Origin of the sequence: Rhizobium sp. BR 317, assembly GCF_047445835.1 — a bacterium.
Classification (GTDB): domain Bacteria; phylum Pseudomonadota; class Alphaproteobacteria; order Rhizobiales; family Rhizobiaceae; genus Rhizobium; species Rhizobium paranaense.
Map to the genome: position 1 here is coordinate 1 of NZ_JARWLB010000026.1, position 57,671 is coordinate 57,671.

The following is a 57,671-nucleotide window of genomic DNA, read 5'->3' on the forward strand; positions in this document are numbered from 1 at the left end:
CGGATTCCTTGCCGTGCAGATCGGCAAGTTCCTGCTCCAAAAGAACATGGTGGTGGTTGGTGCCAGAAATATTCCGGGTGCCTCCCGCACCCGCGCCACAGTGATCGATCGCCTCTTTCATCGCTTCGATCACCTTGGGGTGCTGGCCCATGCCGAGATAGTCGTTCGAGCACCAGACCGTGACGTCCTTGGAGCCTTCCGGCGTATACCAGGTCGCACGCGGAAAGCTGCCGCGCTGACGCTCCAGATCGGCGAACACGCGGTAGCGGCCTTCCTGATGCAACGCGCCCAATTCGCCTTTGAAAAATGCTTCGAAATCCATCATCTGCTCCAGTACCATGCGACCGTTTTCATGATTGCCGATCTGCACGTCAACCCCTCCGCATCGCTTTAGCACTCGCTGCGGCAAATGGCCCTTAATTTTGAACAATTCCAGACAACAATTGTCAATCACCGAGAATTGACAATCTTGCCCCATCTCCGGAATAGCTGAAACCGGAAGGGCGGCCGAGCCGCCCTTCCGGCATTTTCCGCGCGAATTTTATGCTGCCGCGGTCGCGCGCTTGGCCATGACCTTGATCAAATTGGCACGATATTCGGCCGTGGCATGCAGATCAGACAGCAGCGTCGACGAATCAACGGCCGCGTTGGCGACCGCATCCGGTGACCAGTTCGCCGCGAGCGCTTGCTCCATCCCGCCGTGACGGAACACGCCATCAGAACCAGCGCCGGTGACTGCGACCCGCACGCCGTCCGCTCCCTTGGCAACGAAAACGCCGGTCATGGCGTAGCGCGAAGCCGGATTGGGGAACTTGGCATAGCCGGCCTTTTCCGGCGCCTCGAAGGTGATGGTGGTAATCAGCTCACCCTCTTCCAGTGCCGTTTCGAACAGACCGGTGAAGAAATCATCGGCTGCGATCTGACGCCGGTCGGTMACGATGGTAGCCCCCAGGCCCAGCATGGCCGAAGGATAGTCTGCCGCCGGGTCGTTATTGGCGACCGAGCCGCCGATCGTGCCCATATGGCGGACATGCGGATCGCCGATCATGCCGGCAAGATCACAGAGCGCCGGGCAGACGGCGCGAATCGCCGCCGAGGAGGCGACCTCCGCATGTGTCGTCGCAGCGCCGATCGTGACCCTGCGACCATCGACGCGGATGCCCTTCAGCGCCGGGATATGCCTGAGATCGACGAGATCGCTCGGCGAAGCCAGACGCTGCTTCATGGTGGCGATCAGCGTCATGCCGCCGGAGACATATTTGCCCTCCGGCATACCGGACAGAAGCTTGACGGCTTCGTCGACCGAGGAGGCGCGGTGATAGTTGGTTGCATACATGGTTTTCTCCTCCCCTTGTCTCAGGCCACGACCCGTGCCGCTTCCCACACCTTCAGCGGCGTGGCGGGCATGGCCAGGGCATTATTGCCGATCGCATCGGTGATGGCGTTGATCAGCGCCGGCGGAGAGCCGATGGCGCCCGCCTCGCCGCAGCCCTTGACCCCTAGCGGATTGTTCGGGCAGGGCGTGTTTTGATGCGACAGATTGAAGGACGGCAGATCGTCGGCGCGCGGCATGGCGTAGTCCATGAAGCTCGCCGTCAGCAACTGGCCGTTGGCATCGTAATGCACGGCCTCGAGTAGTGCCTGACCGACACCCTGCGCGATACCGCCATGCACCTGACCTTCGACAATCATCGGATTGATGATATTGCCGAAATCGTCAGCAGCGACGAACTGGATAATGTCGGTCTTGCCGGTTTCCGGATCGACCTCGACTTCGCAGATGTAGCAGCCGGCCGGGAAGGTGAAGTTGGCCGGATCGTAGAAGGCGGTTTCCTTCAGGCCCGGCTCCATGCCGGCGGGGAGATTATGCGCAGTGTAGGCCGCCAGCGCCACCTGGAACCAGGGCAGCGACTTGTCGGTGCCGGCGACTTTGACCTCGCCGTTCTCAATGACGATATCGCTCTCGTCGGCCTCCATCAGATGCGCGGCGATCTTCTTCGCCTTGGCTTCCACCTTGTCGAGCGCCTTCACCACGGCGGACATGCCGACCGCACCGGAGCGTGAGCCATAGGTGCCCATGCCCATCTGCACTTTGTCGGTGTCGCCGTGAACGATCGACACGCTGTCGATCGGCACGCCGAACCGTTCGGCGACGAGCTGTGCGAATGTCGTCTCATGACCCTGGCCATGGCTGTGCGAACCGGTAAGCACCTCGACGGTGCCGACGGCATTCACCCGCACTTCCGCCGATTCCCACAAGCCGACACCGGCGCCGAGCGAACCGACCGCCTGAGAAGGCGCGAGCCCGCAGGCCTCGATATAGCAGCTCATGCCGATGCCGCGCTTCATGCCGCGCGCCTCCGCCGCGGTCCTGCGAGCGGGAAAACCGTTCCAATCAGCCTGCTCCATGGCGGCATCCAGCGATGCCTCGTAGTTGCCGGCGTCATAATTCATGATGACCGGCGTCTGATGGGGGAAGGAGCGGACGAAATTGGTTCGCCTGAGTTCCGCCGGTGAAACGCCGAGTTCGCGCGCCGCCGTTTCGACGGTGCGCTCCAGAAGATAGGTCGCCTCCGGACGCCCTGCACCGCGATAAGCATCGACCGGCACCGTATTGGTATAGACGGTGCGAACATTGGCGTGGATCGCCGGGATCGCATATTGGCCCGATAGCAGCGTCGCATAGAGGTAAGTCGGCACGCACGAGGAGAAGAGCGACATATAGGCGCCAAGATTGGCGATGGTATCGACTTTCAACGCCGTGATGCGGTTTTGGGCATCGAAGGCCATCTTCACCTTGGAGACATGGTCGCGGCCGTGAGCATCGGTCAGGAATGCCTCGGTGCGGTCGGCCGTCCATTTGACCGGCACACCGGTCTTCTTCGACGCCCAGAGACAGACGATCTCCTCGGGATAGATATAGATCTTCGAGCCAAAGCCACCGCCGACATCCGGCGCGATGACGCGCAGCTTGTTTTCCGGCGCGACATTGTAGAAAGCGCTCATGACCAGCCGCGCCACATGCGGGTTCTGGCTGGTGGTGTAGCACGTATAGTGATCGTCGCCGGCATCATAGATGCCGAGGGTCGCGCGCGGCTCCATGGCATTCGGCGACAGGCGGTTGTTGTGGATTTCGAGCTCCGTGACATGGGCCGCTTCGACGATCGCCTTGTCGGTTGCGGCGGCGTCGCCGAGTTCCCAGTCGAAGATCAAATTGCCGGCCGCTTCCGGATGAAGCTGCGGCGCGCCAGGCTTCAGCGCTTCGACCGCCTCGATAACGGCGGGAAGCTCTTCATAGTCCACCACGACGGCTTCGGCCGCATCGCGGGCCTCGCCCAGCGAATCGGCCACGACGATCGCCACGGCATCGCCGACATAGCGCACGGTATCGACCGCCAGCGGCCGCCAGGCGCCCATCTTCATCGGCGTGCCGTCCTTGGAGTGGATCATCCAGCCGCAGATGAGATTGCCGATGCCATCGGCCAGCAATTGCTTACCGTCCAGTACGCCGATCACGCCCGGCATGGCCAAAGCGGCCGAGGCGTCGATGCCGGTGAACTTCGCATGCGCATGCGGGCTGCGGACGAAATAGGCATATTTCATGCCCGGCGCCATCATATCGTCGGTATAGCGCCCCTTGCCCGTCAGAAATCTCTTGTCTTCCTTGCGCGCGACGCGCGCACCAATGCCTTCAACGCCCATGATATCCTCCCATTGGAGTTCCGGGGTCGGCAATCCGCCAAGATAACGGTCGTTGGCGTTCGCCAGACAATCTCGGTGAAATCTTATTCGGCCGCCTGCTTGGCGGCGTGCATCGCAGCATTGGCAGAAAGGACTGCCTTGACGATATTGTGGTAGCCGGTGCAGCGACAGATATTGCCTTCGAGCTCGGCACGTACCGTTTCTTCGTCCAGCATGCCGCCATGGCGGTTAATCATGTCGACGGCCGTCATCACCATGCCGGGCGTGCAGAAGCCGCATTGCAGGCCGTGATGCTCCTTGAAGGCAGCCTGAACAGGATGCAATTCGCCATTGGCGACTAGACCCTCAATGGTTGTAATATCCGAGCCCGACGCCTGCACGGCCAGGACCGAACAGCTCTTGACCGATTTGCCATCCATATGAATCACGCAGGCGCCGCATTGGGTCGTATCGCAGCCGACATGGGTTCCCGTCAGGCCAAGCTTTTCCCTGATGAAATGGACGAGCAGCGTGCGATCCTCGCATTCGCCACTGACCGTCCGGCCGTTCACCGTCAACGTCACTTTTGACATATTTTCCTCCTCGCCTCTCCTCCAGAGGCAACAGCCATCATTTGACTTTTTTGTAGTGCGATCAACCTCTACTTTAGAAAGACTGCGGATTTTTCTCCCGCCCGCTTCCTTTTGTTTACTGAATGCAGAAACAGCAAGTTTAGCACCAAAAAAACCGCAAGTGCCCAGTAGACAAACATATTTTGCACGATATTTCTTCGTAGCTGCAGGACTGCAAGGACAGCCCATCGCGGTGGAGCTGGAAAAATTGGGGACGGCGTTGGCCGGGGGTACCGGCTTAACTAACGTTGGAGAGAATTAAATGAAGAAAGCTCTTATGCTCGCACTGGTCGGCTTGTCTATCGCAAGCTGCACCCCGACTGAACAAGGCGCCGGCATCGGCGCTGCGTCCGGCGCCATCATCGGCGGCGCCGTTACCGGCAATGTCCGCGGTGCAGCCGTCGGCGCCGCGATTGGCGGTGTTTCGGGTGCGGTAATCGGCAGCGTCGCCGAACAGCCCGGCCAGTGCTACTACCGTGACCGCTATGGCCGTCGCTACATCGACGATTGCCCGCGCGGCGGCTATCGTCGCAGCTACTATGATGGCGGCGGTTACTGATCCAATACGAATTGAGATACCGAAGTCCCGGGCCTGAGGTCCGGGACTTTTTGATTCCGGCTCACCGCCTTTTCATCTGTAAGAGGTGCAAAGCGGACGTCGTACCAAGGGAAATGACGCCAATTTCAACGCTGGATCGAAGCAATGACCATGGGAGCGACGACCGCCATTTGCTCCCTAAAGAGCATTGAAACAGCCCTAAGTCCCGGACGAAAATCCGGGATTTTTCATTTCCGCGTCGGTCTTTTGCATGTTTTTGAGTCTAAAAAGGTACACGCGGGACGCTTTTGCCTCTATGGTGCCCGCGCGTTAACCTGGGGGAAACGCCAAACTGAGAAAGTTCTTATATAACCGTAAAGCGGCGTATGCATAAAAGAACTGGTCCGAGGAAGGGTATTGCGTATCGGCGAGCAGGCACCGTAATGGCGGTTGCGGCAGCGATTGTGCTCGGCCCGCTCTATGCCGGAAACGCCTTTGCCTTCAAGCTGTTCGGCATGACGCTTTGGGGCGAGGACGATACGACGGATGAGGTTTCCGATCCCGTCCATTACACCGTCGATTTCAAGACTGATAATCTCGACAAGGATCTCAAGGAGGCTCTGACCGAGAGCTCCATGCTGGTTTCGGACAAGAAGAAACCAGTCTCCGGCGATCTCGGCGTCGTCATCAAGGCGCGCGATGATCGCGACCGGTTGATCGCCACTCTCTATGAAAAAGCGCGCTATGGCGGCGTGGTCACCATCACCATCAATGGCACCAATCTCGATGCGCTGCCGCCCAATCCCACCTTCGGCCGTTCGAAACCGGTCGCCGTCACCATCAGCGTCGATCCCGGCCCGATCTTCACGCTCGGCAAGATCAGCCTGCTCGGCGACGCCCGCAGCCTCGATCCCGCCAGCTATGGGCTTGTGCCCGGCGGCGATGCCGGCTCACTGACGATCCTGAAGGCCGGCGACAAGATCGTTGCCGACTTCAAGAACCAGGGCCATCCGCTCGCCAACCTGATCAAGCGCGATGTTGTCGCCGATCACGACACCCAAAGGGTCGATGTCTCGCTGAGCGTCGAAAGTGGTCCCATGGCGCCCATCGGCAATGTCGGCGTCAGCGGCCAGAAATCGGTCGATCCGGATTTCATCAAGCGCTATGCCCGCATCAATGAGGGCAAGCCCTATTCGCCGGACGAACTGAAGAAAGCATCCGACCGCCTGCGCAAGCTCGGCGTCTTTTCCAGTGTCACCATCCGCGAGGCCGACAAACTCGCCCCGGACGGCAGCATTCCCATGACCATCGAAGTGTCCGAGGGCAAACAGCGCTATTTCGGCGTCGGCGCGCAATATTCCACCATCGACGGTTTCGGCGTCCAGGGCTATTGGGGCCATCGCAACCTGACCGGCCGGGCGGATTCGCTGCGCATCGAAGGATCGGTTTCCCGTATCGGCGAAACGACGGATGTCGGCCAACTCGACTATAGCGCCGGCATTACCTATGTCCGGCCCGCGACCTTCTATCCCTCGGCAACCTTCACCGCCGGCCTGAAGATGCAAAGCCTGCATCCGGACGCCTACGATGCCAATACCGTCACTGCGAGCGCCGACCTTGCCTACGAGCTGTCAGATCAGGATACCGTCTCCGGCGGCGGCGAAGTGAGCTATGAGCAAGACACCACCGACGCCTATGGCGATCAGAAATTTCTGACGCTGGCGATCCCGCTGGAATATGTCAGGGACACGCGCGACAACAAGCTGGATCCGACCGAGGGCTACCGCGCCTCGATCAGCGCCAAGCCGAGCTATGAAACAATGGGCGGAACGGTGTTCAGCTCCTTCGAGGGCTCGATTTCCGGCTATCAGGGCGTCGGCGCCAACGATAATGTCGTCTTCGCCGGAAAGCTTTCCCTCGGCTCGCTGATCGGTTCCAACGGTATCTCGGATATTCCGGCGACCCGGCGCTTCTATGCCGGCGGTGGCGGCTCGGTGCGCGGCTACGCCTACCAGGAAATCACACCCTATAACTCCAATGGCGATGCGCTCGGCGGCCGCTCCTATGCCACTGCCTCCATTGAAGCCCGCGTCAAGATCACCGACAAGATCGGCATCGTGCCCTTCGTCGACATGGGCAGCGTCACCGGCAGCACTTTTCCTGACTTTTCCGATGTTCGCATTGGCGCGGGCGTCGGTGTGCGCTACGCTACACCCTTCGGTCCCATCAGGCTCGACGTCGCCGTCCCTCTCAGGAAATATGAGAACGGTACGGCATACGGCATCTATGCCGGCATCGGTCAGGCCTTCTGACAAGCCGTACAGTCGCAGACGGTTCAGCACGCGGTTAGAAAAATTGAGGTTACTGTCGCTCTCATGAGCATGTTGATTCGAATTGTCGGGAGATTGGTGCGCCTCATCGCCTATGCGGTCGTGGCAGTCCTCGTGCTCGCGATCGCCGCCGTGCTCGTCGTCGGCTTTGTGCCGGCCGCGAGCAGCTATGCCGTCGATCAGGTAGCAAAGCTCGTCTCGACGCCTGACCAGACCATTACGATTGCCGCGCCGTCTGGCCTCTTGACCGGTAACCTCCGTGTCGGTTCGATTGCGGTTGCCGATACCAAGGGCACGTTCGCGAAGGTCCAGAATCTCGCCGTCGATTGGTCGCCGATCTCGCTGCTGACCGGCACGTTCCATGCTGAGCGCGTTGCCGCCGACGCCGTCGATTTTCAGCGCTTGCCGGTTTCCACGGCAAAAGCGTCGGCGGAGCCGCAGGCGACGACTGAAAGCAAGGGCTTTTCTCTGCCCATCGCTGTCGATATCGGCGCCATCGCCTTGCCGAATCTTCGCATCGGGCAGGCCGTTGCCGGCCAGGATTTCGCGCTTGCCGCCAGTGGCAGCGTCAAGGCGAACAGCAGCAGTGTCGACCTCATCCTGGATGCCAATCGCCAGGATGTCCCCGATGCCAAGCTCTCCACCAATATTGCCTTTGCTCCGGCCGAAAACCGCCTGAACCTGAAGGCCGAAATCGCCGAACCGCGCGATGGCATGCTCGCCGGAATGCTGCATCTGCCGGGTGGCCCGGCGATCAATATCAACCTCTCCGGCGAAGGCCCCTTGTCGAACTGGGCCGGCAAACTGCAGGCCGCGCTCGACGGCAAACCGACGGTATCGATCGATGGCCGTCACGCCATCTCTGCCGACGGGCTGCATCATATCGACGTCAAAGGCGGCGGCGACGTCGATTCGCTGTTGCCGCCGACCTTCCGACCCCTCTTCACCGGCCAGACGACGATCGACCTTGCCACCACCTTCGACGGCAAGGGCAAGATCGACATCCAGACCGGCAATCTCGCCACCGGCAGTGTCGTCATCGCCGCCTCCGGCACGCTCGATCCCGCCGGCAACAACAGCCTCAACGCCAACCTGCTCGGCACATCAGGGCCTGTGGATTTCCGCTGGCCGATGGAAGGCGGTGAGGCACGGGCGATGATCTCGCGTATCGATGTCGCGTTGACGGGCCAGGCGCAGGCGGTGAAGATCGACGCCAAGGCTTCGCTCGACAGCGCCAGCACGCCACAAGGCCATATCGGCCAGGTGAACCTCAGCGCCAAGAGTGACGCTTTCAACCTGACCAGCGGCTCCGGCCCGCTGCAGCTTCGCCTCGTGGTCGGCCAGACCGCGTTCATCAGCCCCGATCTCAACCGCTTGATCCGCGCGCCGGTCGCGCTGACGGCGCCCCTGCAGCTTTCTCCCGACACGATCGGCTTCAACAATACGACGCTGGAAAGCGCCAGCATCGGCGGCACCGTCAATGGCAAATATACACTGTCGTCGAAGTCGCTCACCGGCAACTTCAAGATCTTTGCCCTGCCCGCCGTACTGCCGGACGGAGTGTCCGATAAGTTCGAGGGGACGATTTCACTCGAAGGCCAGGTCGCCGGCACGGTGCCGACGAAGATGAATCTCTCCAACCTGGCCCTGAAATCCAATGTCGGCGAAATCAACGGCAGTGCCGCGCTCGATGGCCAGACTCTGACATCGGAGATCACCGGCAAACTGCTCGATCTCTCCAAGCTCGTTCCGAATGCCGAAGGACAGGCGGACATCGGCCTCAAGGCCAAGGGTCCGCTGGCCGCGCTCGGCATTGACGCGACGGTAAAGGCCGTCAACGTCAAGTTGGCAGGCCGCCTGCTGGACACGCTCGATATAGCGCTCACCGGAACCGCCGATCCGAATGCGCCGCAGGCGAGTGTACGGGCAAACGGCGCCATCGACGGCAAACCGATCAGCATTACAGCCGATGCGACCTCGCAGAACGGCCGCACCAGCGTTCCGAAGCTCGCCGTCGAAGTTGGCGCCAACAAGCTGCAGGGCAATCTGGATCTTTCGCCAAGTTTCGAACCCTCAGGCGCGTTGACCTTCAATCTGCCTGACCTCAGCCTGCTTGCCGCCCTGGCCGGACAGAAGGCTGACGGCGATCTCAAAGGCTCGATCGATCTCTCCAGCGCCAATGGCAAGATCGGCCTGAAGGTCGATGCGAGCGGCAACGGCATCCGCCGCGACGATCTCTCGATCACCAAACCGGCCATCGCGTTGACCGTCGATGATCTCAAGGCCTTTTCTGCCAATGGCAGCATCCGCGCCGACGCCATCGCCTCCGGCGCCAACCGCATTACCGATCTCGGGCTGACGTTCACGCAGCAGGGCAACCGCACGGTTTTCGATCTCAAATCGAACTATGACAATGCGCCGCTGACCGCCAATGGCAATGTCGAAACCGGCGGCGGCCAGACGGTCGTCAGCCTCGACAATTTCGCCGGCGCGCCGCGCACCATCCCGGTCAAGCTGGCATCGCCGACCAAGATCGTCGTCAAGGACGGCACGGCAACACTGAGCGGCCTGACGATCCGGACCGGCAGCGGCTCGGTCACGGTCAGCGGCACGGCCGGACAGATGCTGAATATCACCGCCGAGATCGCCAACCTGCCCGCCAGCCTTGCCAATGTCTTCGCGCCGACGCTTGCGGCAGAAGGCGCGATTTCCGGCAAGGTGACGGTGACCGGCAAGCCGGCAGCACCCGTCGTCGCCTTTCAGACCAATTGGTCGGGTGCGGCGACCAGCCAGACGAAATCTGCCGGCCTCGGCCCGCTCGGCATCAAGGCGAACGGCCGGTTCGCCAACAATAGCGTCACCATYGACACGAACCTCACGGGCCAGAATGGCCTAGCGCTCAACGGCGGCGGCACTGTCGCCGTTGCCGGCAACAAGGCCTTGGCGATGAAATTCTCCGGCACCCTGCCCTTCGACGCGGTGGCCGGACAGCTTGCCGCGCAGGGTCTCAGCATGACGGGCGCAGCAAAGATCGATATTCAGATCGCCGGCACGACCGCGGCACCCGCCGTCACCGGCACCATCTCCACCGATGGCTCCAAGCTCGTCGATGTCCGCCGCAACCTCACCCTCAACGGCCTCGCCGTCAGCATTACGCTCGACGGCAGACAGGCAGTGATCTCGCGGCTCAATGGCAATCTCGCCAGCGGCGGCAGCGTATCGGCAAGCGGCACGGTCGGCATTGCTCCGGACAGCGGCTTTCCCGCCGATATCCAGTTGAAATTCAATGATGCCACCTATGTCGACGGCACGCTGGTGACTGCGACCATCAACGGTACGCTCGCCATCAAGGGTCCATTGCTGACTGCACCGGTGCTCACCGGTAGTCTGAAGCTCAGCAAGGCATCGATCACCGTGCCGGAAAAGCTGCCGGCCTCGCTGTCCGAGATCAATATCAAACACAGGAACGCACCGGCCGCCGTCAGCGCCCAGTTCAGGGACCAGAAGCCGCAAGGCCCGCGCGATAAGTCCACCACTCTCGGCATCGACCTGCAACTCGACGCGCCCTCGCAGATCTTCGTCCGAGGTCGCGGCATCGATGCGGAACTCGGCGGTAACATCACTGTGCGCGGCACGGCAGCGGATCCGATCGTCTCCGGCGGTTTCACCATGAGGCGCGGGCGCCTGACCATCCTCAGCCGCCGCCTGGATTTCACCAATTCCAGCAAGATCACCTTTGGTGGCGACCTGACGCCCGCCCTCGACATGGAAGCGACGTCGAGCGTGAATTCCACCACCATCACCGTCGACGTCACGGGTCTGGCGACCGACCCGAAAATCAGTTTTTCCTCCTCGCCTGCCCTGCCGCAGGATGAGGTGCTGGCGCAACTGATCTTCGGCCAATCAATGTCGAAGCTTTCGGCCCTGCAGATCGCCCAGCTTGCCGATGCCGCAAGCCAGCTCGCCGGCGGCCGCTCCACCTCCTTGTTCGAGGGCCTGCGCAGCCATCTCGGCGTCGACGATCTCGACATCACGACCGACTCGAAGGGCCAGGCCCAGGTCGGCGCCGGCAAATATCTGAACAAGCGCACCTATATCGAGCTGCAGCAGGGCGCCTCCAACAACACCAAGGCGATCATCAACCTCGACGTCGGACGCGGCGTCAAGCTGCGGGGCGCAGCCGGCTCGGATGGCGCAGGCGAAGCCGGGATTGTTTATGAGCATGAGTATTGAAGGGCTCACGCGACTTTCTCTTCAAGCCGATCCGCGGCCACCTCGCCCTTCGAGGCCTTGCCGCTTTCGCTAACGCTCAAACGTCAAAGCACCTCAGAGTGAGGTGGAGAGAGTTTTGGGCGCGCGCAAAAGATCAGTCCTCACCCTGAGGTGCGGAAGCCTCCTGAGCTTGTCGAAGGGGCTGGAGCCTCGAAGGGCGAGGACGGGTGGTCTCCCCCTGGCAAGGATGATCAAAACCCCATCTTGCTCGTCTTCAGCAAGATATTGGACTCTGTCGTGTTGATACCGTTGATCAGGCGAATCCGGCGCAGCGTTTCGTCGAAGGAGGCGAGGTCGCGGTCTTCCAGTTCGGCGATGAAATCCCATTTGCCGTTGGTGCTGTGCAACGCCCTCACCTGCGGCAGGCCGCGAAGCTGATCGGCGACCTTATCCGCCAATTTGCCGAGCACCTCGATCATGACGATGGCGCGCACGCCGGCGGAGCGGGTCTCGTGGCCGGTTCGGATGGTAAAGGCGGTGATGGTGCCGTTGTCGACTAACCGTTCGATGCGCGCCGTCACCGTGGCGCGCGAGGCGCCCGTCGTTGCCGCCAGTGATGAGACGGAGGTGCGGGCATTGTGGCGCAGCGCGCTCAGGAGGTCGCGATCAAGGTCATCCATGGGCTTATCATTCTGCTAAATCATACTAGTCAATCTGTCGAAGACTACTCGATTTTTGACAATTTTCCATCTTTTTGCTGTCATCTCCCTCGTTGATAATCGGGATCAACAACCAACCTGAATCTGGGATAACGCACAGGTCTTTCCGAAAACCGCTTCGTATTTTTCGGGGCCAATTGCTGATTGGAGCGCTGCCGATGAACGTAGAATCCACATCCATCACCCTGATCGGCGTTCCGCTCGAGGAAGGCTCCGGCCGCCGCGGCGCCGGCATGGGCCCGACAGCCCTGCGCATCGCCGGCATCGAGACGATGCTGACCGAACTCAACCATCGTGTCACAGACAGCGGCGACCTGCATCCGGCCCCCGCCGCCGATCTGCCGGACCATCCGAAGGCACATAATCTGAAGGTTGTTGGCGCCTTCACCCGTGCCCTGGAAGCCAAGGTCTACGACGTTGCCTCATCCGGTAGCTTTCCGCTGATCCTGGGCGGTGATCACAGCCTCTCCATGGGCAGCGTCTCCGGCATGGCCCGCCATGCCGCCGAGGTCGGCCGGCCGCTGTTCGTGCTCTGGCTGGATGCGCATTCGGACTTCAACTCCCCGGCCACATCGCCGTCGGGCAATATTCACGGCATGCCGGTCGCCTTCTTCTGCGGCGAAGCCGAGATTGCGGATATCCTGCCGGCCTCCCGCCCGCTGGTCGATCCGAAGAAGGTATTCCAGGTCGGCATACGCTCCGTCGACCCGCACGAGCGCCAGGAAATCCGCGAGCACGGCGTCAACGTCTTCGATATGCGCTCCCTCGACGAGCAGGGCGTGGCCGCGATCATGCGCCGGGTGCTCGATACGATCAGCGCCGCCAACGGCCTGCTGCATGTCAGCTTCGACGTCGATTTCCTCGATCCGGATATCGCGCCGGGTGTCGGGACGACGGTACCCGGCGGCGCGACCTTCCGCGAAGCCCATCTCATCATGGAAATGCTGTCCGACAGCGGCCTCGTCTCGTCGCTCGATCTGGTCGAGCTCAATCCGTTCCTCGACGATCGCGGCAAGAGCGCCCGCGTCCTGGTGGAAATGACGGCGAGCCTCTTCGGACGGCGCATTTTCGATCGCCCGACAAGGGCAGCATAGGTCTGGGGGGAAATTATCATGAGCGTATCGACCGATCTCATCGCCACCGAACAGCGCCTCGGCGCCCATAATTACAAGCCGCTCGACGTCGTGCTGACCCGCGGCGAAGGCGTCTATGTCTGGGATACCGACGGCAAGCGCTATCTCGATTGTCTCTCTGCCTATTCGGCGGTCAACCAGGGCCATTGCCATCCGAAGATCCGCGAAGCGATGATCGAGCAGGCCGGTAAGCTGACGCTTACCTCCCGCGCCTTCCGCAACGACCAGCTCGCCTATCTCTACGAAGAGTTGGCGGCGCTGACCGGCTCGCACAAGATCCTGCCGATGAACTCCGGCGCCGAGGCCGTCGAGACGGCGATCAAAGCCGTGCGCAAATGGGGCTACGAGGTGAAGGGCGTTCCGGAAAACCAGGCGGAAATCATCGTCTGCTCCAACAATTTTCACGGCCGGACGCTCAGCATCATCAGCTTCTCCACCGATCCGGATGCCCGTACCGGCTTCGGCCCCTATACGCCAGGCTTCCGCACCGTTCCCTTCGGCGATGCCAACGCCCTTGCCGCAGCTATCAACAAAAACACCGTCGCAGTGCTGATCGAGCCGATCCAGGGCGAGGCTGGGGTCATCATTCCCGCACCCGGCTACTTCACCCGCGTGCGGGAACTCTGCACCGTCAACAACGTCACCCTTATCCTCGATGAGATCCAGACGGGCCTCGGCCGCACCGGCAAGCTGCTCGCCGAAGAGCATGAGGGCATCGAGGCCGACGTGACGCTGATCGGCAAAGCCCTGTCGGGCGGTTTCTACCCCGTCTCCGCCGTGCTCTCCAATTCTGAAGTCCTCGGCGTCTTGAAGCCCGGCCAGCATGGTTCCACCTTCGGCGGTAATCCGCTGGCCTGCGCCGTCGCTCGCGCCGCGCTGCGCGTGCTCACCGAGGAGGGCATGATCGAGAATGCCGCCGTCATGGGCGATTATTTCCTCGAAGGCCTACGTTCGATCCGCTCGAATATCGTGAAGGACGTGCGCGGCCGCGGCCTGATGATGGCAGTAGAGCTGGTGCCGGAAGCCGGCGGGGCACGGCAATATTGCTATCAGCTCAAGGATCTCGGCCTGCTCGCCAAGGATACGCACGATCACACGATCCGCCTTGCGCCTCCATTGGTCATCACCCGCGATCAGGTCGATTGGGCGCTGGAACAGATCGATAAGGTGCTGGCTCAATAGGCCAGCCCTTGGAGCCTGATCCAAAATTAAGTTGAATGGTATCAGCGGCTTATTCTTGACGGATGCCCAATTCGTTGATTCTGCGGTTTTGCTAAATACCGGAGGAGATCGGTAGCGTCTCAGTTTGAATTTCCGCTTTCGCTCCATTCCTCGCCATCCACGTGCCGGTTATTCCATGTCAAACCGCAAGATCGGACGAGCGCGCTTAAGCCATAAACGCCTAACTGATGCCGCTACGGAGTAAAGGACGATGAAGGCGGCATTTCAAAACTATCATGCTCGAATGCAACGAGTTCTGGAATATATCGACCAGCATCTCGATGACGATCTCAATCTTGATGTTCTGAGTAGTATCGCGGCCTTCTCGAAGTTTCATTTCCACCGGCAGTTCACGGCGACCTTCGGGTTGTCCGTGCATCGCTATGTCCAGCTCGCCCGCATGAAGCGCGCTTCATACCGGCTGGCCTATCGCGACGCCCAAAGCGTCACGGACATAGCGATGGATGCCGGCTACGATGCACCCGATGCCTTCGCCCGCGCCTTTCGGCAACGGGTCGGGCAATCGCCTTCGTCGTTCCGAAAATCTCCCGATTGGGAGCCGTGGCTTGCCGCTTTTGGCCCTCTCGACAATGCACGGAGCAAACTTATGCAAAAGACCTTTACCCCCGACGACGTGACGATCCGCGAAGTGGTCTCGACCCCCGTGGCAATCATGGAGCATCGGGGCGATCCGGCGATGATCGGCGCGACGATCCAGCGTTTCATCGCGTGGCGCAAGGCGACCGGCCTGACTCCAAAGACAAGCCCGACCTTCAACGTCTTCCACTCCGATCCGCACACCACGCCCCAGTCCGAGTACCGGATGGACTTATGTGTCGGCATCGACCGGTCGTTCGAACGGGAAGACGGGCAGATCAAGGCTGGCGTGATCCCCGGAGGCCGCTGCGCGGTGCTGCGGGTCGTCGGCAACACCGGCAATCTGGAGCCTGCCGCGCTCTACCTGTATCGCGAGTGGCTTCCAGCCAGCGGCGAAGAAACACGCGACTTCCCGATCTATTGCCAGCGGCTGAGCTTCTTCCCGGAGGTGCCGGAGCATGAGGCGGTCGCAGAGTTGTTTTTGCCCCTGAAATAACGAATTCTGGCGAAGGCTTGTCCTTTCCGATCGCCAGAGGCAGACAAGCCGCTAACCGACAAGTCAAAGTTCAAACTGAGACACCACCAGGAAATTGACGATGTGGACCGACACCACTCGGGTGCAGTATGCCCGCGCGGAACTGAATTTGCCAAGCGATTTGACCGATGCCGAATGGGCGGTTCTGGAACCGTTTTTCCCGCCACCGTCCTATGTCGGGCGCCCACGCAAGTGGCCGCTGCGGCGGATTGTTGAAGCGATCCTCTATCTGCTGCGCGGTGGCCTGCCGTGGCGGATGCTGCCGCCCTGCTTCCGCCGGCCTCGACGGTGCGGCGCTGGTTCTACCTGTGGCGGGACAATCGGCTGTGGCTTTCGCTCAATCATGCTCTGTTACTGATGGCGCGCGAGGCGGCGGGTCGGGAGGCCAGCCCAAGCGCGGGTGTCATCGACAGCCAGAGGGTCAAAACCACGGAAAGCGGCGGGCTTCTAGGCTATGATGCGGGCAAGAGGATCAAGGGCCGCAAGCGCCATATCCTCACCGACACCGATGGCAATCTGGTTCACGCCGTGATTCACACCGCCGACATCCAAGACCGCGACGGTGCACCGATGGTGCTGGCCGAAATCATCCGGCGCTTCCCGTGGCTGCGCCATGTGTTCGCAGATGGCGGCTATGCCGGCGACAAGCTGAGGGACGCACTGCGCCGGATCGGCAAATGGACTGTAGAGATCGTCAAACGATCCGATACCGCCAAAGGCTTCGTGATCCTCCCGCGTCGCTGGGTGGTGGAGCGCACCTTGGCATGGCTGAGCCGAAATCGCCGTCTCGCCAAGGACTTCGAGCAAACCATCGCATCAGCAACCGCATGGCTCTTCATCGCCTCGATCCAGCTTTTCGCGCGGCGTATCGCAAGATTATGAAAGTATGCGGAATAATTTTGAATCAGACTCTTAGAGCACTTCCAGGAAAAGTGCGCAGCGGTTTTCCGTCCGGAATGCGTCAAAACAAAGGGATAGAGCGGGAAAGCGATTCCGTGAAACGCTGAACCGCTCTAAAAAGACCGCAAGTATATCCTTCCGAAATCTCTTCTGCGGTTTAGGTTTGAGCAACATTCTTGCGCTATCTTCGTGATAGCGCGCCAGATTTGGCGCCATGCTTCAATGGAAAGAGTGTTCATGGCCACGATCAATTCCACCAGCTTCAGCGGCGACACTTTGGAGATCATTGCCTTCCGGCTTCATGATCAGGAGTTCTGCGTCAAGACCACCACCATCCGCGAAATCCGCGGCTGGGCGCCGTCGACGCCGATCCCGCATTCGCCGGCCGATGTGATCGGCGTCATGAACCTGCGCGGCTCGGTCATTCCGATCATCGACCTCGCCTACAAGCTCGGTATGAAGAGCACGGTCGCGAATGAACGCAGCGCCATCGTCGTCGCCGAAGTCCACAACATGGTCATCGGCATGCTGGTCGACCGCGTCTCCGACATCCTGACGATCTCCTCGAGCCAGGTTCAGCCGGTCCCCGAAGTCACCGCTTCCTTCGACCGCGCCTATTGCGAAGGCATCATCGCCACCGAAAGCGGCATGATCTGCTTCCTCAACCTCGCGAAGATGTTCAAGGAAAACGAAACGGACGAACTCGTCGCCGCTTAAGGCGATTTCGGGAAACGCGCCCAGCGGTTTCCGTCTGGAATTGGCAAAGAATAAAGATAAAGCCGCCGCGGTTTTCCGAGGCGGCTTTATTCATGCAATCAGTATGTCCGGGTTCAGCCAAACAGCGCGTATGTGCTCTTGATCGTTACCCAGACACCCCAAAGCAGCGGGATGCCGACGATCGCCCAAGCGATCAACGCCTTGGCGTCGAGACCGCCTGTTCCGATGCCGAAGGAACCGGCAGGGCCGGCGTTGGAGGCAGCGCTTTTCGCCTGCAGAGCCGCAACCTCGCCATCCGACATGAACCATTTGTCCGAAAGCGGCTTCACCAACGCATTGGCGATCAGGCCCAGTGCCAGCATGCCGGCGAGGATATACATGGTGAAGCTGTAAAGCTGCGCGCCTTCGACGCCGGCGGCCTTCTGCGCCTCACGGATATAATTGACCACCACCGGACCGATGATGCCAGCCGTCGCCCAGGCGGTGAGCAATCGGCCATGGATGGCGCCGACGAACTGCGTGCCAAAGATATCGGCGAGGTAGGCGGGAACCGTGGCGAAGCCGCCGCCATACATCGACAGGATGATGCACAATGCGCCGACGAACAGTACTTTGCTGTGAATACCTGCCGCCCACGGAGCAAGCGTATAAAGCGAGATGCCGAGGATGAAGAAGCAGTAATAGGTGTTCTTGCGGCCGATCTTGTCGGAGAGCGACGCCCAGAAGAAGCGTCCGCCGATATTGAATAGCGACAGCAGACCGGCAAAGCCTGCGGCGATCGCGGCAACGGCGGCCACTTGGTCCTTGCCGAGAGCGGCGAACTTCACGTCCGGCAGACCGATCAGCGCACCGCCGAAGATTTCCTGCAGCATCGGCGAGGCCATGCCGATGACACCGATGCCGGCCGAGACGTTCAGGCACAGCACGGCCCAGATCAGCCAGAACTGCTTGGTCTTGTGGGCATCGCGCAGATGCACATGCTTGGTCGTGATCATCGTGCTCTTGGCAGCGGGCGGCGTCCAGCCTTCCGGGCGCCAGCCGGCCGGCGGCAGGCGATAGCCGAAAGCGCCACCCATCATGAAGACGAAATAGATCGCCGCCATGACGACGAATGTCTGCCAGACTCCGACCGAACCGTCGCCGCGGAAGCTGGTCATCAGCAGGTTGGCGAGCGGCGCGCCGATCATCGCTCCTCCACCGAAGCCCATGATCGCCATGCCCGTTGCCATGCCGCGCCGGTCAGGGAACCATTTGATCAGCGTCGACACCGGCGAGATATAGCCGAGACCGAGACCTATGCCGCCGATCATGCCGGCGCCGGCCCACATCAGCCAGAGCTGGTGGAAAATGACGCCGATCGCGGCGATCAGGATACCGCCACACCAGCAGCAAGCCGAGACGACGCCCGCTTTGCGCGGACCGACCCGCTCCAGCCAGCCACCCCAGATGGCGGCCGAGGAACCGAGCAGCACGAAAAACAACGTATAGATCCAGCCAAGATCGCTGACGCGCCAATCGCAAGTGGTGGTGACGAGGGCAGAGAGAAGATTAAGGCTGGCGCATTCGGCCGCCGGGGTCGACGTACCGAGCGCTTTCGACAATGGCAGCCAGAAGACACTGAAGCCGTAAGCCATGCCGATGCAAAGATGGATCGCCAGGGCAGCCGGTGGCACCAGCCATCGATTGAAGCCGGGCTTGGCGATGATGCGCTCGCGATCGAGCAAACCTGATGTTACCGATTCTCTTGAAAGATCTGTTTCCGCAGTCGTCATGAACAACTTTTCCTTGATTCGAAGACTTAGGATTCGCAATTATTCTATTTTAAATTGTAACGACGAACAAATTTCGCCGCCCCATTATCGTACTACTAATACTTAATGATTAGAAGGATTAATCCTGTTTGACCGGCTCCGGCCTGTGGATCAAAGAGGCCGCTTCCAGCACCAGGGGATCCAGCCCGCTGTTTCCATTATCGATTATTTCGAAAAACTGCCGCCGCATCCGCGGCTCCCAGAATTTATTGATATGCGTCGCAACGCCTTTCGCTGCCTCATTGGCCGGCTGCGTTTTGAAGAAAGTGGCAATCTGGTTCGCCATATAGACGAGCTTGGCTGACGTTTTGCCGTGGTGTGTTTCGTCAGGCGACATCGGCGATGCTCCCTGGGGTAATGCGCTGCGGATGGGTGAAAATCTCGAAATCGTCGCCGCGCACCAGTGCCACCAGCGTCATGCCGGACTCCTCGGCTGTGCGGATGGCAAGTGCCGTCGGCGCGGAAATGGCAACGAGGACAGAGCTGCCCAATACTGCAGCCTTCTGCACCATCTCGACCGAAAGACGGCTGGTGACGGCAACGATGCCCTCGGAGCCCTCACGGCCGGAACGGATGATGGCGCCGCAGAGCTTGTCCAACGCATTATGGCGTCCGACATCCTCGCGCAGGGCGATCAATCCTTCGCCCGGAATATAAAAGCCCGCCCCATGCACGGCGCGGGTCTCGCGGTTCAACAACTGCGCATCGCTCAACAGAGCGACCGCTTTGATGATATCCTCATGGGAGACCGTCAGCGCGACCGCCGAAACATCCGGAACCTTGCGCACCGCCTGTTCGATCGATTCGATGCCGCAGAGCCCGCAGCCGACCGGCCCGGCCATATGCCGCCGCCGGACACGCAATGCATCGGCCGCGTCATCGACCAAGGTGATCTGCACATCGATCCCCCGCTCGTCCTCGACAGGCTCCACTGCGGCGATCTGATCGATATTGGTGATGATGCCCTCGGTCAGACTGAATCCGACTGCAAAATCGTTAATGTCGGCAGGCGTCCCCATCATCACCGCATGCGAGGAACCACCATAGGAAAAAGCGATTGGCACTTCTTCCGGCACGATGCGCGATCCAGAGCGGACAATGCCGTTGCGGCGCACGGTTTCGGATGCGGTGGTCGTGGGTTTGAAACGGGTCATGTAGCTGCGATACCAGCAATTTCTTGGGCAGGATCGCTCTGCCCTGCGACACCCACAGACAACGTTTCCAACGGGATAATGTTCATTATGTTGCGAGGAGAGTGCCACACATTAACGATCTCCCCCTTTGCGGGGGAGATGTCACGATGGTGACAGAGGGGGGTATCTCTCCACACACTCCGACTCACTCAGCCGCCTCCAGCTTCCCGGCAATCCGACGAGATTGCCGCGCCTGTTCGTCATAATCGATCTGCCATTGCGACGGACCGTTGGAGGGCGAGACCTGCACCGCCGTCACCTTGTATTCCGGGCAGTTCGTCGCCCAGTCGGTATAGTCCGTGGTGATGACGTTTGCCTGCGTGTTCGGATGATGGAAGGTCGTATAGACGACGCCGGGGGCAACGCGGTCGGTAATCAATGCCCTGAGCGTCGTATCGCCGGAGCGGCTGGCGAGCTTGATCCAATCGCCATCGCGGATGCCGCGCTGCTCCGCATCGTGCGGATGGATTTCCAGGCGATCCTCCGCATGCCACACGACATTCTCGGTGCGCCGCGTCTGCGCGCCGACATTGTACTGGCTGAGGATACGCCCGGTGGTGAGCAGCAGCGGGAATCGTGGGCCGGTACGCTCATCGGTCGGAACATATTCCGTGCGGATGAACTTGCCCTTGCCACGCACGAAGCCGTCGACATGCATGATCGGCGAGCCGAGCGGCGTCTTCTCGTTGCAGGGCCACTGCACGGAGCCCATTTTCTCGAGATAGTCATAAGAGACAAGCGCGAAGCTCGGCGTCGTCGCGGCGATCTCGTCCATGATCTCGGACGGATGCGCGTAGTTCCAGCCAAGACCCATGGCTTGCGCCATCTTCTGCGTCACTTCCCAATCGGCATAACCGTTGAGCGGGCTCATCACCCTGCGCACGCGGTTGATGCGGCGTTCGGCATTGGTGAAGGTGCCGTCCTTTTCCAGGAAGGTCGAACCGGGCAGGAAGACATGCGCGTAATTGGCGGTCTCGTTCAGGAAGAGATCGTGAACGACGACGCATTCCATCGCCGCAAGACCGGCGGCAACATGCTTGGTATCCGGATCGGACTGGAGGATATCCTCTCCCTGAATGTAGATGCCCTTGAACGTGCCCTCGACGGCGGCATCGAGCATATTGGGAATGCGCAAGCCGGGCTCGTTGTTGAGCTTCACGCCCCAGAGCTTTTCGAAGATATCGCGGGTCGCATCGTCGGAGATGTGGCGATAACCTGTCAGTTCGTGCGGGAAGGAACCCATATCGCACGAGCCCTGCACGTTGTTCTGACCGCGCAGCGGGTTCACGCCGACGCCCGGACGGCCGATATTGCCCGTCACCATGGCGAGGTTGGCGATCGCCATGACCGTGGTCGAGCCCTGGCTGTGCTCGGTGACGCCGAGGCCGTAATAGATCGCGCCATTGCCGCCCTTGGCATAAAGGCGGGCAGCGCCGCGCACCAGATCGGCGGGAACGCCGGTGTATTTTTCCGATTCCTCCGGGCTGTGCTGCGGCTCGGCGACAAAAGCGGCCCAATCTTCGAATTCGGACCAGTCACAGCGTTCGCGGATGAACTTCTCGTCGAAAAGGCCTTCCGTGACGATGACATGGGCCAGCGCCGTCAGCATGGCGACGTTGGTGCCCGGCTTCAGCGGCAGGTGATAGCTCGCCTCGACATGCGGCGTGCGCACCAGATCGATGCGGCGCGGATCGATGACGATCAGCTTGGCACCTTGACGCAGCCGCTTCTTCAGTCGCGAGCCGAACACCGGGTGACCATCCGTCGGATTGGCGCCGATGACGATGACGACATCGGAATATTCGACGCTGTCGAAATTCTGCGTGCCGGCCGAGGTGCCGAAAGCCTGGCCGAGGCCGTAACCGGTCGGCGAGTGGCAGACGCGGGCGCAGGTATCGACGTTGTTGTTGCCGAAGCCGGCGCGCACCAGCTTCTGCACTAGGTAGGTCTCTTCGTTGGTGCAGCGCGACGAGGTGATGCCGCCGACGGAGTCGCGGCCATACTGATATTGAAGCCGCTTGAACTCGGTGGCGATATGGGCAAAGGCCTCATCCCAGGTCACTTCGCGCCACGGGTCGGTGATCTTCTCACGGACCATCGGATTGAGGATGCGGTCCTTGTGGGTCGAATAGCCATAGGCGAAGCGGCCCTTGACGCAGGAATGGCCGCGATTGGCCTGGCCATCCTTCCACGGCACCATGCGTACCACTTCCTCGCCACGCATCTCCGCCTTGAAGGAGCAGCCGACGCCGCAATAGGCGCAGGTGGTGACAACGGAATGTTCCGGCTGGCCGATCGAAATCACCGATTTCTCGGTCAGCGTCGCGGTCGGGCAAGCCTGCACGCAGGCACCGCAAGAGACGCACTCGCTATCGATGAAATTCTCGTGCATGCCGGCCGAGACGCGGGAGTCGAAGCCGCGTCCCTCGATGGTCAGCGCGAACGTGCCCTGCACTTCCTCGCAGGCGCGTACGCAGCGGGAGCAAACGATGCACTTCGAAGCATCATAGGTGAAATAGGGATTGGACTCGTCCTTCGGCGCCCACTTCAGATTGATCTCGCCGTTGTCGCGTGCCTTGACGTGATTGTCGCCCTCGTAGCCATAACGCACATCGCGCAGGCCGACGGCGCCGGCCATGTCCTGCAATTCGCAATCGCCGTTGGCGGCGCAGGTCAGGCAGTCCAGTGGGTGATCCGAAATATAGAGCTCCATCACGCCGCGGCGGATGTCCTTCAGCCGGCCGGTCTGCGTGTGGACGACGATGCCCGGCGCTACGGGCGTCGTGCACGAGGCCGGCGTGCCGTTGCGGCCTTCGATCTCGACGAGACAGAGCCGGCAGGAACCGAATGCATCGATCATATCGGTGGCGCAGAGCTTCGGCACCTCAATGCCGGCTTCCATCGAAGCGCGCATGATCGACGTGCCTTCCGGCACCGTAATCTGGCGGCCGTCGATGGTCAGCGTCACCTGGTTTTCGGACTGGGAGGCGGGTGTACCGTAGTCGATTTCGTGAACGAGGGACATGGCTCTTACTCCGCCGCTTCGATCAAGGGAACCGGAGAAAAGTCCTCCGGAAAATGCGTCATCGCGCTCATGACGGGATAGGGCGTAAAGCCGCCGAGTGCACAGAGCGAACCAAATTTCATTGTGTTGCAGAGATCGGCAAGCAGGACCCGGTTCTTCTCCGGTTCGATGCCGCCTGCAATCTTGTCGACCGTCTCTACGCCGCGCGTCGAACCGATGCGGCAGGGCGTGCACTTGCCACAGCTTTCCACCGCACAGAATTCCATCGCGAAACGCGCCTGTTTCAGCATGTCGGCGGTATCGTCGAAAACCACGAGGCCGGCATGGCCAATCAGGCCGTCCTTAGCCGCAAAGGCTTCATAGTCGAACGGCGTGTCGAACAAGGCGCGCGGGAAATAAGCCCCGAGGGGCCCGCCCACCTGCACCGCCTTGACCGGTCGTCCCGTTGCAGTACCGCCGCCGATCCTGTCGACGATATCGCCAAGAGACAGGCCGAAGGCCGTCTCGTAGAGGCCGGCATATTTGACGTTGCCCGCGATCTGGAGGGGAATGGTGCCGCGCGACCGGCCCATGCCGAAATCACGATAGAAGGCTGCGCCCTTGTCCATGATCACCGGGACGGAGGCGAGCGAAATGACGTTGTTGATGACGGTCGGGCAGTCGAACAGACCCTTATGCGCCGGCAATGGCGGCTTGGCGCGGACCACGCCGCGCTTGCCTTCCAGGCTGTTCAGGAGCGCCGTCTCCTCGCCACAGACATAGGCGCCGGCGCCAGTGCGGATCTCCACATCGAAAGCCTTGCCGCAGCCGAGAACGGAAGGCCCGAGAATGCCGGCCTTGCGCGCGATCTCGACCGCCTCGGTCATCACGGCGATCGCATGCGGATATTCCGAACGCGTATAGACGAAGCCCTTGGTCGCGCCGGTTGCGAGGCCGGCAATCGCCATGCCCTCGATCAGTACGAAGGGATCGCCTTCCATGATCATGCGGTCGGCAAAGGTGCCGCTATCGCCCTCGTCGGCATTGCAGACGATGTATTTTCGGTCGCCCGCGGCGTCGAGCACCGTCTTCCATTTGATGCCGGTCGGGAAGCCCGCACCGCCGCGGCCGCGCAGGCCGGAGTCGGTCACTTCCTTCACAATGTCGGCCGCAACCATGCCGACGGCACGACGCAGGCCCTTCAGGCCACCATGGGCTTCATAGTCTTGCAGCGAAAGAGGATCGGTGACGCCGCAGCGGGCGAAGGTGAGGCGGGTCTGCTCCTTGAGGAATGGGAGGTTCTCGACCTCCCCAAGACAGAGCGGATGATCGCCGCCGGTGATCAGCCCGGCATCGAAGATACCAACCACATCCTTGGCCTTCATCGGCCCATAGCCGATACGCTTGCCGTCGACCTCGACTTCGACCAGCGGTTCCAGCCAGAACATGCCGCGCGAGCCGTTGCGCACGATCTGCGCATCAAGACCCCGGCCGGCAATCTCCTGCGCGACAGCCTTCGCCACCTTCTCGGCCCCGAGGGCAAGAGCGGCGGCATCGCGGGGGATGTAAATCTTCACCGTCATCGGCGCGCCTCCATCACGAGATCTTCGACGGCCTCATCATCCAGGCGGCCATGAAGCTCACCGTCGAGCATCGCCGACGGCGCACAGGCGCACAGGCCGAGACAGTATACCGGCTCCAGCGTCACGCCGCCATCCAGTGTCGTCTGGTGGAAATCGATGCCGAGCAATTGCTTGACCCGCTCGGCGAGCCGGTCGCCGCCCATCGACTGACAGGCTTCGGCGCGACAGAGCTTCAGCACATGACGGCCGGCGGGATGATCGCGATAATCATGGTAGAAGGTCATCACGCCATGCACTTCGGCGCGAGACAGGTTCAGCGCCTTTGCGATGAGCGGCAGCGTATCCTGCGGCACATAGCCGAACTCCTCCTGGATCCCGTGCAGGATCGGCAGGAGCGGCCCTTCCATCGACTTCATGCGGTCGATGATAACGCCGGCGCGGGCCGCGATCTCGCCCGAACCAAGATGCAAACTCATAAGCAGCCTCCCAGGCTTCTCCTCAGCGAACACGCGAACGCATGGCCAATGAAACAAAAATCGCAGGGAAGAGCGGAGGAATCAATAACGCAGCCCCGTTAATCGATAGAAAATTTCTATCGATTTTTATCGGCTTCAGCTAACAATCGCGCCTCATGCAACAAAGCGGAGACGAGCGGCGTAAACGGCTCGCGATGCGTCGCAACCAGACCAACGAGATGTTCCGCATCCGGTTCCGTGATGGGAATCTTGTGAATATCAGCGGGAAAGCCGAAGGAATCCGCGATATTCTTCGGCATGATGCTCGCCCAGCGTCCGGTCTGGACGTGGGCAAACAGCACAATCATCGAATTGGACTCCAGCGTCGGCTGCACCACCGCCCCCGCTTCGGCGAGATGCCGGTTGATGATCCGGCGGTTTTGCATATCAGCAGTTAATAGACAAAGCCGAAGATGGCCCACTTCCTTCCAGGTCACGCTTGCGCGCTCGGCCAGCGGACTGCCCGCTGCCGTGATCAGATGGTAGCGCTCGGCATAAAGCGGCACGCTGGTGACGCGGCCAAGCGGCTCATTTTCCAGATAGGTGATGCCCGCGTCGATCTCGAGATTTTCGAGCAGGCTCAACACCTGCAGCGAATTGCGCGAGGTGATGGAGAAGGTAACGTCGGGATGCCGCTCCTGAAACGGCGCGGTGATTTTCGGCACCATGGCAAGCGCCGTCGGAATGGCGGCGATGCGGATATGGCCGGCAAGCCCCTTGCGCGCCGCCCGCATTTCCTCGCGCATGGTCCTAGTATCGCCGACGATGCGCCGCGCCCACTCCAGCACCCGCTGGCCCTCCGGCGTCAAACCCTGAAAGCGCGAGCCGCGACTGACGAGCATGACACCGAGCTGATCCTCCAACTGCCTGATCGCGGCCGACAATGTCGGCTGCGTTATCCCGCATTCCTCCGCAGCACGGCCGAAATGCTTCTGGTTGGCAAGCGCGATGAAGAATTCCAGCTTGTCGATCATTTAACTCTCCTGAATACGAGAGTTAAACGCGCCAAGGCATCAGCGCAACATTGGAAAACGGAGGCGTGGCATGGGGCGCATGTCCGCCTTGAGGCTAGGCCTCCGGAAACTCCCTAGAGACCTGCCTCGCCACCGGCGGATAGACGCTCAATGAAAACGGGAGGGACGAGCGGCATCGCACTCTTTTCGGCAGAAGCCGCATTTCTCGCACGGGCCGTTTTCTTCAGAAGCGTCGCAAAGTCGCTCAGCGACACGCGATCGGCACGGAGCATCTGCCGGATCATCGGATCGCGCAGAACTTCCGACATGGTCATCTCATTATTCTGCATGAGCCTATCCTCCTTCTATGTTTTGAGGGAGTATTAGCGTCTCTGCATAACACTGTCGTGTCAGTCAGTTGACGATACGATGATGAATTGAAGGCCAAACCAAGGCTTCAGGAATTTCCGACTTTCCGGATGATCAGCAATCGCCCTTGCAGAAGGACTGCTGCAGCGAATCGAGCACCGCGCAGATTTCGGAACTGGCGACGGCATAATAGACGAGCCGGCCCTCCCGGCGGGTATCGACCAGCTTTTCCAGCCGCAACCGCGCCAGATGCTGCGAAACCACTGCCTGCTGCAGGCCGAGAAGCCCCTCGATCTCCGTGACCGTCTTTTCGCGCTTGGCCAGCATGAAGAGGATGCTCAGCCGCGTCTCGTGCGACAGAGCTTTCAACAGGATACTCGCCCTTCGAGCCCTCGCAGTCAGTTCCTCGACATTATGCTCGATGGCACCGCCAAGCGGTGGAGACAGCGACATAGAATGGCCTCTAGTGATAAACTCACATAGAGATATGCTTATAATATTATGAATCCATAAGCTGGTTCAAAAGGTCGCAGAACACCAAAAAAGGTCCGATTATCAGCAGATAAGCTGCCCGCCGTTGATCTCGATGACCTGTCCCGTGATGTAGCCGGAGAGCGTCGGCGCGGCGAGGAAGAGATAGGCAGGCGCGCAATCCTCCGCCGTCCCCAGGCGCTGCAGCGGGATCGATCGCCGCGTCTGTTCGAGTTTTTCCTTCGACGAGTAACGATCGTGGAAATCGGTGGCGATGGTTCCCGGCGATACGCAGTTCACCCGGATACCCTCCGGCGCCAGCTCGCGCGCCAAAGCCTTCGAATAGGTTGCGACGAAGGCCTTGGAGGCGGAATAGATCGCCGACCCCGGGCTGCCGCCGGTCAAAGCCGAGATCGAAACTGTATTGACGATTGCCGCCTGCCCGGCCGCCCGCAATAGCGGCAACAGCGCCCTTGTCACCTCGACGACGGAGGTCTGGTTGAGCTGGACGATCCGGTCATACCATTCGTCGGTCAATTCGCCGGCCGGAAAGCGGCCGACCATGGTACCGGCATTGTTGACCAGCACGTCGATGCGGTCGAACACGTCAGCAGCGGCAAGAGCAAAGTCCCTCGTGCCGGTCTCGCTCGTGAAATCAGCGGGAACGAGAAAGGCGCGGCGATCGAGCTCGGCCTCTAGCAGAAAATCGGGCAGCTCGCGGCCGGGATCGCGGCCGACATGGACGAGAACGCGCGCGCTGCAATCGAGAAACTGTCGCGCCACCTCCAGCCCGATGCCACGGCCGGCGCCGGTAACCACGACATTGCGATTTTCGAATAGCTTCGGATGAAACACCATGACCTCCCCAATTCGCAGAATCCGCGCGTCGGCAATTGCGGAATTTTCACTTTATCATATGATGACGAAAAAACGAAAGAAAGGGAGCGTCGACAATGTTCCTATCAGGACGCCAGACGGAGATTCTGGAAATCGCCAAGACTGAGGGGCGCGTGCTGGTGGAGGAACTGGCGCTTCGCTTCTCCGTAACGCCGCAAACCATCCGCAAGGACCTGAACGACCTGTGCGACGGCCGCGTTCTATCGCGCGTCCATGGCGGTGCGCTCTTTCCAGGCGGCACGGAAAACGTCAAATACGAAGCGCGCCGCTCCATCGCCGCCCCCGAAAAGCAGGCKATCGGCCGCGCCGCCGCCGGCCTGATCCCCAACAATACCTCTCTTTTCATCAATATCGGCACCACCACGGAAGCGGTCGGCGAGGCCCTTCTCGGCCATCACGAACTGATGGTMATCACCAATAATATCAACGTCGCCAATAAGTTACGCATCTTCCCCTCGATCGAGGTGGTCATCGCCGGCGGCGTCGTGCGCGGCTCGGACGGCGGCATTGTCGGGGAGGCGGCGGTCGACTTCATTAAGCAATTCAAGGTGGATTACGCCGTCATCGGCACCTCGGCCGTCGATGCCGATGGCGCACTTCTGGATTTCGATTTCCGCGAAGTGAAAGTGGCGCAGGCGATCATCGCCAATGCTCGCCATGTCATCCTGGTGGCCGACAGCACCAAGTTCGAACGCACCGCCCCGGTGCGCATCGGCCATCTCTCGCAAGTCCACACGTTCGTTACCGACGAATGTCGTGTCGAGTCCGTCCGCGCCGCCGCGGCCGAACATGGCGTTCGCCTGGTGGAAACCTCACGCCGCCAGAATTGATCGTCTCATCGCTTTCGTCACGAAACGTTCGTTTGACATTCGGATTGATTTCGTTTTAGATGAATCAATTTTCGAATTTTCCATTTCTCAAAATGGCAGACCTTTTCGGAGGGGCGGGTGAGCGAGCAGATTTACGACATTTTCGTTATCGGCGGCGGCATCAACGGCTGCGGCATCGCTCGTGACGCAGCCGGGCGCGGCTACAAGGTGGCTCTTGCGGAAATGAATGATTTCGCCTCCGGCACATCGTCCGGAGCCACCAAGCTCATCCATGGCGGCCTGCGCTATCTCGAACATTACGAATTCCGCCTTGTGCGCGAGTCGCTGATGGAGCGTGAAGTGCTCTGGGCGATGGCGCCGCACATCATCTGGCCGATGCGTTTCGTATTGCCCTATCACAAGGGCGGCATCCGCCCGGCTTGGCTCATCCGCCTTGGCCTCTTCCTCTATGATCACCTCGGCGGCCGCAAGCTGCTGCCTGCCACCGCGACGCTCGACATGAAGAGGGACCCGGCGGGAAAACCACTGAAGGCGCTGTTCACCAAGGCTTTCGAATATTCCGACGGATGGGTGGACGATGCGCGCATGGTCGTGCTCAACGCCCGCGACGCGGCCGATCGCGGCGCAACGATCATGCCGCGGACGAAGGTAACCTCCGCCCGCCGTGAAGGTGCTGCCTGGACGATCGAAACGCAGGACACCGTCACCGGCGAAAAACGCGCCTTCCAGTCGCGCATGCTGGTCAACGCCGCCGGTCCCTGGGTCGATCATGTTCTGTCCGACGCGTTTGGCAAGAACCAGGTGCACAATGTCCGTCTCGTGCAGGGCAGCCATATTATCGTCCGCAAGAAGTTTGACGATCCCCGCGCCTATTTCTTCCAGAATCCGGATAACCGCATCATCTTCGCGATCCCCTACGAACAGGATTTCACCCTGATCGGCACGACGGACCGCGACTACAAGGATGATCCCAAGGACGTGAAGATTTCCGACGAGGAAACGACCTATCTCTGCAACGCTGCCAGCGAATATTTCAAGGAGCCGGTCCGCCGCGAGGATATCGTCTGGACCTATTCCGCCGTACGTCCGCTCTATGACGACGGCGCCTCCAAGGCGCAGGAAGCGACGCGCGATTATGTGCTGAAGGTCGAAGGTGCCGAAGGTCAGCCGCCATTGCTCAACGTCTTCGGCGGCAAGCTCACCACCTATCGTCGCTTAAGCGAACATGCGCTGGAAAAGATCGGCGAGGTTATCGGCCTCAAGGGTACGCCGTGGACGGCCAAGAGCTCTCTGCCGGGCGGCGACTTCCCGGTTCGTGGCTATGAGGCTGAAGTTGCGAAGCTGAAGGGACGCTACCCCTTCCTCGCCGATCCGCATGCCCGCCGGCTCGTGCGCCGGTATGGCACCCGCGCCGCCATGCTCCTTGGAGAGGCAAAGACCACGGCCGATCTCGGCCGCAGCTTCGGCAGCGATCTCTACGAGGCGGAAGTCCGCTATCTCATGGCACATGAATGGGCCTATACCGCCGCCGACGTCCTTTGGCGCCGTTCGAAGAAGGGCCTCTATCTCTCGAAGGACGAAGCCGCCGCGCTGGACGATTACATGGCCGGCACACGCGTTCATGCTTGAGTAGGCGAAGGCTCCAGCCGAATTCCCAGCAAGTGCTTCGGGATTGGCCAAGCGCCATTGGGCGCGGCGGCTATGGATCCAGCAGACGCGGCCCAGGCCCCTCTTTTGCCAATTCATCCAACGGATTACGCAGGGGGCAGCTCTGCATTGAGAGACAGCCGCAGCCGATGCAGCCGTCGAGCTTATCGCGCAGGCCCTGCAGCCGCCTGATCCTGTTATCGAGATCATCCTTCCACTGCGCCGAAAGCGCCCGCCAATCGGCCCCTGTCGGCGTCCGGCTTTGCGGCAGCGTATCAAGTGCCGCCTGAATCTCGGCAAGCTGAATGCCGACGCGCTGCGCTACCTTGATGACCGCCACCCGGCGCAAGACCTCGCGGGCGTAGCGCCGCTGATTGCCGCTGCTGCGATGGCTCTCGATCAGTCCCTTTGCCTCGTAGAAATGCAGCGCCGAAACCGCAATGCCGCTGCGCGCTGCCACCTCGCCCACCGTCAATAATTTGGAAAATTGATCGGATTCGATTTTTCCCATAATGAGCCCTTGACCTCAACTTTACTTGAGGTTCTATAGCTCCTGCTCCGAAGCGCGTAAAGCAGGAGCAATGCATGACAGAACCAACCCGGCTGGCAATTCTCTACGGCAGCACCCGCAAGGGCCGACTATGTGACCGCGTGGTCAATTGGGTCGTCCGTGAGCTGGCGAACTATCCATTGATCGATCTCGACATTATCGATCCATTGGAATTCGGCCTGCCGGTCCACCACGACAAGGAGCATCCGGCCGTCGCGGACCTCGCCGAGCGGCTCTCCGAGGCGGATGCCTTCATCGTCGTCACACCGGAATACAATCATAGCTTCACGGCCGCGCTGAAATTCGTGCTCGATCTCGTTTACGAGCCATGGCAGGGCAAGCCGGTTGCTTTCGTCTCCTATGGCGGCATTTCCGGCGGGCTTCGCGCCGTTGAACAGTTGCGGCTGGTCTTTGCCGAGCTGCATGCCGTCACGGTGCGCGATACCGTCAGTTTCGCCAATCCCTGGGGCCGGTTCGCCGAGGATGGCTCCMTCGAAAACCCGATCGAAGCCCGTCAGGCGCTGGTGCAAATGATGGCGCGGCTGAATTGGTGGAGCGCGGCATTGAAGCCAGCCCGGGCAACGCGCCCCTATCGCTCCGTCGCCGCTTGATCGTCTTCAACAATATCCGAATCCGGTCTTTCGTTTCTGGCAGGTACGGAAGACCGGCTCGACGCCCGGATCTGGCATCCCCAGGTTCGGGCGTCTGTTGTGCACCCAGAAGTTTACCTTGCCGGAAAGCTGCACTTGCCGAAGTCGCCTCGATGACCTAACCCAATAGCAAGGCAGTTTCGGCGGTACAGGGATGGAGAACGAGAAACGTCTGGGAGGAGCGGATTTCATGCGCGCCGTCGCATGTCTGATGGTGCTTGCTCACCATCTCGCGCTTCGAATGAACTTCTACAAAATCCCGCCCGGTTTGGACCTGACCTTCATGCTGGCGCGCTTCGGCAATCACGGCGTCTCGGTCTTCTTCGTGCTCAGTGGCTTTCTTCTCTCGCGTCCCTTCTGGCTGGCGCTGGATAAAGCCCAACCACTGCCTTCATTGAAGATCTACACCATGCGTCGTGCTGCGCGCATCCTGCCGGGCTTCTGGTTTGCCCTGACGGTCGGCTTCGTGCTCAGCTTCACGGTCTATGGGTTTCCGCTCGATGGGGAGCTGATAGGCCGCTACATCGCTGGCTTCTTTCTGATGAGCCAATGGCATTGGCGCACCTTTTTTCCAGTGCAGGGTGACGGGCCACTATGGTCGATCCCCTTTGAGACGACCTGCTACGTTCTGTTGCCGATCGGCTTCCTGCTGCCGTTCTATGCGAAGCCGAGATCGCGCTCCCCTCTCGTCAGCCGCCTGTTCTGGATCGGCTTTATCGCCGCCTCGCTGCTCGGCCACTGGCTGGTAGTGACCTATCTCCCGACGGACAGCGTCGGGCGGGGATGGGAATACGGCTTCGAGGGCGGCGCCAAGGAATGGATGCCGCGCTACAACCCCATCGGCTTCTTCGCGATATTCGCGATCGGGGCGCTGGCAGCCGGAATCCAGACCATCATCCCGGCTCGCCGCTCGGCGATCTACGATGTCATTGGAGCGCTCGCGATTGTTATGGGCGCATGGCAGTTGCCGCAGTCCATCGGCGGTGCAGCGGAAGGCTATGCCTGGCTTGGCATCCCCTATCAATTCCCGCTACTTCCCCTGGGAGTCGCTATTGCGCTTACCACGCTTCCGCAATCGCTGTTGTTGGCAAAGCTGCTCGACAACCCCATCATCCGTTATGTCGCCACCGTCTCCTTCGGCGTCTATATCTGGCAGGATATCGTGCTGACGCTGATGACCACGCTCTTCCCCTGGAGCTTCGGCATTGGCTCAAATGACGTGCTCGGCGGATGGATCACATCGAGCCTCGTCGCAATCGTCATCATCTTCACGATCGGGACTGCCAGCTATTTTCTCCTGGAACGCCCGGTCATTCGTTGGGCCCGCACGCGCGAGCAGACGGCACGCACGGCACCAACATCCGAGAAAAAGGCCGTCCAAGGGAAACCATTGGGCGGCAGATAAGGTGGGAAACGAAACCCAGCCGGGGAGAGGCCGAGTATCATGTCAGATGCGGGTGACCTTCAGGCGCTCTTCATCGAGAACGACGCCGAGGCCGGGAGATAGCCCCAAATCCAGCCAACCCTGATCGTGCTTGAGCGGCATCGCCATCGGATAGTCACGACGGGCCTCGCTCCACTCCGGATTGTCATAGGGATATTCGAGCCAGGGCGCATCACCGACACCCGCCGTCAAATGCGCATTGGCCAGCACACCGATACCATTCGTCCATGAGTGCGGCGTAAATTGAACACCCGCCTCCCGCGCCTGGTAAGCCACCCGCCGGCAGCCGGTGATGCCGCCGACCAGCGCCACATCCGGCTGGACGACATCGAAGGCACGGTCTTCGATAATGTCTCGGAACTCATAGAGCTCTCGCGTCATCTCGCCGCCGGCGATGCGTACCGACGTCGCCTGCTTCAGCTCCTTCATGCCCTTGCGGTCCGAACGGTGCAGCGGCTCCTCCATCCAATAGATGCCGAGCCGCTCCAGCTCTTTCGCAACCGCCAACGCGTCCTTGAAGGTCCAGGGCAATGTCGTATCCCAGGGCATGCGCCAACCCTGGTTGCAGTCCACCATCAACTCCAGCTTGGTGCCGACGCGCGCGCGGATTGCCTCCAGAGCCTTCACATCATCTAGCCAACCGCCGCGCCCACCTGCGGATGAAGAGAAGCGCACCTTCATCGCGGGAAAGCCCTCTTCGAGATAACGCTCCGCCTGCTCAGCCAACGCGGCCGGCTCGCGCAATACGCCGGAGGAAGCATAGAGCCGCACGCGGCTGGCGCGGCCGCCAAGCATCCGCCAGACGGGTTCGCCGGTGATTTTGCCGGAAAGATCCCACAGCGCCAGGTCCATCGGCCAGCAGCGGCCATAATGGAAATTGATATGCGACAGGACCTCGTAGTGACGCTCCAGATGCCGCGGGTCCTGGCCGATGAACAGATCCTCGTGCCCCTCGAAACCCTTCATGAGATCGCCGGACCCGATACCCTCGCGGCCCTCGTCATCCCGCACGCGGACGATCGTCGCATCGAAATGCCGGCGTGGCCTGCCATCCCAGCTCGCCTTGAACGGCGGATCGAGCGGCAGGCGGTGATGGGTGATCTCTATGGAAACGATCTTGCTCATGGTCGTGCCTCCCCGCAAACCTCAGCCGAACTGCTGCCAGATGGTCTTGTAATCGCAATATTTGTCGATCGCATGCACTGAACGGTCACGGCCGAAACCGGATTGCTTGAAGCCGCCGAAAGGTGTCGCGAAATTCGACATATCGTAGGTGTTGATCCACACGGTGCCCGCATGGATCGCCTCGGAAAAGCGGTGGGCGCGGTCCATGTCCTTGGTGAAGACGGCGCCGGCAAGGCCATAGATCGTATCGTTGGCGATCTTGAGCGCTTCCTCCTCGGTGTCGAAGGGAATGGCGGCAAGCACCGGCCCAAAAATCTCCTGCCGCGCCAGGCTCATATCGTTGGTCATGTCGACGAAGACGCCGGGCGAGACATAGTAACCGCCGGTCTCGCTCAGCACCCGCTCTGCGCCGAAAGCACGTCGAGCGCCTTCCTTCTCACCAGCAGCGATCATAGAGAGCACCTTGTTCATGTGCTCCTCCTCGATCAGCGCGCCGATCTGCGCGGACGGATCAAGCGGGTGTTTGAGCGTAATATCGGACCGCGTCACCGCCTCGATCTTCGCAATCAGCTTCTCCTGGACCGAGCGCTGCACGATCAGCCGCGTCGAGGCGTGGCAGGTCTCGCCGGAATTGTAGAAGCAGCCCCAGGCGGCCGCGCTCGCCGCCGCATCGAGATCGGCATCTTCGAAAACGACCAGCGGCGACTTGCCGCCGAGTTCCAGCGCTACGCGCTTGACGTTCGACTGCGCTGCATACCCCATGATCAGCTTTCCGACCTCGGTCGAGCCGGTGAAGGCGATCATGTCGACATCCATGTGCAGCGCCAGCGGTTTGCCGGTCTCTTCGCCATAACCGGTGACGACATTGAAGACGCCGGCGGGCAGGCCTGCTTCAGAAGCAAGTTCAGCCAGGCGGAGGGCCGAGAGCGAGGATTGTTCGGCCGGCTTCAGCAGCACGGAATTACCTGCGGCAATCGCTGGCCCGAGCTTCCAGGCATCGATGATCATCGGATAGTTCCACGGCGTAATCGCCCCGACGACGCCGATCGGCACCTTGCGCACCAAAGCGCGCGCATTCGGCCCGGTCGGCGCGATCTCGTCATACATCTTGTCGATCATCTCGCCGTAGAATTGAATGCCATCGGCGCAAAGGCGGACATCGACCGTCAGCGACGCCATGACCGGTTTGCCGACATCCAGCGTTTCGAGCATGGCGAGTTCTTCGCCATGGGCGCGGATCAGTTCGGCCCAGCGAAGCATGATCCTCTTCTTTGCCATAGGGTCCTTTTTGCGCCAGATGCCGCTTTCGAAAGTCGCACGGGCAGCAGCCACGGCCGCGTCGACATCAGCGGCGTTGCCGCGCGCCAATTCCGGCCCTGCTCTGCCATCCATCGGTCGGATGCGGGTGAAAGTCGTGCCGGACGAGGAGGGACGATAGGCGCCATCGATGAAATGCCTCCCTTCGAGCTTAAGGCCGGACAAAACGCCTTCCCAATACTCGCGTGTGTAGGTCTTGCTCATCTCAAATTCCTTTCGGCAGCGCCATGACGGCAGCGGCGAATCGGTCGATATCGGCATCCGTCACATCGCGGACGGTCGAGCGCCGCATCGGCTGGTTTTCCGGAGCGCGCATTTCCCGCGCGAGATCGGTTGCGGCGAAGGGCATGAACGCCGCCGGCAGGGCGCGGACGATGCCGCAGCGGTCCATCCAATCGGAAACGAAGGCAGGTAGAGCCGCCGCACTTTTGAGCCCACAGGCTCTCGCGGCGGCATTGAGCTCGCCCGTATCCGCCTCCACCAGCCAGGGCAGCGTTACTTCAAAGCCGAGAGCGGTTGCGAGCCCATGGTGAACCGGCGCAAGCCCCGCCAGCGCATGGCTGATATTGTGGGCGATCGCCGTGCCGCAATTGTCAATGGCGATGCCGGCAAGGCAGGAACCGAGCAGCACGTCGCCCCGCGCCTCTATATTACCGGGCTCCTTCACCGCCGTTTCCAGAGCGCCGATGATTAGCCGCAGCGCCTGATGGGCGTAGAGCTGCGCACCGCGATGCGTGTTCCGGTTCGTCGCCGCCTCGAAAGCATGGATGAAGGCGTCAAGGCCGCACCAGGCGGTGAGATTGGCCGGCAGCGTGGTCGTCAGCGTCGGATCGAGGATGACGAGATCGGCCTTGCTCTCCGATCCCCAGATCCAGAGCTTCTTGCCTTCCGGACCGGCGAAGATATTGGTGGCCGAGGTCTCCGAGCCAGTGCCGGCTGTCGTCGGCACCATGATCTTCTTCAGCGGGTTCTTCGGGAGGGGGTTGGCCGCAAGCGCATAAAACATCGGGTCTTCTCCCGACGCTGCGCAACAGGCGACGATCTTGGCGATATCCAGCGCCGAGCCGCCACCGACGCCGATCACCATGTCGGCGCCCTGCCCCAGCTTGATCGCCGCATGCAGATGCGCAAGCTTCGGCTCGCCAGCAAAAGCGGAAAAAACCTGCGTCTTCACACCCGCTTCGGCAAGCTCGCCGCTGATCTCGGCGGCAAGGCCCGATTGCGCCAGGAAGGCGTCGACCACAAGCAGAACAGCACCAACGCCGTCGAAGGATTTGATGGCGGCCGGAAGGCCGGAGAGGGCGCCTTCGCCGAAACGAATGTCCGGAATGGCGGAGAGGGAGAAGAACACGAAGAATCCCCTTGGGAAACGGCTGAAACGATGCCGTAATCCTGCATCACAATTTCAGCTCTTCAAATCTGGCCATTTATCGGGAATATTGATGATCTGAAGTTATGGAGGAGTGATGCTCKAAAAGATACCGCTGGAGGCCTTCCGCGTGTTCGACGCCGCAGCCCGCGCCATGAACTTTTCCCGCGCCGGCCGCGAGTTGAACATTACCCAGGCGGCCGTCAGCCGGCGCATCAAGGGATTGGAGGATCACCTGGGCGCCGCGCTCTTTACCCGGCGCGGCCGCAACCTGGCGCTGACGCCGGATGGCGAGCGACTGTTCCAGCGCGTGCGGGCGACACTCGAATATCTTGAAGAGAGCCTGGAGCCTTTCCGCGCAGGCACGGGCGAGATCATTTCGATCGCCGCCAGCGGTTCTGTCTCGCATCTCTGGCTCGGACAGCGGCTCAAGGATTTCGGCAAGGAGAGCCCCGGCATTTCCGTCCGCCTGCTGACGACGGACTCACCCTCGGAACTTGCCTCGGAGACCAATGACCTCGTCATTCTCTATTCCACTGGTGAGCATCCGCGCTGGAACCTGACGCTGCTGATGAAGGAAGTGCTGGTGCCGATTGCCTCGCCGGATTATCTGGCCAGTCGCGGTCTGGAGCCGCAGGCGTTGACATCGGCCGATATCGCCGCGTTGGATCTGATCGACTACGAGCGTTTCAACGCCCACTGGATCAGCTTCCGCCAATGGTTCGGTCGTATCGGCAATCCACCGAAGGGCAAACTGCCGCGACCGCGGCTGTCTTTCTCCACCTATATCATGGCGGTCGAGGCGGCCTTGCGCGGCGAAGGCATCGCGCTCGGCAGCCTCGGGCTTATCGAAGAGCACCTGCGCTCTGGCGCACTGGTTACGATCGGCAATGACCGGGTCGAAAGCGGCTTCGGTTATTATCTCGGCGCACCGCGCTTCCGCGCCCTCTCGCCGGAAGCGGGTCAGTTGCATCGGCATCTGCTGGGCGGCTATCAGGGCTGATAGAGACCAAGCCGCGCAACAAAAAAGCGGCCCCGAAAGGCCGCTCTCATTCGAAACCTAAGACTAGGTACCGGATCAATCTTGCCCGATTGCGCCGCGCAGCCGCGTCATTTCCATGATGTAATGCTCAAGGCGCGACTTGTGCTCGTGATGTTCGGCATCTTCGAGTTCTGCCCTGGCGAGATCGATACGACGCGTCAACTCGTCCTGTCTCAGGTCTTCGACCGGAATTGCGGATTCCGCAAGCAGCGTGCAGCCGGTCGGCAGGATGTCGGCGAAGCCGCCGAACACGACGTAGTCCTGCTTCTTACCCGATGCTGCATGCACCTTGACGACGCCCGGCTTGATCGTCGTCATCGTCGGAGCATGATGAGCCATGACGGTCATTTCGCCTTCGCTGGCGGGAATGACGACATCAACAACCTGCTCCGACAGGAGCAGACGCTCCGGAGACACCAGTTCGAAATTGAAATTGTCAGGCATGACCGGTCACTTCTCGATTGTCTTTATTTCAAGGCAACGGCGCACGAAACTTCGCGCGCCGTTCGATCGGCTCTATTAGGCAGCCAGCTTCTTGGCCTTTTCGATCGCTTCTTCGATCGAGCCAACCATGTAGAAAGCAGCTTCCGGCAGATGGTCGTATTCGCCGTTGACGAGGCCCTTGAAGCCCTTGATCGTGTCTTCGAGCGCAACGAGCTTGCCCGGCGAACCGGTGAAGACTTCGGCAACGAAGAACGGCTGCGACAGGAAGCGCTCGATCTTGCGGGCGCGGGCAACAGCCAGCTTGTCGTCTTCGGAGAGTTCGTCCATGCCGAGGATGGCGATGATGTCCTGCAGGGCCTTGTAGCGCTGCAGCGTCGACTGAACCTTACGAGCAATTTCGTAGTGCTCTTCGCCGACGACCATCGGGTCGAGCATGCGCGAGGTGGAGTCGAGCGGGTCGACAGCCGGGTAGATACCCTTTTCAGCGATCGAGCGCGACAGAACCGTCGTTGCGTCCAGGTGGGCGAACGAGGTTGCCGGTGCCGGGTCGGTCAAGTCGTCGGCCGGAACGTAAATGGCCTGAACCGAGGTGATCGAGCCCGTCGTCGTCGTGGTGATGCGTTCCTGCATCTGGCCCATGTCGGTTGCGAGCGTCGGCTGATAGCCCACGGCCGAAGGAATACGGCCGAGCAGAGCCGACACTTCCGAACCAGCCTGCGTGAAGCGGAAGATGTTGTCGACGAAGAACAGAACGTCCTGGCCTTCATCGCGGAAGTTTTCAGCAACGGTCAGACCGGTCAGAGCGACGCGAGCGCGGGCACCCGGCGGTTCGTTCATCTGGCCATAGACGAGCGCAGCCTTGGAGCCTTCGCCGCCGCCATGCTTGTTGACGCCCGATTCGATCATTTCGTGGTAAAGGTCGTTGCCTTCGCGGGTACGTTCACCCACGCCTGCAAAGACCGAGTAACCACCGTGCGCCTTGGCGACGTTGTTGATCAGCTCCATGATGAGAACGGTCTTGCCGACGCCGGCGCCGCCGAACAGGCCGATCTTGCCGCCCTTTGCGTAAGGAGCGAGCAGGTCGACGACCTTGATGCCGGTAACCAGGATCTGGCCTTCCGTGGACTGCTCGACGTAAGACGGAGCGTCCTGGTGGATGGCGCGCTTACGAGTGGTGTTCAGCGGACCGGCTTCGTCGACCGGCTCACCGATGACGTTCATGATACGGCCGAGCGTTTCGTGGCCAACCGGAACCGAGATCGGCGCGCCGGTGTCGGAAACGGACTGACCACGAACCAGACCTTCGGTCGAGTCCATGGCGATCGTGCGGACCGAGTTTTCACCCAGGTGCTGTGCGACTTCCAGAACAAGGCGGTTGCCGTTGTTGTCGGTTTCGAGAGCATTCAGGATCTTCGGCAGATCGCCATCGAAAGAAACGTCCACGACGGCGCCGATAACCTGCGTAACCTTGCCGACCGAAACTGCGGCCATAGCTGCGTCAGCCATATTCTTACCCTCTTTCCCTAACCTCAGAGCGCTTCCGCGCCCGAAATGATTTCAATCAGTTCCTTGGTGATCTGTGCCTGGCGCTGACGGTTGTAGTTCAGCGTCAGCTTGTTGATCATCTCACCAGCATTGCGCGTCGCATTGTCCATCGCGCTCATCTTGGCGCCCATCTCGCCGGCGACGTTTTCGAGCAACGCGCGGAAGATCTGAACGGAGATATTGCGCGGGATCAGGTCCGCGAGGATCGAAGCCGCATCCGGCTCGTATTCGTAAATGGCGCCCTTATGAGCGGTATCTTCTTCGACAACAGCCGGGGCCGAAGCCGGAATGAGCTGCTGCGCCGTCGGCACCTGGCTGATGACCGACTTGAACTCGGAATAGAACAGCGTGCAGACGTCGAACTCGCCGCCTTCGAACATCTCGATGACGCGCTTGCCGATGGCATCGGCATTGTCGAAGCCAATGCGCTTGACGTCGCGCAGTTCCTTGCGCTCGACGATCAGCGAAGAGAACTCACGACGCAGAATGTCGTAGCCCTTCTTGCCAACCGTGAAGATCTTCACGGTCTTGCCTTCGGCGATCAGCTTGCGGACATGATCGCGGGCAAAACGCGCGATCTGCGAGTTGAAACCGCCGCAAAGGCCGCGTTCAGCCGAGCAGACGACGAGCAAATGTACATCGCTCTTGCCGGTGCCAGTCATCAGCGGCGGCGCGCCGTCAGCGTCGCTGACAGCAGCCGTGATGTTGGCGAGAACGGCGCTCATGCGCTGTGAATAGGGCCGTGCGGCCTCCGCCGCCTCCTGGGCGCGCCGAAGCTTCGCCGCGGCGACCATTTTCATCGCCTTGGTGATCTTCTGCGTCGCCTTGACGGAGGCGATCCGGTTTTTCAGATCCTTAAGTGAAGGCATCCGGTATCCGTCCTAGAAGTGAGGCCCGATCAGGCGAAAGACTTGGCGTAGCTGTCGAGAGCAGCGATGAGCTTGCCCTTGGTCGCGTCGCTGATGGCCTTTTCGGTGCGGATCGCGTCGAGGATGTCCTTGCCTTCCGACCGCAGGTAGGAAAGCAGGCCCTGCTCGAACTTGCCGATCTGCGCAACTGCGATCTTGTCGAGATAGCCATTGACGCCGGCAAAGATCACCGCGACCTGCTCTTCCGTCTTCAGCGGCGCGAACTGCGGCTGCTTCAGGAGCTCGGTCAGACGGGCGCCGCGGTTCAGCAGGCGCTGCGTTGCGGCATCGAGGTCCGAACCGAACTGAGCGAAGGCGGCCATTTCGCGATACTGGGCGAGTTCGCCCTTAATCGAGCCGGCAACCTGCTTCATCGCCTTGATCTGTGCGGACGAACCGACGCGCGAAACCGACAGACCGACGTTAACGGCCGGACGAATACCCTGGTAGAACAGGTCGGTTTCGAGGAAGATCTGGCCGTCGGTGATCGAAATCACGTTGGTCGGAATGAACGCCGAAACGTCGTTACCCTGCGTTTCGATGACCGGCAGAGCAGTCAGCGAACCGGCGCCCTGTTCATCGTTCATCTTGGCAGCGCGCTCGAGGAGGCGCGAGTGCAGGTAGAAAACGTCGCCCGGATAGGCTTCGCGGCCCGGCGGGCGGCGCAGCAGCAGCGACATCTGACGATAGGAAACGGCCTGCTTCGACAGGTCGTCATAGCCGATCAGGGCATGCATGCCGTTGTCACGGAAATATTCGCCCATGGCGCAACCGGCGAACGGCGCCAGGTACTGCATCGGGGCCGGATCGGAGGCCGTTGCGGCAACGATGATCGAGTACTTCAGCGCACCGCGCTCTTCGAGCACCTTGACGAACTGAGCGACGGTCGAACGCTTCTGGCCGATAGCGACGTAGACGCAGTACAGCTTTTCGCTGTCCGGACCGGCATCGTGGATGGCCTTCTGATTCAAGATCGTGTCGAGAATGATGGCGGTCTTGCCGGTCTGGCGGTCGCCGATGACAAGCTCGCGCTGGCCGCGGCCGACCGGGATCAGAGCGTCGATAGCCTTCAGGCCGGTCGACATCGGCTCATGAACCGACTTGCGCGGAATGATGCCTGGAGCCTTGACGTCGACGCGAGCGCGGCGGGTCGCGTTGATCGGGCCCTTGCCGTCGATGGGGTTGCCGAGCGCGTCGACAACGCGGCCGAGAAGTTCCGGACCAACCGGAACATCAACGATCGCGCCGGTGCGCTTGACGGTGTCGCCTTCTTTGATGTCACGGTCGGAACCGAAGATAACCACGCCGACGTTGTCGGATTCGAGGTTCAGCGCCATGCCGCGGATGCCGCCGGGGAATTCGACCATTTCGCCGGCCTGAACGTTGTCCAGACCGTAGACGCGGGCGATACCGTCACCGACGGAGAGAACCTGGCCGACTTCGGAGACTTCAGCTTCCTTGCCGAAGTTTTTGATCTGATCTTTCAGAATTGCGGAAATTTCCGCGGCGCGGATATCCATCAGCCGACCTCTTTCAATGCAAGCTTAAGGGTGGAGAGTTTGGTGCGAAGGGACGTATCGATCTGGCGGGAGCCGACCTTGACGATCAGGCCACCGAGAATCGACGGATCGACGGTGACGGCGATCGCCACATCCTTGCCGGTGACGCCCTTCAGCGCCGCCTTCAATTCATCTTCCTGCGCCGGGGTCAGGGCATGCGCCGAGGTGATCTCGGCGGAAACTTCACCGCGATGCTGCGCGGCAATAATACGGAAAGCCTTGATCATGCCCGGCAGCGCAAAAAGGCGCCGGTTGCCTGCCACGACCTTGAGGAAATTGGTGACGTAATTGCCGAAGCCGGCCTTGGTCGCCAGCGCCTGCACGGCACCGACCTGCTCTTCAGCCGAAAAGACCGGGCTCGAGACGAAACGCTTCAGATCATCGCTGTCGTCCAGCATGGCTTGGAACCGATCGAGATCGGCGGTCACGGCCGGGACGGCACCCTCCTCGAGGGCCAGCTCGAACAATGACGAGGCATATCGTTCTGCAACACCAGAAATATGCTGGGATGTGTCTGCCACGGGCACAAAATTCCCTGATTTCAACCCAAGAATCCGGCTTCCGAGAGACGGAAGTCACATGTTCTTGAATTCGTTTTGATTTCCCCCAGAAATCAGCAGGAGCTTCCCCCTACCTCATCCGAAATTCGGGGTTCGTCTAACATAGGATATTGAGACTCGCAACACGCGTAATCGCCGAATACGCTATTCGGGTGAATTTATGGTGGCAAAAATTCAAAACTATGGGGATAGCGCAGGCATTAGCAGCCGAAGCGAGAGCATTTTCGCTCAAATATAGCCCAAGCCATAAAGAAGCGGTAGAGCCGCCAAAACCGCTTGCACAACCAGAAGTGCAATATTCAAAAGAAAGCTTCCGCGATCCGACATGATCGAGAGAATGCGGCCGAAGGCCGCAACGGCAAACGACGCCCCGAGCGCCAGATAGACCATCGGCTGGGCGAGCAGAATCGCAACCAGCCCGAAGCCCAGATAGAAGCCGCCGGTCGCACGCCCCTCGGCATAGGCTTCCGGCCGCCCTTCCCGCACCTGCAGCTTAAGGAAACGATAGGTGTAGCCGGGCGCGAACATCGCGAGGAAGCCGATGAGCGCCGTAAACGCCGCCGAGCAATAGGCAAGCTGCTCGCCGAGATCTGTCGGAAAATAAAGCTCCATCGGTCGTCCCCAAATCAACCTAAACCAAATCAATCATATCAACAGGCCGACTTATGGCATGAACAGGCGAAACAGGGGAAGACGCCGGGAAGGCGCCGTTTCACCAAACTACAGGAAACTCTGTGGATCGATGTCGAGTTGCACCTGCACGGAGCCGCGCTCCTTCGGAGATTGTGTCAGCAAAGCGCGCAGGAATCCCTGCATGTCCGAGTTGCGCCGTCCATGCACGAGCAGGCGGAAGCGGTGGCGGCCGCGCACCAGGGCGAGCGGCGCTTCGGCTGGCCCGAGCACCGATATGCCCTGCACCTGCGGCGCCGCGTTGCGCATGCCGCGTGCATGGGTCTCGGCATCCTGCCGAGTATCAGCCGAGACGATGATCGAGGCGAGCCGGCCGAAGGGCGGCAATATGGCTCTTTCGCGCTCCGAAATCTCGCGCTCATAAAAGGCGCTGGCATCGCCGGAGACGATCGCCTGCATGACGGGGTGCTGCGGCTGATAGGTCTGCAACAAGCCATGGCTCTTGAGGCCGGTTCGCCCAGCGCGGCCGGTCACCTGCGACAGAAGCTGGAATGTCCGCTCGGCGGCACGCGGATCGCCGTTGGCAAGGCCGAGATCGGCGTCGACGATGCCGACCAGCGTCATCAGCGGGAAATTATGGCCCTTGGCGACGAGCTGCGTGCCGATGACGATATCCGCCTCGCCCTTGGCAATAGCCTCAAGTTCCAGCCGCAGCCGCTTGACGCCGCCCATGATATCGGAGGAGAGCACGATCGTCCGCGCTTCGGGAAAATGCCGCTCGACCTCCTCCGCAATGCGCTCGACGCCCGGCCCGCAGGCGACGAGATGGTCGAGCGTGCCGCATTCCGGGCAGGCCTCGGGTGTCCGTTCGGCATAGCCGCATTGATGGCATTGGATCTGGCCACGGAAACGGTGTTCCACCAGCCAGCTCGAACATTGCGGACATTGGAAGCGGTGCCCGCAGACACGGCAGAGCGTCAACGGCGCATAGCCGCGCCTGTTGAGGAACAACAGCGACTGCTGGCCCTTCTCCACTGTCTTGCCGATCGCCCGGATCAGCAACGGCGAGAGGAAACCGCCGCGCTCCGGCGCATGCCGGCGCATGTCGATCAGATGCAGGTCCGGAAGAGCTGCATCCCCGAAGCGGGTCGGCAGATGGATGGTGCTGTAGCGCCCGCTCTGGCCGTTGACCTGACTCTCGACCGAAGGTGTCGCCGACACCAGCACCACCGGAAAATCGCCGATCCGGCCACGCACGACCGCCATGTCGCGGGCATTGTAATAGACGCGATCCTCCTGCTTGTAGGCGGGATCATGCTCTTCATCGACGATGATCAAGCCCAGCTCTTCGAAGGGCAGGAACAGCGCCGAGCGCGCGCCGGCCACAACGCGCACCTCACCGGTCACGGCTTGCCGCCAGACTTTTTCGCGCATGCGCGGCGCCAGATCCGAATGCCACTCGGCCGGCTTGGCGCCGAAACGATCCTGGAAGCGCTCGAGAAAACTGGCGGTCAGTGCGATTTCCGGCAGCAGGATCAGCACCTGCTTGCCGCGCTTCAGCGTCTCGGCGATCGCCTCGAAATAGACCTCGGTCTTGCCCGAGCCGGTGACGCCATCAATCAGCGAAACGGCAAACTCGCCCTTGCGCACCTCGGCAAGGATTTCATCGGCCGCTTCGCGCTGCGGGCCTTCGAGCCGCGAGGCGATGTAATCCGGATCTGGCCTCGCCACGACCGGCGGCGGCGGCAGGAATACGGTTTCGAAAATACCCTGCGTGATCAGCCCGTCGATGACGCTGGTCGAAACCCCGGCAGCATGCGCCAGCCCGCTGCGCGTCCATGACAGGCCGTCATTTGCCGTCTCCATGACCCGGGCGCGGGCCGGTGTCAGCCGCTCCGGCGTGCCGCCGATAAAACGCAAGCCCTCGATCATCGGTTCGGGATCGAAGGCTGCGGGTGCACGCAGCGCCATGCGCGCCACCAGCCCCGGCGGTGACAGCGTATAGGCGGCCACCCAGTCGATGAAATCGCGCATCTCCCTGTTGAGCGGCGGGCAATCGAAGACATGGCTGATCGGCCGCAGCTTCTTCGGATCGACGCCGCCCTCGTCACCGCCGTCCCAGACGACGCCGATCACCTGCCTCGGCCCAAGCGGCACCTGCACGACCGAGCCGGGCTCGACCGCCATGCCTTCCGGCACCGCATAGGAATAGGGCTTCGGCGCCGGCATCGGCACCAGAACCGGGACCGTGCGGCTCATGGTCAAGTTTGCGGGCGCGGCTTCAAACAGCGCACCGAACAGATCGGACGAATCTTTAGTCATCGCGCCAGACCATGCCCCGAGCGGCGATAAAAGGAAACCCGGGAGTGGTTCGGCAGGTATCGTCCGAAAGACGCTTCAATGAACTGCCGACAGCCGTCAAACGGAATGTTCGGCGACGACCGCGGCCGTATCCTCGACCGCAACCGGAGGACCGATTGGCGTGAAAGTCGCGTTTCCGTCCGCCGCCAGATCGAACACCGTGTGCTTCTCCAGCGCCTTCGTCACTTCGTTGACGTCGCCGTCCAGATGCTCGACGGGGATGAGATTGCCGATCAGGAAATCGAAGCGGTCATCGCGCTTGTTGAGGAGTTCATGGAACACCGTCATGTCACGCAGCTCGGTCGACCATTTGGCGAACCAATAGAACAGGCCGGAATTGCGCGCCGTCAGATGCACGGGCAGGATCGGCAGATTATACTTGCGCGCCAGCCCGACAGCCGACGTCTTCCATGGCCGCTCGTTCAACTTGCCGTTAGCCCAATAGGCGATGCGGCCGGAGGGGAAGAGCACGGTGACCTTGCCCTCGGCAACGGCGCGATTGGTGAGCTGCAGCGTCTCGCGCGTCTTCGGCTTGCTCTTATATTCCTCACGCCATTCGACCGGAATGATCATCTCGGCGAATCGCGGATTGACGCGGACGGCGTCGCGATTGGCGAAAACCATCATATCGGGCCGGCGCGTCTTCAGAAGATCGAAAACGGCGACACCATCGGCAATGCCGGTCGGGTGGTTGCTGACGAGGATGAAGCCGCCGGAAGCCGGGATGCGCTCGGCATAGGTCACCCCGATATCAAGCCGCAGCAGATCGCTCATATATTCGAAGCACTGGAAACCCGGCAGATTGGCGATATCGTCGGCGAATTCGATCGCCTTGTTGTAGCGCAGCAGCGTGTAGAGAAAGGGCCGCATCAACGGCCAAAGCGGGTTGCGAACGATCTTCTGACCGCGTTCGGCGATCAGCGTATCGACAATATGTCCGGGCTGGCCCTGGGACACCAAAGCGATCGCTTCTGCAAGTTGTCCCAGTGCAGTTATCGAACCGCGACGTGCCATGAAATGCCCTGAATGGTTGGGTTATACTCTATTGCAATCGAATATGATCGAAGCATGACAAAGCGCCTCGCGTATAACCGCCTAAATCGATTTTGATTTAAGAAACAGCTTATACGCAGTTGAAAAGTTCTACTGCGATCTTTCCATACACAAAGGAGAGGCACGGCACAGTAGGAATGTTAGCGATTCCATAACCTTCCCTCCTTCAAAGTGGCAGAAGGAATTTGAATTTCAAGGGGTTTTCCACTGAACGAGTTGCTGATTATCGCCGATCCTGAGTTGATGACCGAGCGCAGCCGATGGCTGGAAACGCTCGGTGAGGAGCGGCGGCTTTCCGCCCATACGCTGGATGCCTACGAGCGCGATACCCGGCAATTCCTGACCTTTCTGACCGGCCATCTCGGCGGCCCGGCGACGATCAAGGACATCCATGCGTTGCGCCCCGCCGACTTCCGCGGTTTTCTGGCCGCCCGCCGCAAGGATGGCGCCGGCGCGCGTTCGCTCGGGCGCAACCTGGCCGGTCTTCGGTCGCTGCTGCGCTATCTCGAAAAGAAGGGGCTGGTGAATGCGGCCGGCGCGGCAGCGGTGCGGTCGCCGAAACAACCGAAATCGCTGCCGAAGCCACTGTCGGATACCCAGGCGATCACCGTTGTCAGCGACGAGGCGCAGATGCACGACGAGCCTTGGATCGCCGCGCGCGATACGGCCGTGCTGACCCTGCTCTATGGCTGCGGCCTGCGCATCTCCGAAGCATTGGATTTGACGCCAGAAGACGTGCGCCCCGGCGCGACCGCGCTGCGCGTCACCGGCAAGGGCAACAAGACCCGGCTGGTGCCGCTGTTGCCCATCGTCGTCGAAGCGGTGGAAAAATACCGCGCGCTTTGCCCCTATCATCTCGACGTAGCTAGTCCGCTCTTTCGCGGCGCGCGCGGCGGCAAGTTGCAGCAGGGCATCATCCAGCGCGGCATGCAGAAGCTGCGCAGCGCCTTCGGGCTGCCGGACACGGCAACGCCGCATGCGCTGCGCCATTCTTTCGCCACGCATCTGCTCGCAGGTGGCGGTGACCTGCGCACGATCCAGGAATTGCTCGGCCATGCCAGCCTTTCGACGACGCAGGTCTATACTGGCGTCGATTCATCACGGCTGCTGGAAGTCTATGATCGGGCTCATCCGCGAGCATAAGAAAGCGTTAACCTCTCGCGTTAAGGGAATATGCGTCTCAGGCGGATAGAGCAGAAGCATGTATCCGCATGTCTCGCGAAAACCACGTTCGCGCTTTACGAGTCATGCCCTCTGCCAGCGGAAGGTTTAGATGATTTCTGCCCTCGAACCTAAGACGATGCGGTCGATGAAACCGGCAATCGGCGACCTTCTCCTTTGGCTCGCCGCAGCCTTTCCGTTGATGCTGGCAGCTCTGTTGATCACAACCATACTCAGCTTGCAGCCGGCGCATGCCGACGAGACGGCATCCGATAGCTGCGGCGGCAAGGATCTGATGGCTGAACTGCAGAAAAGCGATCCCGCGAAATATGCCTCGATCCTCGCCGAGGGTGACAAGGTGGCGAACGGCAAAAGCATTTTCTGGAAGATCGAAAAGCCCGACCTGAAACCCTCCTGGTTGCTCGGCACCATGCATGTCAGCGACGCGCGCGTGCTGACCATGCCGAAGGGTGTAGCCGAAGCAAGTGCCGCGGCCGATACGATCGTCGTCGAATCCGACGAAATCCTTGACGATAAAAAAGCGGCGGCAGCGCTCTTCGTCAATCCGTCTTTGACCATGCTGACCGATGGCTCGACCATCAGCCAGCATCTGTCGCCCGAAGAGAATGCCAAGCTGGAAGCGGGCCTCAAGGAGCGCGGCGTGCCGCTCGCCGCCGTCGCCCACATGCAACCCTGGTTGATCTCAAGTTCCTTCGAAATGACAAGCTGCGAAGTCCGCCGCAAGGCGACCGGCATGAAGTTCCTCGATCAGAAGCTTGCGAGCGATGCGGCCGCTAGCGGGAGGCAAGTAAAAGGCCTGGAAACATTGGCCGAACAGGCCAAGGCGATGAGCGATCTGCCGATCGAACTGCACCTGAAATCACTCATTCAGACGTTGGAACTCGGCGATAAGATCAACGACGTCAACGAAACCATGACCGACCTCTATCTCGCCGGCAATATCGGCGCGATGATACCGATGCTGAAGAATATCGTGCCGGACCAGAATTTGTCCGAGGATGATACCGCCGCCTTCGAACAACGCATCATCCTCGACCGCAACAAGGTCATGGTGGAGCGCGCCGCACCCATCCTCGCCAAGGGCAACACCTTCATCGCCGTCGGTGCGCTGCATCTCGTGGGCGATCAGGGTCTTGTCGAGTTGCTGCGCAAGCAGGGTTTCACGGTAACGGCGGTGAATTGAGCGCGCCCATTCGTTTGCCGAAGTCAGTCAGCACTGTCTCGACAATCAACCGATGGAACGGCGTGATCACAGCGATATAGATCTGGCCGAGCAAGATTTTCCGTTTCACGAGCGTCGTTATATCGATGAGTCGACGCCCCTGACCATCATCCCGCACATCGATTACGACACGGAAATCAAGGTGCTTGTCGTCGAAGCCGAGAACAACTTGGTTCTCTGATTTGCTGACGATCGGAAAGAAGCCGATTGTCTCCGACGTATTTAGGGAGTGATGTCCCGTAGATTTCAGGCCGAAGACACTGACGACCGTATCGCGCAGCTTCAGCAGCGACCGCACCCAAAAAGGAAAATTGCAGAACATCGTGCGCGCTGCAGCGACTGCCGTAAAATCCGATTCCTGTACCTGTAGCTCGTAACAATCAGCCCAGTCCGCGCCCGGCAATGCGGGATGCGGCATATGTGGTTTAACCATTATGGGCTTTGTCGGCATTTTGTCGTCTGCTGTTTCACTCTCTGCAAAGTAGCATAGCCAACGTATAGCCAGACATACAAACGACGGCTGCGGCAATTCGCTCACGACAGCCCGCAAAAGGAAACGGCGGCCGTCATCACCGCCGCCGCTCACATCAAAGGATACGTCTCTATAATTTACATATGGATCGGCTTGAAGAAGGTCGCGAGGGCGGCTTCCTTCACGGCTTCCGACATGGTCGGATGCGCATGGCAGGTGCGGCCGAGATCTTCCGACGAGCCGCCGAATTCCATCAGCACCGCAATCTCGTGGATCATTTCGCCAGCGCCGAAGCCGACGATGTGGCCGCCGAGAACGCGATCGGTCTCCTTGTCCGCCAGGATCTTGACGAAGCCATCCGTCGCGAGCATCGCGCGGGCGCGGCCGTTGGCGGTGAAGGGGAATTTGCCGACCTTGTAGGCAATACCCGCGGCCTTCAGCTCTTCCTCGGTCTTGCCGACGGAGGCGACTTCCGGCTGCGTGTAGACCACGCTCGGAATGACGTCGTAGTTCACGTGGCCTGCCTGGCCGGCGAGGATTTCGGCGAGCGCCACGCCCTCGTCTTCCGCCTTGTGCGCCAGCATCGGGCCCTTCACCACATCGCCGATGGCATAGATGCCGGCGACATTGGTCTTGAAGTGGCCATCAATCTCGACGCGGCCTCTGGCGTCGAGGGCAACGCCCGCCTCTTCCAGGCCGAGACCGGCCGTGTACGGCTTGCGGCCGGTCGACACCAGCACGACATCGGCATCGAGCACCACCTTGTCGCCGCCCTTGACCGGCTCGAAGGTGACCTTGGCGCCGTTGCCGACCTTCTCGACGCCGGTGACCTTCGCACTGAGATGGAAGTCGACGCCCTGCTTGGCCAGCATACGCTGGAACTGTTTCGAAACTTCGCCGTCCATGCCGCCGAGAATCGTGTCGAGATATTCGACGACGGTGACCTTGGCGCCGAGGCGCGACCAGACCGAGCCGAGTTCGAGGCCGATGACGCCGCCGCCGACGACGATCATGTTGGCCGGCACCTTGTCGAGCGCGATGCCGCCGGTGGACGAAATGATCACCTTCTCATCGATTTCGAGGGACACGCCCGGAATGCCAGCAACGTCGGAGCCGGTGGCGATGACGATGTTCTTGCCTTCGATCTCAGTCACCTTGCCGTCATCGGCCGTGACGGAAACCTTGCCGGCAGCGACGATCTTACCGGTGCCCTGGAAGGCATCGATCTTGTTCTTCTTGAAGAGGAAGGCGACGCCGTCGACATTCGACTTCACCGTCGCATCCTTGTGCGCCATCATCTTCGAGAGATTGAGCGTCGGTGCTGCGACTTCGATGCCGAGCGCGTCCATGCCGTGGCCGGCATGATGGAACATTTCGGAGGCATGCAGCAGCGCCTTGGACGGGATGCAACCGACATTGAGGCAGGTGCCGCCGAACGTGGTGCGCTTTTCGATGACTGCCACCTTGAGGCCGAGCTGCGCCGCCTTGATAGCGCAGACGTAGCCGCCAGGGCCGGTTCCGATAATGATCACATCGTAGGACATGGTTTTAATTTCCTTGTTTTGTAACTCTGTTAGTCAGCCGCCCGCGCCAATGCGAGGCGGATGCCGAAGCCGACAAGTGCCGCTCCGGTGATGCGGTTGAACCATTTGCCGCTGGCGATGAAGCGATCGCGGACCGGCTTGACGGTAAAGAAGACGGAGACGCCGGCAAACCAGGCGACGAGTGCCGTCGCCATGCCGATGCCATAGGAAAACTGGATCAGCGCCGGCGTGTCGTGATGCACGAGCGTCGAAAACAGCGACAGGAAAAACAGCACCGGCTTCGGATTGAGCGCGTTGGTGATGAAACCCGTCGCCAGGCAGCGCCAGATGGAAACCGGCTTGCGGTCCTCCTCGCCGATCTCGATCTCCTTCACCTTGAAGCCCGGCTCCCGGAAGGACTTGATGCCGAGATAGGCGAGATAAAGGACGCCGGCCCATTTGATCAGGCTGAAGAGCATCAGCGATTTCGAAACGATGAGGCCGAGACCGAGAATGGTGTAGCTGATATGGAAGAGCAGCGAGAAGCCCATGCCGAGGCCGGTCATGACGGCCGCGCGGCGGCCATGCACGATGCTCTGGCGCAGGATGACAGCGAAATCAGCGCCCGGTGCGACGATGAAAATCGAAAACACCGCCATCAGGCCGAGGAATTCCAACACATATTGCATGATCACTGCCCTTTCCGATCAACGACCGCCGCTCACATCGAGGATGGCGCCCGTTATATAGGATGCCTGGGGGCCTAAGAGGTAGAGGATGGCGTCAGCGACTTCTTCCGCCGTCCCCGCCCTCTTCATCGGCAGTTGCGGTGCGATCGCGCTCGCCCGATCGGGCAGGCCAGCAGCCGCGTGAATTTCAGTATCGATGATGCCCGGCCGCACCGCGTTCACCCTTATGCCCTCAGCCGCCACCTCTCGCGCCAGACCGACCGTGAACGTATCGATCGCACCCTTGGACGCAGCATAATCGACATACTGTCCGCCGCCGCCCAACGTGGCCGCGACGGACGAGAGATTGACGATCGCGCCTCCCTTGCCGCCATGGCGGGTGGACATGCGGCGGATGGCTTCCGCAGCCGCAAGCAACGAGCCGGTGATGTTGATGCGAAACATCCGGTCGAGCCGCTCCGGCGTCATCTCATCCAGACGCTGCACACGGTCAACGATGCCGGCATTGTTGACGAGGCCGTCCAGCCGGCCGAAATGCCCGTCGACTACCGAGAAAATCGACCGGATGTCCTCGGGCGAGCCGACATCGCCAGCAATCACAATTGCCTCCCCGCCGGCATCGCGGATCGCGGTGACGACCGTGTCCGCGGCCGCTTTGTTCGAGGCATAATTGACGGCCACGGCCCAGCCTTGCCGGGCAGCGGCAATCGAAACCGCCGCCCCGATGCCGCGGCTGCCGCCGGTGACGAGAAGAACAGGGGATTTGCCAGTCATTCGCCGCATCCTTTCAAGGTCAGGACATCCCAGGGGGCGACGGTCGCTTTGCCTTTGCCCCAGATGGAGGATTCACGGATCGAAGGTCCGAGCGCCGGCAGGACCAGCCGCGCTGCGGCGCCAGCACCCTCCGCCGGCAACACGCTGATATTGCCCGTCACGTCGGAGGCATAGATCATGCCCTGCCAGACGGTGCAGGCACGCAGATCGGCGCCCGTCACATCGCCTTCCGGGCAGTTGAACATGATCAGGCCGTTGGCGCGCAGTTGATCATCCGAGCGCATCACCACACCATCCGCCACGATCGGCGTATTGCGCACAGTAAATTTGAACTTGTTGCTGGCGGCCGCCGCCTCGGAACCGATCGGCTCGAAACGCAGCTCGTAGGCATTCTCCATGTCGCCGTAGACTGCTTTTTCCTGCACGCATTCATCGGCCAGCGCGGGGGTAGGAATGGCTGTAAACGCCATTATCGCCCAATGCACGGGGGCCAATCGCGCCATCGCGTGGTTTGTCGGCATGGTTATTTCCCCCTCGGCTTGGCCAGAGGATCGCTGGCGACAATGCGGCCGGAGGTCCGTTCGACATCGCCCATATGGAAGACGGTGATCGACCGGGCGGTGGGATCGGCGTCGCTCAGCGACGCCAGATCGAAATTGCCGCTGAGCTTTACTACGTCGAAATCATCCGCGACAGCGGAAAATGGCATCCACGCGGCGACGGCGCACAAGAGTCCGCGCATCGTCCGCATGGGCCATTTCGACATGAGCCAGCGCTCCCTTAGAGATCGAGAACCAGACGTTCCGGATCTTCCAGGCTTTCCTTGACGCGCACGAGGAAGGTCACGGCTTCCTTGCCGTCGACGATGCGGTGATCGTAGGAGAGCGCCAGATACATCATCGGGCGGATAACGACCTGACCGCCGATGGCGACCGGACGTTCCTGGATCTTGTGCATGCCGAGAATGCCCGACTGCGGCGCATTCAGGATCGGCGAGGACATCAACGAGCCGTAGACACCACCGTTGGAGATGGTGAAGGTGCCGCCCTGCATGTCAGCCATGGAGAGCTGGCCGTCACGGGCTGCCTTGCCGAGGCGGCCGATTTCCTTCTCGATCTCGGCGATCGACATCTGGTCGGCATCGCGCACGATCGGAACCACGAGACCCTTGTCCGTGCCGACGGCGACGCCGATGTGGCAGTAGTTCTTGTAGATGATGTCGGTGCCGTCGATCTCGGCGTTGACGGCCGGGAGTTCCTTCAGGGCGTGCGTGACGGCCTTGGTGAAGAAGCCCATGAAGCCGAGCTTCACGCCATGCTTCTTCTCGAAGATGTCCTTGTACTTATTGCGCAGGTCCATGACGGCCTTCATGTCCACCTCGTTATAGGTGGTGAGCATGGCGGCGGTGTTCTGCGCATCCTTGAGGCGCTTGGCGATCGTCTGGCGCAGACGGGTCATCTTGACCCGCTCTTCGCGGCCGGCATCTTCGACGGTGGTCGGCGCACGGGCGGCAACCGGAGCAGCCGGTGCGGCGGCAGGCGCCGAGGCAGCCTTGGCAACAGCGGCAATGACATCGCCCTTCAGGACCTGGCCGCGCTTGCCGCTGCCATCGACCTGATCGGCGGAGAGATTGCTTTCGGCAAGCAGCTTGGCGGCAGCAGGGGCCGGCGGCATGGCGGAAGCCGATGCGGCAACCGGAGCAGCGGGTGCCGGCGCGGCGGCAGCAGCCGGTGCGGCAGCCTGGGCCGGAGCAGCCGCAGCGCCGTTGCCGGCGCTGATCTGGCCGAGCAGCGCGCCGAGGCCGACGGTTTCACCGGCCTGGACAACGATTTCGGACAGCGTGCCGGCTGCGGGTGCGGGAACTTCGATCGTCACCTTGTCGGTTTCCAGCTCGAGAATCGGCTCATCGGCCTTGATGGCATCGCCGACCTTCTTGAACCAGGTGCCGACGGTCGCCTCGCTGACGGATTCGCCGAGGGTAGGAACGCGGATTTCAGTGGCCATTGTTCAGATCCTGATTTTTCGTCGTTATAAACTTAGATGGAATTTCCAGCGGCAGATGGCCGGAGAATGATCGAGGGCATTGGCGAGATTTCGATTCGGAAACCGAGCCCGGCGAGAAGGACGGGATCGGCATCACCAAGCGCCTTGGCGGCATCGGCGTCTTCCACGTCGACGACAGCCATGCCGAAAGCACCGTCGGCCGCGAAAACCGGACCGACGACTACAGCCGTTCCGGCATCCGCATGTTCGCGCCAATAGGCGGCATGTTGCTGCATGGCGGCCATCTCCTCCCCTGTGGCGTCATGTGGGAAGCTGGGGCGCGGCGGCATGAGTTTCAGATGAAAATAGGCCATCGCGCACCCCTATCGCTTTAACCGCCCAGCGCATCCTCAAGGAATGCAGCGAGCTGCGCCAGATGCTTGGACATCAGGCCCGTCGCCGGAGAGGCGGCGGCCGGACGGCCGGTGTAGCGAACCCGCTGGTACTTGGCATCGATATGGGCAAGCACCCATTCCAGATAAGGATCGATGAAGGACCATGCGCCCATGTTCTTCGGCTCTTCCTGGCACCAGACCATCTCCGCATTGCGGAAGCGGCTGAGCTCGTTGATGAGCGCCTTGGCCGGGAACGGATAGAGCTGTTCGATACGCAGCAGGTAGATATCGTCGATGCCGCGCTTCTCGCGCTCTTCCAGGAGATCGTAATAGACCTTGCCCGAGCAGATGACGACGCGACGGATCTTGTTGTCCTTCTGCAGCTTGATCGGGCCGTCCTTGATGACCTCCGCATCGTCCCAGAGCAGGCGATGGAACGAGGTTTCCCCCGCCATCTCCGCCAGGCTCGACACTGCACGCTTGTGACGCAGCAGCGACTTCGGCGTCATCAGAATGAGCGGCTTGCGGAAATCGCGCTTCAACTGACGGCGCAGGATGTGGAAGTAGTTCGCCGGCGTGGTGACATTGGCGACCTGCATGTTGTCTTCGGCACAGAGCTGCAGATAACGCTCGAGACGGGCCGAGGAGTGTTCCGGACCTTGACCTTCATAGCCGTGCGGCAGCAGGCAGACGAGGCCGGACATGCGCAGCCACTTGCGTTCGCCCGACGAGATGAACTGGTCGAAGATGACCTGCGCACCGTTGGCGAAGTCGCCGAACTGCGCTTCCCAAAGCGTCAACGCATTCGGACGAGCCAGCGAATAGCCGTATTCGAAGCCGAGAACCGCCTCTTCCGACAGCATCGAGTTGATGACTTCGTAGCGGGCCTGGGTCGGCGACAGGTTGGCGAGCGGGATGTAGCGCTCTTCGGTTTCCTGATCGTAGAGAACCGAATGACGCTGCGAGAAGGTGCCGCGCTCGCAATCCTGACCGGACAGGCGGATCTTGTGGCCTTCGACCACCAGCGAGCCGAAAGCCAGCGCTTCCGCCATTGCCCAGTCGATGCCTTCACCTGTCTGGACCATGCCGGCGCGGTTTTCCATGAAGCGCTGGATGGTGCGATGCGCATGGAAGCCCGCCGGGATTTCCGACAGCTTGCGGCCGATATCCTTCAGGCTCTTCATCGGCACGGCAGTCTTGCCGCGACGCTGCTCGTCGGCATTGTCGGCCGTATGCAAACCCGACCACTCGCCGTCCAGCCAGTCGGCCTTGTTCGGCTTGTAGGATTGGCCAGCCTCGAACTCCTGTTCGAGATGGGCGCGCCAGTCGGCCTTCATCTTCTCGACTTCGCCTTCGGTCAACACGCCTTCGCCGACCAGCCGCTCGGAATAGAGCTGCAGCACCGTCTTGTGGGCGCGAATGACCTTGTACATCTTCGGCTGCGTGAAGGACGGCTCGTCGCCTTCATTGTGGCCGTAGCGGCGGTAGCAGAACATGTCGATCACGACCGGCTTGTGGAACTTCATCCGGAATTCGGTCGCGATCTTCGCGGCATAGACGACCGCTTCCGGATCGTCGCCGTTGACGTGGAAGATCGGCGCTTCGATCATCTTGGCAACGTCGGACGGATAGGGCGACGAACGCGAGAAGGCTGGATTGGTGGTGAAGCCGATCTGGTTGTTGATGATGACGTGCATCGTGCCGGCGACGCGGTGGCCGCGCAGACCGGAAAGGCCGAGGATTTCAGCCACGACGCCCTGACCGGCGAAAGCGGCATCGCCATGGATCAGCAGCGGCACGACCTTGGCGCGTTCGGAGAGCGGAATGATATCGCCATCCCAGAGGGTGGCGCTCATATCCTGCTTGGCGCGGACCTTGCCCATGACGACAGGGTTGACGATTTCCAGATGCGACGGATTGGCCGTCAGCGAAACGTGCACCTTGGTGCCGTCGAAATCGCGGTCCGAGGAAGCGCCAAGGTGGTACTTGACGTCGCCCGAGCCTTCGACTTCGTCCGGCGCGTAGGAGCCGCCCTTGAACTCGTGGAAGATTGCACGATGCGGCTTGGCCATGACCTGCGAAAGCACGTTCAGACGGCCGCGATGGGCCATACCAAACACGGCTTCCTTGAGTCCAAGCTGGCTACCGCTCTTGAGAATCTGCTCCAGCGCCGGGATGAGCGATTCACCGCCATCGAGGCCGAAACGCTTGGTGCCCTTGAACTTGACGTCGAGGAACTGCTCGTAGCCTTCGGATTCGATCACCTTCTGCAGGATCGCCTTTTTGCGGTCCGCGCTGAAGTTGATGCCCTTGTTGACGCCCTCGATGCGTTCCTGAATCCAGGCCTTCTCTTCCGGATTGGAGATATGCATGAATTCGACGCCGA

At 60.9% G+C, this 57,671-nt stretch carries 51 protein-coding genes (1 of these 51 running past the window's edge); 15 read left to right on the top strand and 36 right to left on the bottom strand.

Annotated features, from left to right (window positions below):
* The 4 genes from QD357_RS27975 to QD357_RS27990 form a co-directional block, all read right to left on the bottom strand.
* The coding region (locus tag QD357_RS27975; protein WP_414125521.1) for an aminotransferase class I/II-fold pyridoxal phosphate-dependent enzyme at nucleotides 1–322 on the bottom strand (322 nt) is incomplete at its 3' end.
* A 219-nt stretch (nucleotides 323–541) separates the two neighbouring features.
* Nucleotides 542–1,336 carry an FAD binding domain-containing protein gene (locus QD357_RS27980; protein WP_107109544.1) on the bottom strand — a complete coding sequence of 265 codons (795 nt, stop codon included), beginning with the start codon at nucleotides 1,334–1,336 and terminating at the stop codon, nucleotides 542–544.
* A gap of 20 nt (nucleotides 1,337–1,356) precedes the next feature.
* Nucleotides 1,357–3,702 carry a xanthine dehydrogenase family protein molybdopterin-binding subunit gene (locus tag QD357_RS27985; protein ID WP_107109545.1) on the bottom strand — a complete coding sequence of 782 codons (2,346 nt, stop codon included), beginning with the start codon at nucleotides 3,700–3,702 and terminating at the stop codon, nucleotides 1,357–1,359.
* An 83-nt stretch (nucleotides 3,703–3,785) separates the two neighbouring features.
* Nucleotides 3,786–4,274 (bottom strand): (2Fe-2S)-binding protein, encoded by a 489-nt coding sequence (locus tag QD357_RS27990; RefSeq protein ID WP_107109546.1) that lies wholly within the window; start codon nucleotides 4,272–4,274, stop codon nucleotides 3,786–3,788.
* 301 nt (nucleotides 4,275–4,575) lie between these two features.
* Here QD357_RS27990 and QD357_RS27995 point away from each other — a divergent pair, with 301 nt between their 5' ends.
* From QD357_RS27995 to QD357_RS28005, 3 genes are all read left to right on the top strand, one after another.
* The gene (locus QD357_RS27995) at nucleotides 4,576–4,872 is read left to right on the top strand and encodes a YMGG-like glycine zipper-containing protein (protein WP_104824564.1); all 297 of its coding nucleotides are present in this window, start codon (nucleotides 4,576–4,578) and stop codon (nucleotides 4,870–4,872) included.
* A 422-nt stretch (nucleotides 4,873–5,294) separates the two neighbouring features.
* Nucleotides 5,295–7,163 carry an autotransporter assembly complex protein TamA gene (locus QD357_RS28000; protein ID WP_107109547.1) on the top strand — a complete coding sequence of 623 codons (1,869 nt, stop codon included), beginning with the start codon at nucleotides 5,295–5,297 and terminating at the stop codon, nucleotides 7,161–7,163.
* A 63-nt stretch (nucleotides 7,164–7,226) separates the two neighbouring features.
* Nucleotides 7,227–11,414 (top strand): translocation/assembly module TamB domain-containing protein, encoded by a 4,188-nt coding sequence (locus QD357_RS28005; protein WP_107109548.1) that lies wholly within the window; start codon nucleotides 7,227–7,229, stop codon nucleotides 11,412–11,414.
* A gap of 230 nt (nucleotides 11,415–11,644) precedes the next feature.
* On the opposite strand, the gene QD357_RS28010 is transcribed toward QD357_RS28005, so the two are convergent.
* Entirely contained in the window at nucleotides 11,645–12,073 is a 429-nt protein-coding gene (locus tag QD357_RS28010; protein WP_107109549.1) for an Lrp/AsnC family transcriptional regulator, read from the bottom strand.
* Between the two features lie 197 nt (nucleotides 12,074–12,270).
* Here QD357_RS28010 and rocF point away from each other — a divergent pair, with 197 nt between their 5' ends.
* The 5 genes from rocF (at nucleotide 12,271) to QD357_RS28035 (ending at nucleotide 17,215) form a co-directional block, all read left to right on the top strand.
* Entirely contained in the window at nucleotides 12,271–13,206 is a 936-nt protein-coding gene (rocF, locus tag QD357_RS28015) for an arginase (protein WP_107109550.1), read from the top strand.
* Nucleotides 13,207–13,224: 18 nt separating this feature from the next.
* Nucleotides 13,225–14,427 carry an ornithine--oxo-acid transaminase gene (gene rocD, locus QD357_RS28020; protein ID WP_107109551.1) on the top strand — a complete coding sequence of 401 codons (1,203 nt, stop codon included), beginning with the start codon at nucleotides 13,225–13,227 and terminating at the stop codon, nucleotides 14,425–14,427.
* Between the two features lie 250 nt (nucleotides 14,428–14,677).
* Nucleotides 14,678–15,559: an AraC family transcriptional regulator gene (locus QD357_RS28025; RefSeq protein WP_107109552.1), complete on the top strand. Its 882-nt coding sequence runs from the start codon at nucleotides 14,678–14,680 to the stop codon at nucleotides 15,557–15,559.
* 100 nt (nucleotides 15,560–15,659) lie between these two features.
* Nucleotides 15,660–16,480, top strand: a protein-coding gene (locus QD357_RS28030; protein WP_107109553.1) for an IS5 family transposase whose coding sequence is annotated in 2 segments (ribosomal slippage) — nucleotides 15,660–15,870 and nucleotides 15,870–16,480 — 822 coding nt in all. Because the reading frame shifts where the segments join, the coding sequence is not laid out codon by codon here.
* A 255-nt stretch (nucleotides 16,481–16,735) separates the two neighbouring features.
* Nucleotides 16,736–17,215 (top strand): chemotaxis protein CheW, encoded by a 480-nt coding sequence (locus QD357_RS28035; RefSeq protein WP_028751249.1) that lies wholly within the window; start codon nucleotides 16,736–16,738, stop codon nucleotides 17,213–17,215.
* 113 nt (nucleotides 17,216–17,328) lie between these two features.
* Here QD357_RS28035 and QD357_RS28040 read toward each other — a convergent pair whose 3' ends face one another.
* The 10 genes from QD357_RS28040 to QD357_RS28085 all read right to left on the bottom strand — a co-directional run bounded on the left by QD357_RS28040 (nucleotide 17,329) and on the right by QD357_RS28085 (nucleotide 27,969).
* Nucleotides 17,329–18,987, bottom strand: a complete 1,659-nt coding sequence (locus QD357_RS28040; RefSeq protein ID WP_107109554.1) for an OFA family MFS transporter — start codon at nucleotides 18,985–18,987, stop codon at nucleotides 17,329–17,331.
* Nucleotides 18,988–19,105: 118 nt separating this feature from the next.
* Nucleotides 19,106–19,363, bottom strand: coding sequence for a formate dehydrogenase subunit delta (locus QD357_RS28045; RefSeq protein WP_414125517.1), 258 nt, complete (start codon nucleotides 19,361–19,363; stop codon nucleotides 19,106–19,108).
* Nucleotides 19,353–20,180 carry a formate dehydrogenase accessory sulfurtransferase FdhD gene (gene fdhD, locus QD357_RS28050; RefSeq protein WP_107109556.1) on the bottom strand — a complete coding sequence of 276 codons (828 nt, stop codon included), beginning with the start codon at nucleotides 20,178–20,180 and terminating at the stop codon, nucleotides 19,353–19,355. Before fdhD ends, QD357_RS28045 begins: the two co-directional genes overlap by 11 nt.
* 184 nt (nucleotides 20,181–20,364) lie before the next feature.
* Nucleotides 20,365–23,244, bottom strand: a complete 2,880-nt coding sequence (gene fdhF, locus QD357_RS28055) for a formate dehydrogenase subunit alpha (protein ID WP_107109557.1) — start codon at nucleotides 23,242–23,244, stop codon at nucleotides 20,365–20,367.
* Nucleotides 23,245–23,249: 5 nt separating this feature from the next.
* On the bottom strand, nucleotides 23,250–24,806 hold the full coding sequence (locus QD357_RS28060) for a formate dehydrogenase beta subunit (RefSeq protein WP_107109558.1): 1,557 nt from the start codon (nucleotides 24,804–24,806) through the stop codon (nucleotides 23,250–23,252).
* On the bottom strand, nucleotides 24,803–25,282 hold the full coding sequence (locus QD357_RS28065; protein WP_107109559.1) for a formate dehydrogenase subunit gamma: 480 nt from the start codon (nucleotides 25,280–25,282) through the stop codon (nucleotides 24,803–24,805). Before QD357_RS28065 ends, QD357_RS28060 begins: the two co-directional genes overlap by 4 nt.
* Nucleotides 25,283–25,398: 116 nt before the next feature.
* Nucleotides 25,399–26,295 carry a LysR family transcriptional regulator gene (locus QD357_RS28070; protein WP_107109560.1) on the bottom strand — a complete coding sequence of 299 codons (897 nt, stop codon included), beginning with the start codon at nucleotides 26,293–26,295 and terminating at the stop codon, nucleotides 25,399–25,401.
* A gap of 113 nt (nucleotides 26,296–26,408) precedes the next feature.
* Complete coding sequence (locus QD357_RS28075) at nucleotides 26,409–26,624, bottom strand: hypothetical protein (protein WP_107109561.1); 216 nt, start codon at nucleotides 26,622–26,624, stop codon at nucleotides 26,409–26,411.
* A 133-nt stretch (nucleotides 26,625–26,757) separates the two neighbouring features.
* Nucleotides 26,758–27,096, bottom strand: coding sequence for an ArsR/SmtB family transcription factor (locus QD357_RS28080; RefSeq protein ID WP_107109562.1), 339 nt, complete (start codon nucleotides 27,094–27,096; stop codon nucleotides 26,758–26,760).
* 102 nt (nucleotides 27,097–27,198) lie between these two features.
* Nucleotides 27,199–27,969, bottom strand: coding sequence for an SDR family NAD(P)-dependent oxidoreductase (locus QD357_RS28085; protein WP_107109927.1), 771 nt, complete (start codon nucleotides 27,967–27,969; stop codon nucleotides 27,199–27,201).
* Between the two features lie 98 nt (nucleotides 27,970–28,067).
* On the opposite strand from QD357_RS28085, the gene QD357_RS28090 reads away from it, so the two are divergent.
* On the top strand, nucleotides 28,068–28,841 hold the full coding sequence (locus tag QD357_RS28090) for a DeoR/GlpR family DNA-binding transcription regulator (protein ID WP_107109563.1): 774 nt from the start codon (nucleotides 28,068–28,070) through the stop codon (nucleotides 28,839–28,841).
* A gap of 117 nt (nucleotides 28,842–28,958) precedes the next feature.
* Nucleotides 28,959–30,470, top strand: a complete 1,512-nt coding sequence (glpD, locus tag QD357_RS28095; protein ID WP_107109564.1) for a glycerol-3-phosphate dehydrogenase — start codon at nucleotides 28,959–28,961, stop codon at nucleotides 30,468–30,470.
* A gap of 70 nt (nucleotides 30,471–30,540) precedes the next feature.
* Here the strand turns inward: glpD and soxR are convergent, their stop codons facing one another.
* Nucleotides 30,541–30,999: a redox-sensitive transcriptional activator SoxR gene (soxR, locus tag QD357_RS28100; RefSeq protein ID WP_107109565.1), complete on the bottom strand. Its 459-nt coding sequence runs from the start codon at nucleotides 30,997–30,999 to the stop codon at nucleotides 30,541–30,543.
* 74 nt (nucleotides 31,000–31,073) lie between these two features.
* Here soxR and QD357_RS28105 point away from each other — a divergent pair, with 74 nt between their 5' ends.
* Both QD357_RS28105 and QD357_RS28110 read left to right on the top strand, forming a co-directional pair.
* Nucleotides 31,074–31,649, top strand: coding sequence for an NADPH-dependent FMN reductase (locus QD357_RS28105; protein ID WP_414125518.1), 576 nt, complete (start codon nucleotides 31,074–31,076; stop codon nucleotides 31,647–31,649).
* Between the two features lie 193 nt (nucleotides 31,650–31,842).
* Complete coding sequence (locus QD357_RS28110) at nucleotides 31,843–33,093, top strand: acyltransferase family protein (RefSeq protein ID WP_107109567.1); 1,251 nt, start codon at nucleotides 31,843–31,845, stop codon at nucleotides 33,091–33,093.
* Nucleotides 33,094–33,135: 42 nt separating this feature from the next.
* Here QD357_RS28110 and QD357_RS28115 read toward each other — a convergent pair whose 3' ends face one another.
* Genes QD357_RS28115 through QD357_RS28125 form a run of 3 tightly spaced genes read right to left on the bottom strand, consistent with a single transcriptional unit; the run spans nucleotide 33,136 to nucleotide 36,925 of the window.
* Nucleotides 33,136–34,257 (bottom strand): mandelate racemase/muconate lactonizing enzyme family protein, encoded by a 1,122-nt coding sequence (locus QD357_RS28115; RefSeq protein WP_107109568.1) that lies wholly within the window; start codon nucleotides 34,255–34,257, stop codon nucleotides 33,136–33,138.
* A 21-nt stretch (nucleotides 34,258–34,278) separates the two neighbouring features.
* Nucleotides 34,279–35,778 (bottom strand): aldehyde dehydrogenase family protein, encoded by a 1,500-nt coding sequence (locus QD357_RS28120; RefSeq protein ID WP_107109569.1) that lies wholly within the window; start codon nucleotides 35,776–35,778, stop codon nucleotides 34,279–34,281.
* 1 nt (nucleotide 35,779) lies between these two features.
* Nucleotides 35,780–36,925 (bottom strand): iron-containing alcohol dehydrogenase, encoded by a 1,146-nt coding sequence (locus QD357_RS28125; protein ID WP_107109570.1) that lies wholly within the window; start codon nucleotides 36,923–36,925, stop codon nucleotides 35,780–35,782.
* Nucleotides 36,926–37,040: 115 nt separating this feature from the next.
* Between QD357_RS28125 and QD357_RS28130 the strand changes: the two genes are divergently transcribed.
* Nucleotides 37,041–37,946 carry a LysR substrate-binding domain-containing protein gene (locus QD357_RS28130; RefSeq protein ID WP_414125519.1) on the top strand — a complete coding sequence of 302 codons (906 nt, stop codon included), beginning with the start codon at nucleotides 37,041–37,043 and terminating at the stop codon, nucleotides 37,944–37,946.
* A gap of 75 nt (nucleotides 37,947–38,021) precedes the next feature.
* Here the strand turns inward: QD357_RS28130 and QD357_RS28135 are convergent, their stop codons facing one another.
* From QD357_RS28135 to QD357_RS28170, 8 genes are all read right to left on the bottom strand, one after another.
* Nucleotides 38,022–38,429, bottom strand: a complete 408-nt coding sequence (locus QD357_RS28135) for a F0F1 ATP synthase subunit epsilon (RefSeq protein WP_107109572.1) — start codon at nucleotides 38,427–38,429, stop codon at nucleotides 38,022–38,024.
* Nucleotides 38,430–38,504: 75 nt separating this feature from the next.
* Entirely contained in the window at nucleotides 38,505–39,935 is a 1,431-nt protein-coding gene (gene atpD / locus QD357_RS28140; protein ID WP_107109573.1) for a F0F1 ATP synthase subunit beta, read from the bottom strand.
* Between the two features lie 23 nt (nucleotides 39,936–39,958).
* Nucleotides 39,959–40,843, bottom strand: a complete 885-nt coding sequence (locus tag QD357_RS28145) for a F0F1 ATP synthase subunit gamma (protein WP_107109574.1) — start codon at nucleotides 40,841–40,843, stop codon at nucleotides 39,959–39,961.
* 29 nt (nucleotides 40,844–40,872) lie between these two features.
* Nucleotides 40,873–42,402: a F0F1 ATP synthase subunit alpha gene (atpA, locus tag QD357_RS28150; RefSeq protein WP_107109575.1), complete on the bottom strand. Its 1,530-nt coding sequence runs from the start codon at nucleotides 42,400–42,402 to the stop codon at nucleotides 40,873–40,875.
* Entirely contained in the window at nucleotides 42,402–42,968 is a 567-nt protein-coding gene (locus QD357_RS28155; RefSeq protein WP_107109576.1) for a F0F1 ATP synthase subunit delta, read from the bottom strand. The genes atpA and QD357_RS28155 overlap by 1 nt, the downstream gene beginning before the upstream one ends.
* A 261-nt stretch (nucleotides 42,969–43,229) precedes the next feature.
* Nucleotides 43,230–43,613 carry a DUF4345 family protein gene (locus QD357_RS28160; RefSeq protein WP_107109577.1) on the bottom strand — a complete coding sequence of 128 codons (384 nt, stop codon included), beginning with the start codon at nucleotides 43,611–43,613 and terminating at the stop codon, nucleotides 43,230–43,232.
* Between the two features lie 108 nt (nucleotides 43,614–43,721).
* The gene (locus tag QD357_RS28165; RefSeq protein ID WP_107109578.1) at nucleotides 43,722–45,953 is read right to left on the bottom strand and encodes a primosomal protein N'; all 2,232 of its coding nucleotides are present in this window, start codon (nucleotides 45,951–45,953) and stop codon (nucleotides 43,722–43,724) included.
* Nucleotides 45,954–46,049: 96 nt separating this feature from the next.
* Nucleotides 46,050–47,006, bottom strand: a complete 957-nt coding sequence (locus tag QD357_RS28170) for a GNAT family N-acetyltransferase (protein ID WP_107109579.1) — start codon at nucleotides 47,004–47,006, stop codon at nucleotides 46,050–46,052.
* Nucleotides 47,007–47,252: 246 nt separating this feature from the next.
* Between QD357_RS28170 and QD357_RS28175 the strand changes: the two genes are divergently transcribed.
* Both QD357_RS28175 and QD357_RS28180 read left to right on the top strand, forming a co-directional pair.
* Nucleotides 47,253–48,188, top strand: coding sequence for a tyrosine recombinase XerC (locus QD357_RS28175; RefSeq protein WP_107109580.1), 936 nt, complete (start codon nucleotides 47,253–47,255; stop codon nucleotides 48,186–48,188).
* Between the two features lie 130 nt (nucleotides 48,189–48,318).
* On the top strand, nucleotides 48,319–49,410 hold the full coding sequence (locus tag QD357_RS28180; protein WP_107109581.1) for a TraB/GumN family protein: 1,092 nt from the start codon (nucleotides 48,319–48,321) through the stop codon (nucleotides 49,408–49,410).
* Here QD357_RS28180 and QD357_RS28185 read toward each other — a convergent pair.
* From QD357_RS28185 to QD357_RS28225, 9 genes are all read right to left on the bottom strand, one after another.
* A complete protein-coding gene (locus QD357_RS28185) occupies nucleotides 49,388–49,900 on the bottom strand; it encodes a DUF2867 domain-containing protein (protein WP_107109582.1) in 513 nt (170 codons plus the stop codon). The two genes, QD357_RS28180 and QD357_RS28185, sit on opposite strands and share 23 nt — an antisense overlap.
* Before the next feature lie 158 nt (nucleotides 49,901–50,058).
* The gene (gene lpdA / locus QD357_RS28190) at nucleotides 50,059–51,465 is read right to left on the bottom strand and encodes a dihydrolipoyl dehydrogenase (protein ID WP_107109583.1); all 1,407 of its coding nucleotides are present in this window, start codon (nucleotides 51,463–51,465) and stop codon (nucleotides 50,059–50,061) included.
* Nucleotides 51,466–51,494: 29 nt separating this feature from the next.
* Nucleotides 51,495–52,133: a LysE family translocator gene (locus QD357_RS28195; protein ID WP_107109928.1), complete on the bottom strand. Its 639-nt coding sequence runs from the start codon at nucleotides 52,131–52,133 to the stop codon at nucleotides 51,495–51,497.
* Nucleotides 52,134–52,151: 18 nt separating this feature from the next.
* A complete protein-coding gene (locus QD357_RS28200) occupies nucleotides 52,152–52,907 on the bottom strand; it encodes an SDR family oxidoreductase (RefSeq protein ID WP_107109584.1) in 756 nt (251 codons plus the stop codon).
* Nucleotides 52,904–53,410 carry a hypothetical protein gene (locus tag QD357_RS28205; protein WP_107109929.1) on the bottom strand — a complete coding sequence of 169 codons (507 nt, stop codon included), beginning with the start codon at nucleotides 53,408–53,410 and terminating at the stop codon, nucleotides 52,904–52,906. The genes QD357_RS28200 and QD357_RS28205 overlap by 4 nt, the downstream gene beginning before the upstream one ends.
* A gap of 20 nt (nucleotides 53,411–53,430) precedes the next feature.
* The gene (locus QD357_RS28210; RefSeq protein WP_245407520.1) at nucleotides 53,431–53,673 is read right to left on the bottom strand and encodes a hypothetical protein; all 243 of its coding nucleotides are present in this window, start codon (nucleotides 53,671–53,673) and stop codon (nucleotides 53,431–53,433) included.
* A 14-nt stretch (nucleotides 53,674–53,687) separates the two neighbouring features.
* Entirely contained in the window at nucleotides 53,688–54,911 is a 1,224-nt protein-coding gene (gene odhB, locus QD357_RS28215) for a 2-oxoglutarate dehydrogenase complex dihydrolipoyllysine-residue succinyltransferase (protein ID WP_107109585.1), read from the bottom strand.
* Between the two features lie 32 nt (nucleotides 54,912–54,943).
* Nucleotides 54,944–55,264 carry a YciI family protein gene (locus tag QD357_RS28220; RefSeq protein ID WP_107109586.1) on the bottom strand — a complete coding sequence of 107 codons (321 nt, stop codon included), beginning with the start codon at nucleotides 55,262–55,264 and terminating at the stop codon, nucleotides 54,944–54,946.
* Nucleotides 55,265–55,281: 17 nt separating this feature from the next.
* On the bottom strand, nucleotides 55,282–57,671 hold the 3' portion of the coding sequence (locus tag QD357_RS28225) for a 2-oxoglutarate dehydrogenase E1 component (protein ID WP_107109587.1). It continues 595 nt past the right edge of the window; only the last 2,390 of its 2,985 coding nucleotides appear in the window; its start codon lies off the right edge, out of view — the gene reads right to left on this strand; it ends in the stop codon at nucleotides 55,282–55,284.

Bases quoted from the DNA above. Each gene is read 5' to 3' on its own strand.
- QD357_RS27985 (WP_107109545.1), bottom strand. From the start codon at position 3,702: ATGGGCGTTGAAGGCATTGGTGCGCGCGTCGCGCGCAAGGAAGACAAG.
- QD357_RS27990 (WP_107109546.1), bottom strand. From the start codon at position 4,274: ATGTCAAAAGTGACGTTGACGGTGAACGGCCGGACGGTCAGTGGCGAA.
- QD357_RS27995 (WP_104824564.1), top strand. From the start codon at position 4,576: ATGAAGAAAGCTCTTATGCTCGCACTGGTCGGCTTGTCTATCGCAAGC.
- QD357_RS28000 (WP_107109547.1), top strand. From the start codon at position 5,295: ATGGCGGTTGCGGCAGCGATTGTGCTCGGCCCGCTCTATGCCGGAAAC.
- QD357_RS28010 (WP_107109549.1), bottom strand. From the start codon at position 12,073: ATGGATGACCTTGATCGCGACCTCCTGAGCGCGCTGCGCCACAATGCC.
- rocF (WP_107109550.1), top strand. From the start codon at position 12,271: ATGAACGTAGAATCCACATCCATCACCCTGATCGGCGTTCCGCTCGAG.
- rocD (WP_107109551.1), top strand. From the start codon at position 13,225: ATGAGCGTATCGACCGATCTCATCGCCACCGAACAGCGCCTCGGCGCC.
- QD357_RS28025 (WP_107109552.1), top strand. From the start codon at position 14,678: ATGAAGGCGGCATTTCAAAACTATCATGCTCGAATGCAACGAGTTCTG.
- QD357_RS28035 (WP_028751249.1), top strand. From the start codon at position 16,736: ATGGCCACGATCAATTCCACCAGCTTCAGCGGCGACACTTTGGAGATC.
- QD357_RS28040 (WP_107109554.1), bottom strand. From the start codon at position 18,987: ATGACGACTGCGGAAACAGATCTTTCAAGAGAATCGGTAACATCAGGT.
- QD357_RS28045 (WP_414125517.1), bottom strand. From the start codon at position 19,363: ATGTCGCCTGACGAAACACACCACGGCAAAACGTCAGCCAAGCTCGTC.
- fdhD (WP_107109556.1), bottom strand. From the start codon at position 20,180: ATGACCCGTTTCAAACCCACGACCACCGCATCCGAAACCGTGCGCCGC.
- fdhF (WP_107109557.1), bottom strand. From the start codon at position 23,244: ATGTCCCTCGTTCACGAAATCGACTACGGTACACCCGCCTCCCAGTCC.
- QD357_RS28060 (WP_107109558.1), bottom strand. From the start codon at position 24,806: ATGACGGTGAAGATTTACATCCCCCGCGATGCCGCCGCTCTTGCCCTC.
- QD357_RS28065 (WP_107109559.1), bottom strand. From the start codon at position 25,282: ATGAGTTTGCATCTTGGTTCGGGCGAGATCGCGGCCCGCGCCGGCGTT.
- QD357_RS28070 (WP_107109560.1), bottom strand. From the start codon at position 26,295: ATGATCGACAAGCTGGAATTCTTCATCGCGCTTGCCAACCAGAAGCAT.
- QD357_RS28075 (WP_107109561.1), bottom strand. From the start codon at position 26,624: ATGCAGAATAATGAGATGACCATGTCGGAAGTTCTGCGCGATCCGATG.
- QD357_RS28080 (WP_107109562.1), bottom strand. From the start codon at position 27,096: ATGTCGCTGTCTCCACCGCTTGGCGGTGCCATCGAGCATAATGTCGAG.
- soxR (WP_107109565.1), bottom strand. From the start codon at position 30,999: ATGGGAAAAATCGAATCCGATCAATTTTCCAAATTATTGACGGTGGGC.
- QD357_RS28110 (WP_107109567.1), top strand. From the start codon at position 31,843: ATGGAGAACGAGAAACGTCTGGGAGGAGCGGATTTCATGCGCGCCGTC.
- QD357_RS28115 (WP_107109568.1), bottom strand. From the start codon at position 34,257: ATGAGCAAGATCGTTTCCATAGAGATCACCCATCACCGCCTGCCGCTC.
- QD357_RS28120 (WP_107109569.1), bottom strand. From the start codon at position 35,778: ATGAGCAAGACCTACACACGCGAGTATTGGGAAGGCGTTTTGTCCGGC.
- QD357_RS28135 (WP_107109572.1), bottom strand. From the start codon at position 38,429: ATGCCTGACAATTTCAATTTCGAACTGGTGTCTCCGGAGCGTCTGCTC.
- atpD (WP_107109573.1), bottom strand. From the start codon at position 39,935: ATGGCTGACGCAGCTATGGCCGCAGTTTCGGTCGGCAAGGTTACGCAG.
- QD357_RS28145 (WP_107109574.1), bottom strand. From the start codon at position 40,843: ATGCCTTCACTTAAGGATCTGAAAAACCGGATCGCCTCCGTCAAGGCG.
- atpA (WP_107109575.1), bottom strand. From the start codon at position 42,402: ATGGATATCCGCGCCGCGGAAATTTCCGCAATTCTGAAAGATCAGATC.
- QD357_RS28160 (WP_107109577.1), bottom strand. From the start codon at position 43,613: ATGGAGCTTTATTTTCCGACAGATCTCGGCGAGCAGCTTGCCTATTGC.
- QD357_RS28165 (WP_107109578.1), bottom strand. From the start codon at position 45,953: ATGACTAAAGATTCGTCCGATCTGTTCGGTGCGCTGTTTGAAGCCGCG.
- QD357_RS28170 (WP_107109579.1), bottom strand. From the start codon at position 47,006: ATGGCACGTCGCGGTTCGATAACTGCACTGGGACAACTTGCAGAAGCG.
- QD357_RS28180 (WP_107109581.1), top strand. From the start codon at position 48,319: ATGATTTCTGCCCTCGAACCTAAGACGATGCGGTCGATGAAACCGGCA.
- QD357_RS28185 (WP_107109582.1), bottom strand. From the start codon at position 49,900: ATGCCGACAAAGCCCATAATGGTTAAACCACATATGCCGCATCCCGCA.
- lpdA (WP_107109583.1), bottom strand. From the start codon at position 51,465: ATGTCCTACGATGTGATCATTATCGGAACCGGCCCTGGCGGCTACGTC.
- QD357_RS28195 (WP_107109928.1), bottom strand. From the start codon at position 52,133: ATGCAATATGTGTTGGAATTCCTCGGCCTGATGGCGGTGTTTTCGATT.
- QD357_RS28200 (WP_107109584.1), bottom strand. From the start codon at position 52,907: ATGACTGGCAAATCCCCTGTTCTTCTCGTCACCGGCGGCAGCCGCGGC.
- QD357_RS28205 (WP_107109929.1), bottom strand. From the start codon at position 53,410: ATGGCGCGATTGGCCCCCGTGCATTGGGCGATAATGGCGTTTACAGCC.
- QD357_RS28210 (WP_245407520.1), bottom strand. From the start codon at position 53,673: ATGTCGAAATGGCCCATGCGGACGATGCGCGGACTCTTGTGCGCCGTC.
- odhB (WP_107109585.1), bottom strand. From the start codon at position 54,911: ATGGCCACTGAAATCCGCGTTCCTACCCTCGGCGAATCCGTCAGCGAG.
- QD357_RS28220 (WP_107109586.1), bottom strand. From the start codon at position 55,264: ATGGCCTATTTTCATCTGAAACTCATGCCGCCGCGCCCCAGCTTCCCA.